We start from the raw sequence: 51,103 nt of genomic DNA on the forward strand, positions 1-51,103 counted from the left end.
CGCCTGGCGAAAGCCAGGGAAAGCGGTTCTGCGGGAATCGGTTGCGGCTGCAGCGACTCGATCAGGAACAGTCCCGGCGCGATTTCCTCGCCGGGGAGCTGGCGATCCTGGGCACTGGCGCGTGCCGGTGCGGCTCCACCACGCGAGCGCAGGCCGAGCAGGCGGTGCAGGCTGCCCACTTCCGGTCGACGCAACGGTGCGGCGGCCGTCACAGGCGCGGCAGCGCCGGTCGGCTTGTGGCGGATTTCCTGTTCGACCCAGGCGAACACCGAGCGCTCTGCCGGTGGCTGCTGTGCATCGTTGGCGGCTACCGGGGCCGGCGCCGGGGGGGGCGGCTCGGGTGCCACCGGCGTGACTGCTTTCGGGTCGCCGGCCTGCTTCCGCAGCAGGCGCAGCTTGTCCAGGCTCAGGCTCACGGTGCCAGCAGCTCCATCGGCTCGCGCGTGGTCACCACCATGTCGCGCACGTGCTGGCAGGCTTCTGCGTCGAACAGGTCGAGCACGCGCAGCGCCAGCGCGCGCGGCGAGGTTTCATCTTCCTCCTGTGCAGCCAGCACCGGGCCGACACAGGCCGGGCAACCGGCCTTGCAGTCGCAACGCTGCACCAGTTCGCGCGCGCGCTGCACCAGCTCGGCCTGGCGCTGCCACAGCGGCTCGCTCAGGCCAACGCCGCCAGGAAAGTTGTCGTACAGATAAACGGTCGGCACGAACTCCTGCAGCAGCTCCACCGCGCCAGGGTCGCCTTCGCTGCCGCGCAGCTGGCCACGGCCGCTCTGGTCGGCGATCGCGAACCAGGCACCATCGCCGTTGCCGACTGACTTCTGCAGATCGCGCGCATCGGCCATCACCGCCACGGTGGCGACGATGTGCAGGGCATACGCGGCGCCAAGGAAGCCATCCAGCGCATCCTGCTTGCTGGCGAACGCGCGCAGCAGCAGCGCCTGCGGCAGCTGCCACCACACCGCAGTGGTGTGCAGTTCCTGGTCGGGCAGGTTCACCGGCCCATAGCCGATGTTCTCGTGGGTGTAATAGCGGATCTTCTTGTAGCCGGCCACGCGACGCACCACGTGCACTTCGCCATGGTGCGAATCGCCACGGCCGGCCACGCCACCGTCGAAACGGTCCAGCACCTTGAGCTTGGTGAAGTCGATGCTGTCGGTGTAGTAATCCACATGCGTGCGGGTGACATAGGCCTTGCGGCCGTCCCAGTCCAGCGTCTCCACCTGGTAGGGCGTGGACTGCACCATGTGGATGGCGCCTTCGTACAGGGTGAGTGCGGCGGCGGAATAATCGACCTCGGCGATGATCTGCTGGCGGCCGTCGCTGCGGTCGACCACCACGAAGTTGCCGTCGGCCACCGCGCGCAGGCTCACCGCGTTGGCCGGATAGCTGTCGGCGATCCATTCCCAGCGCTCGCCTTCGCGGTGGATGACTTCGGTTTCGGCCAGCGCTTCCAGGAACACTTCCGGATCGATCGGGCCGAAGCCATCGCCAACCCGGAACGGCAGTTCGAAGGCTGCGCAGCGGATGTGGTCGAACAGGATCAGCGGCTGGTCAGGTGCAATGCGTGCATGTTCGGGCGAGGCCTCGGCGAAGAAGTCCGGATGCCGCACCACGTACTGGTCCAGCGGCTGCGAGCTGGCCACCATCACCCCCAGCGCGGGCTGCTGGCGGCGACCGGCGCGGCCGAAGCGCTGCCAGGTGGCGGCCACGCTGCCGGGATAGCCATTGAGAATGACCACGTCCAGGCTGCCGATATCCACGCCCAGTTCCAGCGCCGACGTGCTGACGATGCCGTCGATGTTGCCAGCGCGCATCGCACGCTCGGTCTCGCGACGCTCGGTGGGCAGGTAGCCGCCACGGTAGGCGCGGATGCGCGGCGGCTTGCGCGGGTCGTGGTCGAAGATGTCCTTCAGGTACTTGGTCAGCACTTCGACCATCAACCGGGTCTGCGCGAACACCAGGGTCTTCAGCCCGGACTTGATCGCGATGCGCGCGATGCGGTTGCTCTGCGAGCGTGCCGAGGCGCGCAGGCCCAGGTCCGGATTGATCACCGGCGGGTTCCACAGCAGTACCTGTTTCGGTCCGCTGGGCGCACCGGATTCGGTGATCGCGGTGACCGGTGCCTCGATCAACGCCTCGGCATGCGCCTGCGGATTGCCGATGGTGGCCGAGCACAGGATGAACTGCGGTTGCACGCCGTAGAACGCGCAGATGCGCTTGAGCCGGCGCAGCACGTTGGTGACGTGGCTGCCGAACACGCCGCGGTAGGTGTGTACTTCGTCGATGACGATGTAGCGCAGGTTCTCGAAGAACTGCGCCCACTTGGTGTGATGCGGCAGGATCGCCTGGTGCAGCATGTCCGGGTTGGACACCACGATGTCGCCATGCAGGCGGATCGCCTGGCGCGCATCACCCGGGGTATCGCCATCGAAGGTGAAGGCCTTGACGCCCAGATCGCCGGCACGGTTGAGTTCCAGCAGCTCGGCCACCTGGTCCTGTGCCAGCGCCTTGGTCGGGAACAGGTACAGCGCCTTGGCCTTGTCCTGCATCGCCGCGCTGACCACGGGCAGGGTGTAGCACAGCGACTTGCCGCTGGCGGTGGGGGTGACGATGGCCACGTGCTCACCACGCTGGCTGGCCTCCCAGGCCTCGGCCTGGTGGCTGTAGAGCTGCTCGATGCCGCGTGCCTTCAGGGCCGCGGCCAGGGCCGACGGTACCGCATCGGGAATGGGGGCATAGCGGCCCTCGCGGCCGGGAATGGCAAAGCTGCCGGTGATGCGGTCCTGGTAGCGGCGCTGCAGGCGCGCGCTGAGCAGGGCGCCGTCACGGGCGGGCAGGCCATCGCGGGTGGCGAGCTTCTGCTCGGCATCGGCGGTGCGCTTGGCGAGTTCGTAAGCCATGGAAAGTGGAGCCGGGACGGATTGCGAGGGGTCACATGGCACCACATCCACGTCTCAGGATGTGAGACATCGCACACGGAGGGCGTGAACCGTTCAGTGCTCGCGTCCCGTGGCGCCGCCGCATCTCCCCTTGCTGAACAGCTGCCAGTGCAGCAACGAAATCTGAAGCCGGCATCCGTATCCTTGGGCGCTGGACGCAACCAACAGGGCGGATGGCTGTGGCACGACGTGGAACGCAGGGAGCACTCCTGGCCGGCATGCTGCTGGCCGGCATCGCGCAGGCGCAGCAGGCCGCGCCGGTATCGGTGCCCGATCCTGCACCCGTTCCCCCTGCTGATGCCCCGGCAGCAGCCACCGCGCCGATCTCCACCGCCCTGCCGCAGGACAACGTCACCACCCTCGGCGAGGTGCGTGCACTCAAGCCCGACGACGAGCCGCTGGACCTGTACCGCTTCAAGAACCCGGTGAAGTTCGGCGACAACCGCTTCAGCCGCGACTGGAGCGAGCCACCGTCACCGGAGCAGGTCAGCATGGGCGGCGGCTACATCATGATGGGCGTGGTCAAGGGCGTGCTGGCGGCGGGCCGGGGCCTGAACAAGCTCACCGGTGGCCCCGACCAGATCCAGTCCGCCATCGCCCGGCCACCGCCTGAGCTCAGTGCCGAACAGCGGCAGCGTGCGCTGCGGTTCTCCCAGCAGCAGGATGCCGGTGATGCACCGCCGGTGAAGTAGGCCGGTATATCCTGCCGGTTCCTCAACCGATAGCGCTGCCATGTTCCTGCGTTCGTTCTGCCTGCTGGCTGCATTGCTGCCCGCGTCCGCCTTTGCTGCCGGCATCGCCGGTGATGGCGCGTGCCGCAATGGCGCGTTCCCCTCCGAACAGAGCCGGTTCGCGCTGGCGCGGGTGGTCGACGCACCGCGCCTGTATCTGCTCGGCGACATGGACGGGTGCCCCGCCAAGGGCGAACCGGCCTGCCGCCAGCGCAGCTATGTGGTCAACGGCGATACGGTGGTGACCGGTCGCGACCTTGGCCGCTACCGCTGTGCGTTCTTCCCGAACAAGGTGGGCGGCAGCGCCGGCTGGGTGGACCGCAGCAAGCTGCAGCCGTTGCCGGTGGCCGTGCCAACGCTGCAGGACTGGGTGGGCCACTGGAAAGACGGCGACAACGGCCTGCGCATCACCGTGCAGGGTGGACAACTGCATGTGGATGGCGACGCCTACTGGCCTTCTGCCAACCCCACGGCGGAACAGCGCCCGTATGGCCCGAACATGGGCCAGGTGGAAGCGCGCGCGACGCCGCGTGGTGCTGATGTCGAGTTCGTCGAGGACACGTGCCGGGTGCGCGTGCACTCGCTGGGCGAGGTGCTGATCGTGGCCGACAACAGCGAATGCGGTGGCATGAACGTGCGCTTCAACGGCGTGTACCGGCGCGCGGGGAAACGCTGAAGGACGCATGACGGAGGGGGTCAGAGCCCTGTCGTGGGCGAAAGGGATCCGACCCCGGGTCAGCGCCGCCGCTCCAGCCACCACAGCAGCGAAGCGCACACCGTGAACGCCAGCCACCAGGGCCAGCGCGAGCCCGGCACGGGCTGCATCACCGACGCGTTCGCCGACGTGCTGGAGGCCAACGCCTGCGTGGTCGCATCGATCATCGCCTGCCGATGCAGTGCAGGTGCATCCTTCGGGTCGAACACATAGCGCCAGACCGTCGTGTCGCCGTGCTGCAGGCGCTGCCAACCCGCCTCGCGCGGCCACCAGCCGGCGCAGCGCAGGGTCGATGTTGCGCCGTCAACGATCAGGGGCACGCTGTCTCCGCGTGCGTTGAAGACCTGCAGTGGCGCCTGCACGCCGCACAGCGCCTGCCGTTCGCCCGCCCAGCCGAGCGTCTGCGGCGACCACAGCGCATCACTGCTGTCCTGCGCGCGCGCCAGCGTGGCGACTACGCTGCTCCAGAGTTCACCGTGGCGATCATCGCGCCCGGCCAGCACCCAGCGCCAGCTGTCGGTGATCGGCAGCAGGCCGATGCGACCCTTGCCGACCGCGCGCCAGCCGCCGACGGCCTTGCCCGTCCCATCCCGCAGCAGGGCGTTGCTGCCTGGCGCCTGCAGTGCGAGTGCTTCCAGCGCGGGCAGGGGCGCATTGTGCGAGCTGCGGTCAGCGTCCTCGCCGTAGCCGGTTGGCAGCGTTCCGGCGGCGAGCGGGCCGCGTCGTGCGGCGAGGACCGCGCTGTCGCCATCGCCGGGAAGTTCGAGGGCGTGGCTGCCGCCATCGCCCTGCACCGGCAGGCCCAGATCCTGCAGGCGCTGGCGCGCGCCGGCTGCAGGTGCGCCTGCACTGCGCAACAGAACGCCAAGGCCGTCGCGCAACGCCTGCCGCACGGCAGCCAGCTGGCCGGCACTCAATGCGGCCAGGCTGCGCTCGTCCAGCAGCAACAGATCGCTGCGCGCGAGTGACGCTGCATCCAGCGCGACCGCGCCATCCCCCACGCTGACACCTGCCCCGGTATCGGCCTGTACCTGCACGCGGATGCCGGTATCGGCGGCCCAGCGGCGCAGGTACTTCAGCTCCGGGCCCGGCGCACTGGCACGCACCAGCATGCGCAGCGGTGCCGCCGGCAGGGTCTGCTGCGGTACCGGCGTGCTGTCCACCACATGACCGCCGGCATCGAGCAGGCGCAGCTGGAACACGCTGCGGCCCTCGGCGCGGGCGATGCCGCTGAGCTGCACGTGACCGTCCTCGGCAACGTCCACGCGATCGACCACGCTGTCGGCGGGATCAAGCAGTTCCGCCTTGGCCTTGGCGACGCCGCGCGCCTGTGCATGCACGTCGAAGCGTGCGCCGGGCGCGGCGTCGGCGGGTGGCTGCAGCGCGATCCACCCGCGCATCGGAGCTACCGGCTGCCAGCGCACGTCGCGTGGCAGTACCGCGTCGCGGTCACGCGCGACCAGGCCGGCACCGACCAGCGTCAGCGTGGAAGCCGGATGCTGGCGCAGCGCCGTGGCCAGGTCCGGCACGCGCTGGCCCCCGGGCACATCGGCAGCCTCCGGCAACAGCAGCCGCGGGCCTGCGCTGGCCGGCAGCGCGCCGGCCTTGTCGGCATCGATTCCCAGCACGACCAGGCCGACCGCGGGTTGCTGGCCGGTGGGCGGGACCAGGCAGAAGTACAGCAGCGTGGCAGCGATCAGCTGCAGCGCAATCACGATCCACTGGCGGCCACGACGCGCGGCATTGCCACGCAGCTGGCGCACGCTGGCGATGACCACGATCAGGGCGAGTGCCAGCGCAATCCACAGGTTCACAGCGGAGGCGTTCATGGCTGTGCCTCGAGCGCATCAAGGTACCGCTGCCCCATCGCATCGGCGGCACTGCGCCGCATCGCCTGCGGCAATGGACGCTGCAGCGCCCGCCACAGCTGCGCGCGCAGGCGCTGGCGGCAGTCGCGGCAACCGGGTTCGATGCGCAGCTGCTCGATGGCGGCAGCCAGATCGAGTGCGTCGGGCAGGTAGGCGGCATTGCGCTGCTGCCAGCTGGCGAGTGCGTCGAGGTCGGGCACGCTGGTGTCATCGCCGAGGCGCTGCCACGCTTCGACGATGGCCGGGTCGGGCGGCGTGCGTGCGGCCAGCGGCAGTTCACGGCTGGCCAGCCCAGCGCGATCGCCGCCCAGCCGACGGCCTTCATCGATCGGCGGCAGCTCCGGCCCCACCCGCGCCAGATAGATGCGTTCGGCCTGCTGCACCTGCTTGATGAACCCCAGTGCCTTGTAGGCGAACGGCAGTGCCTGCTCCGGACGGCCCTGGCGCAGCTCGCCTTCGGCCGACCACATCTGGTCCAGCGCGGCCTTCAGCGTGGCGCGGGTCTGTGGGTCGAGCAGGGTCGCGGCCTCGGCATGGTCGTGGGTGTGGCCGTACTCCGACAGCACATCGGTGGCGCTGCCGAACACCGGTGGCGCATCGGCATTGGACGCCTTGTCGCCGTGGTCGTGGCCATGCGCGTCGTGCGCACCGGCCTCGGCGCCATGGTCGTGATCGTGTTCGTCGTCGTGGCTGTCTGCGGTCGGCGCATCGCTGGTGGGCAGGTCGCTGGTCGGCGGTGGCTTCGGTGCACCTTCGCTTTCTTCGCCCAGGAACTGGCCATAGCGCAGGCGCAGGATGCGCTGGTCGACACCGATCGCATCGCTGCGTTTCACGAAGTCCTCGGCGGCGAGGCTGCGTCGCTGCCGGATCAGCGCTTCGGCATCGATGATGATCTGCCGCTGGCTGCGGAAATAGGCCGGCAGGGTCTTCTTGATGCGGCCTTCCAGTTCGGCACCGAGTGCAACCTCGGCGCTGGGCAGGCGCAGGATCACGCTGCTGCTGCGCCCGGTCTGCGGTGTTGGCGCGTGGTTGTCGCGCACTTCCAGCTGGGCGATGACATCGTTGCCCGGTTGCGCGCCCAGCGCAGCCAGATCCAGCGTGTGGGCGAAACGCCGCGCGGTGGCTTCGCCGCTGCCGGCAAGCGTGACGCTGCGTTTCACGAAGGTGATGTTCTCACCGCTGCCCTGGGTGACGGTGACCGACAGCGTTGCCTGCGCGGCTACGCCGTAGTCGTCGGTGGCCTCGAAGCGCAACGACCACTGGCGTTGCCCGGGCGTGCCCAGCACCAGGCTGGCGGCCGGCTCCAGCACGCGTACGCCGGGCGCGCGGTCGGCGACCACGTCCAGACGATGCAGGTCGGTTCCGGCCAACGCCGGCTCGCTCACCACGCGGTACAGCACCGGCGTGCGCGCCACATCCTGTGCCTGCCACTGGCCATCGTGTTCGTTCAGCGGCAACCGGCGACCATCGTGGAACTGCAGCCATGCCTTGTCCGGTGCGCGATCAAAGCGCAACGACCACGACAGCCGGCTGTCGGCGGCGACCTTGGCATCCAGTGCGTTCTGGGTGAGCGTGGCCTGGCCGGTATAGGCCGGCGCGTCGATGCGCATGCGGGTGGACTGCAGGTGCAGTGGGCCCGCGGCAGCCGTGCTGCCAGGCGCCGACGCACGGGCCGGCGCGGAGCCGGGGCTGGAACGTGGCCAGCCGAATGCCAGCGCAACGATGGCCAGGCCTGCGATCCAGCACAGCGCCAATGCTCCACGCGGCCAGCGCGGACGCAGTTCCGGCATCGCGCGTTCCAGCGTGGCCAGCACATGCGCGCGCTGGCGCTGCTGCAGCGGATTGAGGGTAAGCGCATCGGCAAACAGCAGGTCGGCACTGTCCTCACTGGCGCCGCTGCCATCGAGCTGGCGCTGCAACCACTGCGGGTCCAGCTGGCGGGAGCGTGCCGTGGCGAGCGCTGCGCAGGCAAGCAGGCCAATGGTGCCGACCACGCAGGCGATATCGAAGCCCGCCAGGCGCAGCGCCAGCACCGTTGCGGCCAGCGCCCACGGCAGGCCCGCCAGCAGAGTGACGAGCGCACGGCGGCGGCGCGCGTGCTGCCAGGCGAGCTGCAGGGTGTTCATGCGGGCCCCCTGCGTCGGCGACTGCTGGCCATCCAGCGTTCCAGCGCGAACAGCAGCACGATGGCCAGCAGCAACCACGGGGTGAGCTTGCGCAGCGGCGGCGTTGCCGCAGGCAGTGCTGCCTGGCGGGGGGCCTGGTCCTGGGCATCGCCGAGGCGTGGCAGCGGAGGCGGCTGCAGAGCCAGCAGCAGCGCACGTGGCAACTGCGGATCGCGCAGCGCAGCGTTGCCTGAGGCATCCCAGTCGCCGTGCAGAGACAGCAGGACACCGTGGCCGATGCGTTGCTGCCACAGCAGCGGGGTGCCCTCGGTGCTGCGCAGCAGGATGCTGGCCTCGGCGGCAGGCTTGCCGGCAGTCACTACACGTCCGCCGTCCTGCAGCCACGCCTGCCAGTTTGCCGGCAGTGCGCCAGTGCGGCTCCACACGCCGATCTCGCCGCGTTCGGGCAGCGCATCCGCCACCAGAGGCGCGAGCGGCGCCTGCCTGCCCCACGCGCGCTGCAGTGCATTCAACCAGTGCTGGACGGCGGCCGAAGCATCGCTGTGCACGCGCAGGCGCGGCAACGTTGCGGCACTCGGTTGCTCACTCACCGGTATCGGCTGCGGACGCCACTGCACCTCGCGCGACAGCTGCAGGCGTGTGCCGTCCAGGCCGGGCAGGGGATCGGGAACGTGCACGGTCAATGCGGTGCCCGCAGGCAGCTGTGCGTCCAGTTCACGCAGCAGGCTGGGCAGGGAAGCCGTGGACGCGGGTGGCACTTGATCAATGGCCGGGAAGCCGGGCGCCAGCCAATGCCAGTTGCCCGCTTCGGCGGTGCCGCGTAGTGCGGTCGCGTCCAGCCCTGGGGCTACGACCGTCCACGCAGTGGGGGCTGGCGCAGGCCCGGTCAATGCAGGTCGTGCCAGCAGCAAGGCCAACGCGGCAAGCAACAGCAGGCGCACCAGCAGCAACGGCCAGTCATCGAAGCGGATGCGCTGGCGCGGCCGGATCTGTGCACGCAGCCAGCGCAGCGCGGCGAAATCCAGCGGTGTGTACGGATGGCGGCGGGCGAGGTGGATCAGCAGCGGCAGCAACCCTGCAGCGAGCGCGGCCAGGCCCAACGGGAACAGCAGGGTCATGCGCCGCCCCTGCGGCCAAACAGTGCCTGCAGTGGTTGGTCCAGCGGCTGGTCGAGCCAGCCAGTGGCACTGGCGATGCCGCTGGCCTGCAGGCGCGACTGCAATGCGTTGCGTGCGTCAGCGAAGCGTTGCAGGTAGTCGGTGCGGATCGCCGCGCCATCGCCCAGCAGTTCCTCGCCGGTCTCCGGATCGCGGAAGCGATGGCCTGCGTCGAAGGGAAAGTCACGCTCGTCGGCGGTGAGGATCTGCAGCAGTGCCACTTCGCGGCGTGCGCTGGCCAGTTGTTCCAGCAGCACAATGCCGGCCTCGTCAAAACCGTCGCCGATCGCCAGCAGCAGGTCGCCCGGGCGCACGCGCTCCCACAGCGGGCGCAGGCGATCGGCCACAGGCCAGCCGCCACGCGCCTGCAGCGCATGCAGTTGCAGGTGCACGCGATCACGCTGGCGTGCGCCGTTCGCTGCGGGCACCAACTGCAGTCCATCGCCATTGATCGCCAGCAGGCCGAAACGGTCGCCCTGCTGCAGGGCCAGTTCCACCACGCAGGCGGCCACACCGCGCATGTGGTCCAGGCGGGTGCGCTGCGGTGCCGCGCGATCGGCCTGGCCGGCCGAGGCGGTGGCATCAAGCAGCAGCCAGACCGTGATCGGGCTTTCGCGTTCGGATTCGCGCACGAAGAAGCGGTCCGAGCGTGCATACAGCTTCCAGTCGATCTGGCGCAGCTCATCGCCTGGTTCGTAGGCACGGTACTGGGCGAATTCGAGGCCGGCACCGCGGCTGCGGCTGGCGTGCTGGCCGATGCCACTGGCGCCACTGGCCAGGCGTGGCCGCACGCGGAGCGTGCGCAGGCGCGCACGCAGTTCCGGTGGCAAGGTCAGCGGGGTACCGGCGTTCACGCGTGGCTCAACCCGGGAACGGCACAGCCTGCAGCAGGGCGGCGACCACGTCGTCGGCACGCTTCTGCTCGGCCTCGGCGGCGAACGACAGCAGCAGGCGATGGCGCATCACCGGCGCGGCCAGCGCCTGCACGTCCTCGCGGGTGGCGGCAAAGCGGCCCTGCAGCAATGCGCGCGCTTTTGCCGCCAGCACCAGCGACTGCCCGGCGCGCGGACCCGCGCCCCACTTCACCCACTGGTTGATCGCGGCGGGTGCGCCTTCGCCTGGGCGGCTGGCGCGCACCAGGCGGGTGATCCAGGCCAGCACATCCGGGCTGACATGCACCTGGCGTACGGCGGCCTGCAGCGCGATCACCGCCTCTGCATCCATCACCTTCGGCACCGCGTCGGTGGCGCCGCCGGTGGTCTGTTCCAGGATCTGCCGCTCCTCGTCCTCGCTGGGGTAATCCACCAGCACGTGCAGCAGGAAGCGGTCCAGCTGCGCTTCCGGCAGTGGGTAAGTGCCCGCCTGCTCGATCGGGTTCTGTGTGGCCAGCACGAAGAACGGCGCCGGCAGTGCGTAGGTGGTGCCGGCGTAGCTGACCGTGCGTTCCTGCATCGCTTCCAGCAGTGCGGCCTGGGTCTTGGGCGGGGTGCGGTTGAGTTCGTCTGCCAACAGCAGGTGGGTGAAGATCGGGCCCTGCTGGAAACGGAAATGGCGATGGCCGGTGCCGTGGTCTTCCTCCAGCAGCTCGGTGCCGAGGATGTCGCTGGGCATCAGGTCGGGGGTGAACTGCACGCGCCGGAACTGCAGTTCCAGCGCCTGCCCGAGCGAGCGCACCAGCAGGGTCTTGCCGAGCCCGGGCGCGCCTTCCAGCAGGCAGTGGCCGCCGGCCAGCAGGCCGATCAGCAGCTGCTCGACCACGGTGTGCTGGCCCACCACGGCGCGTGCAAGCGCGGCGCGCAGCGCATCCAGGCGTGGCAACAGGGAATCGAGGTCGGGGGAAGTCATGGGCGTGCAGGTCCTATCAATTGTTCAACGCGTACATCACGATGTTGACGCCGAAGCGGGTGTTGTCTTCGGCCAGGAAACGCTTGTTGCGCCAGTCGTAGTCCCACTCGCAGCCGTAGTCCTTGTTGCTGTAGAGCAGCCCCAGGCGGCCATCGACCTCGATGCCCTTCAGGTAGTCGTGCACCAGGTCGTCGCCCCAGCCATTGAGTTCGAAGCTGGTGGCCGGCGGGCCATCGGGGAAACGGAAGAAGCTGCGGTACAGCGGGTGGCTGTTGGGCAGCTTCTGCAGTGCCCTGGGACCAAACAGGCGGCCCATCTGTGCCTCGAACGAGGTGGCGAACAGCCCATCGATATCGTGGTTGCAGTCGTCGACGAAGACGAAGCCGCCATTGCGCACATAGCGCACGAAGTTCTGCCGCTCGGCGGCATTGAACTCCACCAGCGTGTGGCCGGCCAGGTAGCAGAACGGCGCTTCCAGCATGCGCGGGTCGGCCAGTGCCACCACGTGCTCCTGCGGGTCCACGCGCAGCGAGGTGTAGTCGATCAGCGAGGTGATCAGGTTGGACGGCATGCGCGCGTCCACGTCCCAGTCACCGGAGTCGTACTGCAGGCGGGTGAACCAGAAGTCGTAGCGCGAACTGCGCGGGCCTGCCTGTGCCCAGGCCGGCAGCGCCGCCGCCGAAGCGGCAGCGGCCAACCAGCGCAGGCAGGCCCGGCGATCCATCAGACAGCGTCGGACAGCGAGGTGAAGGTGAAATCGCGCAGCTTCATCGGCGGGATCATCATCACGTAGCTGGACTCATCACCGGCCACACGCACCGGCTTGCCCAGCTCTTCGATGTTGTTGAGCATGATCACCGGCGACTCGTTGAAGCGGAAGTTCTTCACCGGGTGCTTGATCTGGCCGTTCTCGATGTAGAAGGTGCCGTCGCGGGTGAGGCCGGTCAGCAGCACCGTCTGCGGATCGACCATGCGGATGTACCAGGTACGCGTGACCAGGATGCCCTTCTGGGTGCCACGCACCAGCTCGGCGGTGCTTTTGTCGCCACCGCTCATCAGCAGGTTGCCCGGCGAGGCCTTGGCAGTCTTGCCCTGCTTCTGCGCCCAGAAGCGCGAGTAGTCCAGGTTGGCGATCTTGCCGTTCTCGATGATGGCCATGCGCTCGCGCGGCAGGCCTTCGTTGTCCCACGGCAGCACCGGTGCGTCCGGATGCCACGGATCGGCGATCATGGTCACGCGCGGGTCGTAGACCTGCTCGCCCAGCTTGTTGCCACCACCCTTCTTCGACAGGAAGCTGCGGCCTTCATCGGCCGAGCGCGCACTGAAGAAGTTCATCATGAAGCTGATCAGGCCTGCCGCTGCGGCCGGCTCCAGGATCACCGTGTACTTGCCCGGTTCCAGCGCCTTGGCTTCGGCCGACTCGGTGGCCTTGCGCATGGCGATGCGGATGTCCTGGTCGGCCTTGAAGTCGGCCGCATCCTTCAGGTTGCGGCCGACCCAGCCCGAGCCGCGGCCATCTTCAGTGCGCACGGTGCAGGTGTAATCGAAGTTGGTGGTGCGCTGGTAGGCGAAGTTGCCGTTGCTGTTGGCGGTGGCCTGGAAGCCCTGGCCGTCCTCGAGGAAGCCGGCGGCGATCAGGCCGTGACCACGGCACGGGGCGATCGAATCGGCGGCGACCTTGGCACGGAACGCCGGATCGATGGCAGCAGTGGATTCGCTGAAGGTGGGGCTGGCGCGGTAGCTCTGCTTGCCGATGGCCGGCATGAACTCCGGGTTCTCCGGGGCCAGGCGGGCCAGGTCTTCGGCACGGCGCACCACGCGTTCCAGCGCGGCATCGTCGAACTCGTTGATCGAGGCGGTGCCGACGCGCTTGCCGAAGGCGACGGTGACCGCCAGTTCGGTGTTGTCGACGATGCCACTGGTGGAGACATTGTTCAGCGCGAAACGGATGTTGCCGCTGATCGCGCCGGCCAGCACGGCGGTGCACTCGTCGGCCTTGGACAGGGCGATGACCTTGTCGAGGATGGCCTTGGCCTGGGCTTCGGTGAAGATACTCATGGTGTAAGGGCTCCTGACCGGTCAGCCGAGGCTGCGTGCGGTGTTGATGACGTTGATGCCGTTGAAGCGCGCGGTGGACGAGCCGTGCGAGACCGCCGAGACCTGTCCCGGCTGGCCCTTGCCGTCGAAGAACGAACCGCCCAGGCGGTAGTCGCGTTCGTCGGCCACGGCGGTGCAGGCGTTCCAGAACTCCGGCGTGCGGATCTGGTAGGCCACGTCTTCCAGCATGCGGGTGATCTGGCCGTTCTTGATCTCGTAGAACAGCTGGCCGCCGAACTGCGCGTTGTAGCGCTGCTGGTCGATCGAGAACGAACCATCACCGATGATGTAGATGCCGTTCTCCACATCCTTGATCAGGTCCGGCACGCTCAGCGGCGTCTTGCCCGGTGCCATCGACACGTTGGCCATGCGCTGGAACTGCACGCTGGACCACGAGTCGGCATAGCAGCAGCCGTCGGACTCGGTCTTGCCGAGGATGTGGGCCTGGTCGCGGATGGTCTGGTAGTCCACCAGCTTGCCGTTGCTGATCAGGTCCCAGCGCTTGCACTTCACGCCTTCATCGTCGTATGCCACCGCGCCGAGGCTGCCGGGCTGGGTCTTGTCGGCGAAGATGTTGACCAGCTCGCTGCCGTACTGGAAATGCTGTTCGCGCTTGTCCAGGGTGGCGAAGCTGGTGCCGGCGTAGTTGGCTTCGTAGCCGAGCACGCGGTCCAGTTCCAGCGGGTGGCCGATCGACTCGTGGATGGTCAGCCAGGTATGCGACGGATCGAGCACCAGATCGTACTTGCCCGGCTTCACCGACGGGGCCTTCAGCTTTTCCTGCGCCTGCCGGGCGGCGGCGATGGCGTCTTCCTTCATGTCGTAGGAAGAACTGTAGTTGACCACGCCATTCGGGCTGACCACCTTGCCGGCGGCGGCGCCGTCCAAGTACTCGTAGCCCAGGCCCATCGGCGAGGACAGGCCCGAACGGGTGCGGAACTTGCCGCTGCTCTTGTCGATGGCGGTGACCGTCATCGGCGCCCAGATGCGGTGCACGTCCTGGTCGATATAGGAACCATCGGTGGAAGCAAAGTACTTCTGCTCGTTGACCAGGAACAGCATCGAGTTGACGAAGCTGGCACCAGCGCCCATTGCGGCAGCGTTGACGTCCAGCAGCAGGCCGACCTTGTCCTTGATCGGCACCTCCATCGCATTCTTGCGGATCGGCGTGCGCCAGCTCACTTCACCCACGCCCGGCGCCTTGGCCAGCTGCACCGGTGCGGTCTGCACGCCGGCATTGGCCTTGGCGATGGCCGCCGCCTGCTGCGCGGCCCTGGCCACGTCAGCGGTACCCAGTGCGTTGGTGGCGGCGAAGCCCCAGGCGCCGTTGACGATCACGCGGATGCCCACGCCGGTGGACTCGGTGTTCACCACGTTCTGCACCTTGTCCTCGCGGGTGATCACGAACTGCCGCAGGTAGCGGCCGATGCGCACGTCGCAGTAGGTGGCACCGGCGCTGCGCGCCGCCTGCAGCGCCGCGTCGGCCAGGCGCTTCTTCAATGCCGGGTCGAGGCTGGACTGCAGCTGCTCGGCGGCGATCACCTTGCCGAAGAAGGAGGGCACGATCAGCCCGCCCGCGGTAAGCCCGGTCAGGGCCAGGAAGTCACGTCTTTGCAAGGCTGCTCTCCATGTCGAAGGATGGGTGGCTCAAGCGCCGAGACTGCGCGCGGTGTTGATGATGTTGATGCCGTTGAAGCGGGTGGTGGACGAACCGTGCGAGACCGCCGAGACCTGGCCGGGCTGGCCCTTGCCGTCGAAGAACGAACCGCCCAGGCGGAAATCGCGTTCATCGCAGATGGCCGTGCAGGCATTCCAGAATTCCGGCGTGCGGATCTGGTAGGCCGCATCCTCGATCATGCCGGCGATCTTTCCGTCCTTGATCTGGTAGTACAGCTGGCCACCGAACTGCGCGTTGTAGCGCTGCTGGTCGATCGAGTACGACCCCCGGCCGTGGATGTAGATACCGTTCTCCACGTCCTTGATCATGTCCTCGACGCTGAGCGGCTGCTTGCCCGGCGCCAGCGAGACATTGGCCATGCGCTGGAACTGCACGCTGGACCAGGAATCGGCGTAGCTGCAGCCATGCGATGCATCGCGGCCGAGGATATGGGCTTCATCGCGGGTGGCCTGGTAATCGACCAGGATGCCGTCGCGCACCAGGTCCCAGCGCTGGGTCTTGACGCCCTCGTCGTCGTAGCCGACCGCACCGAGGCTGCCCGGCTGGGTCTTGTCGGCGAAGAAGGTGACGATGTCGCTGCCCCAGCGGAAACCCGCATCGCGCTTGTCCAGCGTGGCGAAGCTGGTGCCGGCGTAGTTGGCTTCGTAGCCGAGCACGCGGTCCAGCTCCAGCGGGTGGCCGACGTTTTCGTGGATGGTCAGGAACAGGTTGGACGGGTCCAGCACCAGGTCGTACTTGCCGGGCTTCACCGACGGCGCCTTCAGTTTCTCGCGCGCGTGGCGGGCGGCCGCAATGGCGTCCTCGACCGGGTCGTAGGAATCGCGGTAAGCGGTGATGCCACCGGGCAGGTGCACCTTGCCGCGCGCATCGCCATCGAGGAACTCATAGCCCATGCCCATCGGCGAGGACAGGCCGGCGCGGGTGCGGAACCTGCCGCTGGCCTTGTCGATGGCGGTGGCGGTGAACGGCAGCCAGATGCGATGGATGTCCTGGTCGATGAACGAGCCATCGCTGGAGGCGAAGTACTTCTGTTCGTTGACCAGGAACAGGGTGGAATTGATGTAGTCGGCGCCCGCATCCAGCGCGGCGGCATTGAGGGCCAGCAGCAGTTCGACCTTGTCCTGGATCGGCACCGCCATCGCGTTCCTGCGGACCGGGGTCTGCCAGCGCACCTCCCCGACCGGCGGCGTCGGCGCCAGCTGCACCGGCCGGGTCTGGATGCTGGCGTTGGCGCGGGCGATCGCGGCCGCCTGCTCGACCGCAGCGCGTACGGCGGCCTCGGTCTGCTGGTGGGTGGCAGCGAAGCCCCAGGCCCCGTTGACGATCACCCGCACGCCCACGCCGGACGATTCGCGGTTGGTCACGTTGCCGACCTGATGCTCGCGGGTGATGACCGACTGGTTGAGGTAGCGGCCGATGCGCACATCGCAGTAGCTGGCCTTGGCCGTGCGTGCGGTGGCCAGCGCCACGTCCGCCAGGCGCCTGCGCTGGAGGGTGTCGACCGGGGCGAGCAGTTGCTCGGCGGCGATGGCACGGGAATGCGGCAGCAGCAGGCCCGCCAGGCCCAGACCGGAAAAAGCCAGGAACTCACGTCGTTGCACAGCGTTTCTCTCTCTCGCTTGCGTGCGGCCGGCAACGGGCCGAGCCGATCACGTCAACCACTCGACTTTCGCCAGCGCGAGGCATCCGGGCAAGTGACTGCAGTCATGGTTGGGGGTGTTACGGCAGGGCTTGCAGCCCTGCACCTGCTCAGAGCCGGAGCAACAGGCACAGCAACAGCGGGCTTGCTGAGGGATGGCGGGGCGGTGTGGGTGGGCAGGACACGCCGTAAACCCCCCTCCGGGGTCCGGCCCAGCCGCTGGCGGCTGTGCGTTCGGGCGCTTGCGAAGCAGTGCTTCGCAAGCAAAGCGCCCTCACCCATGGGGGCTCGATGGCGCCATCCATGGCGCCAACGGTCCTGCCCACCCACACCGCCCCGCCTCTGACAGATTCCGTGCGCTGCTGGTAGGTGTCGACCTTGGTCGACACATCTGTCAGATATCGAATGAAATTCGGGGTCAGATCCGTTTTCCTGCGGAAAACGGATCTGACCCCAAGAGTGTTTCCGACAGATCGCGGCCAACTGTCGAAGGCGGGGTGGGTCCGGTGGCAGGGGCGTGAGCGCCATGGATGGCGCGACCGAGCCTCCATGGACGGATTTACGGCGTCCCCTGCCACCGGATCCACCCCGCCATCCCTCAGGAAGCCCGCTGTTGCTGTTGCTTTGGCTTTGGCTGTTGCCGTTGCTGTGGCTTGAAGCAGGTGCAGGGCGCAGCCCTGCTCGGAACACTCCCTCGTGCACAATGGGGCCGCCCCCGCCCGGACACCCTCCTGATGTCGAGCAAGCCGTATTCAGAAGCCTGCGAGCGCAACCGCGAACCGATCGCCGCCGCACTCGACCCGTGGATGGGCGACCGCCATCGGGTGCTGGAAATCGGCAGCGGCACCGGCCAGCACGCGGCCTTCTTCGCCGAGCGTTGGCCCTGGCTGCGCTGGCAGCCCAGCGACCATCCGGACCATCTGCCCGGCATCGAGGCCTGGCGCGCGGAAGCGGCGCTGCTGAACCTGCTGCCGGCGGTGGCGCTGCAGGTGGAACTGCCACCGGCGCCTGGGCTCAGCCTGCCACAGGGCAGCACGTTCGACGCCGCGTTCAGCGCCAACACGTTGCACATCATGAGTTGGGCGCACGTGCAGGCGTTGTTCGCCGCGCTGCCATCGGTGCTGCGTCGCGGCGCGCTGCTGGCGGCGTACGGCCCGTTCAACTACGGCGGCCGCTACAGCAGCGACAGCAACGCGCAGTTCGATGCCTGGCTGAAGGCGCGCGACCCGCGCAGCGGCATCCGCGATAGCGAAGCGGTGCAGGCGCTGGCCGCCGACCACGGATTCACCCGCCTGGGGGATGTGGTGATGCCGGCCAACAACCGCCTGCTGCTGTGGCGGTTGGGGTAAACCATCGGTAGTGCCGGCCGCTGGCCGGCAACCGATTGCCCGGATGAATGCTGGCCAGCGGCCGGCACTCCCTTCAGGCCACCTGCACGATATGCAGCGCCTTCGGATTGCGCCACTGCGCCAGCAGGGCCGCTTCGCGCGCCTTGGCCTGCTCGAAATGCGCTTCCTTGACGTGGCCGAAGCCGCGGATGTGCTCGGGGATGCTGGCAATCTCCACCGCCAGGGCCAGGCGGTCGTCATCCAGGCCGTCCAGCAGTAGCTGCACGGTGGCCTCGTAATCGCCGATCAGCTTGCGCTCCATGCGGCGTTCCGCGGTGCGCCCGAATACGTCGAAGCGGCCGCCACGCAGGAACTTCAGCCTGGCCAGCAGGCCGAAGGCCTTGAACATCCACGGGCCGTATTCCTTCTTCAGCAACCGGCCCTGCTCATCCTTCCTGGCGAACAGCGGCGGCGCCAGGTGGAAGCGCAGCTGGTAATCGCCCTCGAACTGCTGCTGCAGGCGGCGCTGGAAGTCGCCGCTGGTGTACAGGCGGGCCACTTCGTACTCGTCCTTGTAGGCCATCAGCTTGAACAGGTAGCGGGCCACGGTCTCGGTCAGCGCAGTGGAGCCGCCGATGCGGTCGGCTTCGGCGGTGCGCACGCGCTCGACCAGGCTGCGGTAGCGGTTGGCGTAGGCAGTGTCCTGGTACTCGACCAGGAACGCGGCGCGGCGCTCGATCATTTCATCCAGCGAGCGCGACAGGCGGGCGTCATCCAGCGGCAGGAACGCCACGTCGCCACCGTGCGAGGGCAGGCCGCGCAGTTCGCGTTCGTCGCCGGTGTTGCGCGGTGCCGCAGTGGCACCCCATTCATTGCCCTCCCACTCGCCTGGTGGCAGCGGATGCAGCGGGCCCGGGGTGGATTCGGCATCGGTGTGGCGGTTGCGCACCAGGCCGGCCGCCTGCTGCACGGCCTGCGGATCGACCACGGCCAGGCGGCCCCAGGCGAACGCCTGCTGGTTCATCGCCACGGCCGCGCCATTGAGCTCGATGGCGCGCATCAGCGAGTCGAACGACAGCGGCACCAGGCCCTGCTGCCAGGCGTAGCCGAGGATGAACAGGTTGGCGGCGATGGCATCGCCCAGCAGCGCGGTGGCCAGCTGGGTGGCATCGAGCAGCAGTGGTTCCTGGCCGCCCAGTGCCGCGCGCACGCCGGCAATGATGTCGGCGGCGGGGAACTGCATGTCCGGGCGCGTGGTGAAGGTGCCCGGCATCGCTTCGTAGGTGTTCAGCACCACCTGCGAACGGCCGGCACGCACCTTCGAAAGCGCCCAGTAGTCGTTGACCACCACCATGTCGCAGCCCAGCACCAGGTCGGCTTCACCGGCGGCGATACGCGCGGCGTGGATGTCTTCAGGGCGACGGGCAATGCGGATATGCGTGGTCACCGCGCCGCCCTTCTGCGCCAGGCCGGTCTGGTCGAGCACGGTCGCACCCTTGCCTTCCAGGTGGCCGGCCATGCCCAGCAGCGCGCCAATGGTCACCACGCCGGTACCGCCGACGCCGGTGATCAGGATGTTCCAGGGCTGTTCCAGGCTGTCGCGAAGGGTCGGTGCCGGCAGGTTGTCCAGCAGCGTGGACGCATCGCGCTTGCTGCCCTTGCGCGGCTGGCCACCGTGCACGGTGACGAAGCTCGGGCAGAAGCCGTTCACGCAGGAATAGTCCTTGTTGCAGTTGGACTGGTCGATCTCGCGCTTGCGCCCGAACTCGGTTTCCTTAGGCAGCACCGACACGCAGAAGCTCTTCTTGCCGCAGTCGCCGCAGCCTTCGCAGACCAGCGAATTGATCAGCACCCGCTTCTGCGGGTCTTCCAGCTTGCCGCGCTTGCGGCGGCGGCGCTTCTCGGTGGCGCAGGTCTGTTCGTAGATCAGGATCGAAACACCCTTCACTTCGCGCAGGCGCTTCTGCACTTCGTCCAGCTCGCTGCGGTCATGGAACTCGACGTCGCTGGGGAAGTGCTCGCGCTGGCCGGTCCACTTGCCGATGTTGTCCGACAGCACCACGATGGTGTGGATGCCTTCGGCGCGCATCTGTTTTGCGATGTCCGGCACGCTCAGCGGACCGTCCACCGGCTGGCCGCCGGTCATCGCCACCGCATCGTTGTAGAGAATCTTGTAGGTGATGTTGACGCCGGCCGCGACCGCCTGGCGGATCGCCAGCGAACCGCTGTGGAAGTAGGTGCCGTCGCCGAGGTTCTGGAACACGTGCGGGGTATCGGTGAACGGCGCCTGCCCGGCCCAGGTCACGCCTTCGCCGCCCATGTGGGTGAAGGTGTCGGTGCTGCGGTCCATCCAGGTCACCATGTAATGGCAACCGATGCCGGCCAGCGCACGCGAGCCTTCCGGCACGTTGGTGGACGTGTTGTGCGGGCAGCCGGAGCAGTAGTGCGGCACGCGCGGAAAACTGGCGCGCGGCAACGCAAGTTCGGCTTCCTTCTCCTGCATCCACTGCAGGCGCTGCTCGATCGATGCGTTGTTGAAGAACTTCTGGATGCGGCGACCGATCACGCCGGCGATGGTGGCCGGGGTCAGTTCACCGGTGGACGGCAGGATCCACTCGCCGCTCTCGTCGTACTTGCCGACGATGGACGGGCGCTGGCCCCAGCTGGCCGGCCAGTTGAAGAACTGTTCCTTCATCTGGCGCTCGATGAAGGCACGCTTCTCCTCCACCACGATGATGTCTTCCAGGCCCTGCGCGAAGCGCGCGATGCCCTGCGGCTCCAGCGGCCACGTCATGCCGACCTTGTACACGCGGATGCCGATGTCGGCGCACGCCGTTTCATCCAGGCCCAGGTATTCCAGCGCCTGCAGCACGTCCAGGTAGCTCTTGCCGGTGGTGACGATGCCCAGCCGCGCCCGCGGCGCATCCATCACCACCTTGTCGATGCCATTGGCGCGGGCGAACGCCTGTGCGGCCTTCACCGCATAGCGGTGCAGGCGCATTTCCTGGTCCAGCGGCGGGTCCGGCCAGCGGATGTTGAGGCCGCCGGTCGGCATCTCGAAGTCTTCCGGCAGCACGATGCGGCGCGCCATCGGATCGACCTCGACCGAGGCCGACGATTCCACCGTCTCGGCGATCGTCTTGAAGCCGACCCAGCGGCCGGTATAGCGGCTCATCGCCCAGCCCAGCAGGCCCATGTCCAGGATGTCCTGCACGCCGGCCGGATTCAGCACCGGCATCATCGCGCTGACGAACTCGTCCTCGCTGCCATGCGGCAGGGTTGAACTGCGGCAGGCGTGATCATCGGCGGCCAGCGCCAGCACGCCGCCATGGCGCGAGGTGCCGGCGGCATTGGCGTGCTTGAACACGTCGCCGCAGCGGTCCACGCCCGGGCCCTTGCCGTACCACATGCCGAACACGCCCTGCACGTTGGCGCCGGGGAACAGGTTGGTCTGCTGGGTGCCCCACACCATGGTGGCGCCCAGGTCCTCGTTCAGGCCGGGGGTGAACTTCACCTTGGCCGCGTCGAGGTGCTTGCGCGCGCGCCACAGCTCCAGGTCAAAGCCGCCCAGCGGGCTGCCACGGTAGCCACTGACGAAACCGGCGCTGTCGATGCCTTCGTGCGCGTCGCGCAGCCGCTGCATCAACGGCAGTTTCACCAGCGCCTGCACGCCACTCAGGTAGATCCGCCCCTCGTTGCGGGTGTACTTGTGGTCGAGCGTGTAGTCACGGTCGATCAGGTCGGCGGAAGAGGGCGAAGTGAGTTGCGCGGTACTGGTCATGGCTGGCCCGGTCAGGATCGGCTGGCACCGGCCGCGTGCAGGCACGCGGCGGGAAAGGCGCGAATTGTAGCAGCGAGGCCCGACCGGCCCGGCACTCGCGCCGGCGGCCATGCTGGGGTTAGGATCGGGGAGAGAGAGGGAGGCTGCGGTTGCGGCCTGGGGAGAAGGGATGTCAGTTGCAGCAAAGATCCTGGGCAGCATGTTGCTGGTCTCGGGAACGGCCCCCGTGTGGGCCGCGCCGGCGGTGCCGGCACCACAGGAGTTCTACTTCGACAGCGATGCGGCCGCCGTGCCGATGGTCGTGGTCCAGTCCGACGGGGATGCGCTGGTGGCGCAGCTGCTCAAACAGCGCGAGCGCGGCCGGCGTACCGTGGAGGCCACCGTGCAGCTGGCGTCGGTGGCCATTGCGCAGGGCCGCACCGAGCTGGGTGAACAGCTGTATCGCGAAGCACTGAAGGATGCGCCGGTGCAGGGCAGCCTGGGCCGTAGCGTGCGCTGGAATTACGGCTGGGACCTGTTGCGTCAGGGCCAGCCCGAAGCCGCCCTGGAGCAATGGCAGGCCGCTGCCGGTGGTTCGCTGAGCAAGCCGGGCTGGCTGCCACCCACCTATGCGCTGGCGCTGTGGCGGGCCGGGCAGAAGCAGGAGGCGGTGCAGTGGTATGCCGCAGCGGTGCGTACCGAGCCGACGCAATGGAGCGACAGCAGCCGCTTTGCGCAGTTGTTGCCATTGTGGCGTGACGACGAGCGCGCCTCGCTGGCGGAAGTGCAGCAGGCCTGGGCGGCCGCGCCGCCGGCCTGGCCCTGAGGGAGGGGGGGGGCCGGGTTGCACCCGGCACCCGCAGAGGCAACGGCTGGAGCAACTGCAGCAGCCGAAGCAACAGCGGGCTTCCTGCGGGATGGCGGGGCACTGTGGGTTTGCGGGGCCGCCGTAAACCCATCCATGGGGGCTTGGTCGCCGCATCCATGCGGCTCACACCCCGCAAACCCACAGTGCCCCGCCTTCGACAGGTTCCGGCGGCTGTTGGTAGGTGTCGACCTTGGTCGACACGGTAGGTCCATGCCATGCGTGGATGAGATCTGCCAGGGATAGAAATCGAACTGGGGTCAGATCCGTTTTCCTCTGGAAAACGGATCTGACCCCAGGGCCTCAAGAGCAGCCAGCCAACCGCTTTTGCTTTTGCTTCTGCTCTTTTTCTTTCTTCCACGTGGCTGATCGCCAACCGCTGCTGTTGCTTTCAGCAACCAGCCACGAGGGGCTGCGCCGTTCGCCGGAACCCCTCAATCGTCCGCGGAAACCGTCCGCCCCGACGCCCATGCCCGCAGTGCCTCTACCTGCTCGGCCATCAGCACCGACAGCGGCCGCGTCGCACGGATCTCGTTCATCAGCAGCTCGGTATCCAACGGCCGGCCTTCGGCGTGCGCCGCATACAGCCCGGCCACGATCGCCTGCTCGATCTCGGCGCCGGAGAAACCATTGGCCGCGGCCGCCAGCGCCGGCAGCGCGAAGTCGTCGCCGTTGAGCTGGCGTCGCCCCAGGTGCAGCCGCAGCAGCTCCACACGCACCTCAGGCGTGGGCAGGTCGACGAAGAAGATCTCGTCAAAGCGGCCCTTGCGCAGCAGTTCGGCCGGCAACTCGTGTACCTGGTTGGCCGTGGCGACGATGAAGACCGGCGCCTTGCGTTCGGCCATCCAGGTCAGCAGGTAGCCGAGCACGCGGCGCGATACGCCACCGTCCTCGCCACCGCTGGCCAGGCCCTTCTCGATCTCGTCCATCCACAACACGCAGGGCGCCAGCTGCTCGGCCGAGGCCAGCGCCTGGCGCAGGTTGGCCTCGGTCTCGCCGTGGTACTTGTTGTACAGCGCGCCCACGTCCAGGCGCAGCAGCGGTACGCCGAAGCCGGCGGCGGTGGCCTTGGCCAGCATCGATTTGCCGCAGCCCTGCACGCCCAGCAGCAACATGCCGCGCGGCGGATCCAGGCCGGCCGGTGCCGAGCCGGCGATGAAGGCCACCCGGCGCTGGCTGATCCAGCGCTTGAGCCGGTTGGCACCGGCCACGTCGCCGAAGCGCGCGCTGTCATGCTCGAAGAACAGGTGGCCGCTGCGGTTGAGCAGCTCGAACTTCAGCCGTGCCAGCTGCGGCAGGTCGTCGTCGCGCAGCGCGCCATCGGCGTAGATCAGCTGGCGGGCGATGCGGCGGGCATCGACCAGGCTCAGGCCCTGCAGGTTCTTCAGGATCTTCTTCACCGCCTCGCTGTCGACCTCGACACGGCGGCCGCCGTGTTCGCGCGCATAGGCGTCGGCCTCCTCGCGCAGCATCTTCAGCAGGGCGTTGGCATCGGGCAGGCGCGGGTTGAAGCGCACCGCCAGGGCCTCCAGCTCGGCCGGCAGCTCGACCTTGGCGCCGATCAGCACCAGCACATGCGGCTCGCTATGGCGGCGCTGGATCAGGTCGCGCAGCGCGCGCTGGTGGCTGGCATACCCCAGGTAGGGGTGGAAATCGAGCAGCAGGTAGACACCCCGCTGGTCGGCCTGGCGGATCATCTGCAGGGCGGCGCTGGCATCGGGCGGGCCGACCGGCGGGTCCTCGCGGTCCAGGTCGATGCGACGCAGGCCCTCGGTGATGGACCAGCGGTGCAGGGCCCGCCACACGTGCATCAGCGTCTGCCGGAACAGCTCGACGATGCGGGCCTCATCCTGGGTCTCGATCACGATCAGGGGGGTATTGGCGCGGATCAGTGCGCTCAGGTCCTGCAGTTCGCTCATGCCGGTTCGATCCTTCGGGGGCGCCACGATAGCAAAGGCGATGGCCACTGGTTCAGCACGGTGCTACCTCCCGTCACCACCGCCGGTGTACGCTCGGGGCACGTACCCGGAAGCGAGGCTGGCATGAAGACGATCCTGGTGGCCGGTTCCAAGGGCGGGGTGGGCAAGACCACCGTCGCCACCCACCTGGCCGCGTACGCGGCATTGCAGGGCAAGGCCACGGTGATCGCCGATGCCGACCCGCAGGGCTCCAGCACCCGCTGGGCACAACGGCGTGCAGGGCTGGAAAGCGCGGTGCTCCCCATCGATGTGTATCGGAAGAAGCAGTGGGCGCAGAAGCTGCCCGACGGTACCGATACCGTCATCATCGATGCACCGGCCGGTGCGCTGGCCGACGATATCCCCCATTTCCTGGACGCGGCCGACGCCGTGGTGGTGCCGGTGCTGCCCTCGGCGCTGGATATCGAAGCCATCGTCGGCTTCCTCAACAGCCTGGCCCAGAACCCGCGCGTGCACAGCCGCAAGCTGCCGGTGGGGCTGGTCCTCAACCGCACCAAACCCTGGACCCAGACCTCGCAGCAGGCGCTGCAGATGCTGGCCGAATGGCCATACCCGGTGGTCGCGCAGCTGCGTGACAGCCAGAGCTACGTGGTCATGACCGGCCTGGGCCGCAGCCTGTTCGACTATCGCTCCGCCCAGGTGCGCGAACACCAGGCCGACTGGGAGCCGCTGCTGTCCTGGCTCAAGCTTTGATGCCTGCCTCACTTCTCCTGCTGCATCCTCTTCTCCATGGAAACCCGCGATGCGTGAACTGATCCTGCTGCGCCATGCCCATGCCGAACCCGCCGTTTCCGGCCAGGCCGACCTCGACCGGCCGCTGTCGCCGGTGGGGCTCGCCGAGGCCGAAGCCGCCGGCAAGTGGTTGAAGGAAAACAACCTGCTGCCCGACTGCGTGCTGTGCTCGCCGTCGCGACGTACCCGCGAGACCCTGGAAGCGGTGATGACGGCCATCGGCTATGTCGAAAAGCGCCTGGAAGACCGGATCTACGAAGCCACCCCGGGCACCCTGGCGGCGCTGGTGGACGAGCGTCGTGACCTGGACCGGGTGCTGATCGTCGGCCACAACCCGGGCCTGGAGCAGCTGGTGGCCCTGATGACCGACGGCACCAGCAGTGACTATCGCGGCATGCCGCCGGGCGGCGTGGCCGTGCTTGGCTTCCCGCGCGAGGCCTCGATCGAACCCGGCGTGGCCAGCCTGAACGCGTTCTGGTGGCCGTGATCCGATGAGCCTGGCGCGGCGCAGCCGCTTCCTGCTGCCCGCGTTGCTGGCGCTCGGCCCGGCCTGGGCCGCGGCGCCCCCACCGACCCCGTTGCCGCCCGTGTCCGCCGAGGCGCCACGGGTATTGCGCCTGGATACCCAGCGCTCGCGGATCGGCTTCGAGGTGCGCACCCGATTCGGCCAGCGCATCGAAGGCGTGTTCCCGCACTTCGAGGGGCGTATCGAGATCCTGTCCGACGGCCGTCACCAGGTGCACCTGAAGATGTTCACCCGCTCGGTGGAGATCCCCGGCAAGGCGCGCTATACCGGCTGGATGCGCGGCGAGGAGTTCTTCGATGCCGGGCGCCATCCGGTGGTCGAGTTCGACTCGCTGCCCTACTGGCCGGAGACCGTGGAGCAGGGCGGCGCCATCAACGGCCGGCTGACCCTGCGCGGCATCAGCCACCCCGAGTCATTGCAGGTCGAGAAGGCGGAGTGCGCCCGACCCGGCTATGATTGCGACGTCGTCAGCCGCGGTACCGTGCAGCGAGGCCGGTACGGAATGGACAGCTGGCAGCTAGCCTTGAGTGACCGAGTGACCTTCGTATTGCGTGCGCGCCTGAGCGAGGCGCCGAAACCGTGAACCTCCTGCTGCGCGTACTGGCGCTGGCAACCGTGTTGCTGGGCAGCGGTTGTGCATCGCTCTCGCATGCCGAGCGTGACCGTGCCGAAGCGATTGCCGTGCAGGCGCGCTCGACCGACATCGACTGCCAGCGCGCCGACCGCTGCGCGCAGGACTCGCCGTTGCGTGCGCTGGCGGGCCGGGCGTTCACCGAATCCACCCCGGAACAGCCACGCCACTACGCCACCCTGCTCGACGAGGGCGAGGGTGCCCTCGTCGCACGCCTGAACCTGCTGCGCAGCGCCACCCGCAGCATCGACCTGCAGACCTACATCTTCGACAAGGACGACAGTGCCCGGCTGGTCATCGACGAGCTGCTGGCCGCGTCGCGGCGCGGGGTGAAGGTGCGGGTGCTGATCGACCAGCTCTCGGCGATCTCCGACCTGCAGATCCTCGGCGCCCTGTCCGGCGCGCACCAGAACTTCCAGCTGCGGGTCTACAACCCGACCTTCGGCAAGGCCCGGCTGAACTACTTCGACTATGCCGGCAGCGTGCTGTGCTGCTTCCGCCGCTTCAACCAGCGCATGCACAACAAGCTGCTGGTGATCGACGATGCGATCGGGGTGGTTGGCGGCCGCAACTACCAGGACGACTATTACGACTGGGACCGCGAGTACAACTTCCGCGACCGCGACGTGCTGATCGCCGGCCCGGAGGCGCGGGCGATGGCGGCCAACTTCGATGCCTTCTGGCGCGCCAGGCGCAGCGTGCCGGCCGAGCGCCTGAACGATGTCGGCCGCACCCTGCTGCGCGAGGGCGTGCCGACCCTGCCGCCGGCCAGCTTCCGCCGCCCCGAGCGGGTGGAGCGGGTCAGTGCCGAAGCCAATGACATGGACTTCGTCAGCCGTTCCTTCGTCGATACCGCGTTGCCGGTGGCCTCGGTGCGCTATGTCGCCGACCTGCCGCGCAAGCACCGGCGCGAGAAGGCCGATGCGCCGCTGGCCGGACAGCACGTGACCGAGCCGCAGCTGGATGCGCTGATCGCCGGCGCGCAGAAGGAAGTGATCCTGCAGACGCCGTACCTGGTGCTGTCCAAACCGGCGCAGAAGCTGTTCCGCGAGCTGCGCAAGCGACCGCAGCCGCCGCGCGTGGTGGTGTCCAGCAACAGCCTGGCGGCGACCGACAACCCGATCGTCTATGCGCTGTCGTACAAGTACAAGCGGCGCAACATGCGCGAACTGGGCTTCAACATCTTCGAATACAAGCCGTTCCCGCTGGATGCACCGGTCGATTACCGCAACCTGCTGCCCGACCCGATCGCCGCGCCGGAAGGCGACGACGACGGCGGGCGCAACCCGCTGATCGGCGGCAGTGCTGCCGGCAGCAATGCCGGCGACCGTCGCGATCGCGATGAGCACCCGGCACCCACCGGCAAGCAGGGGCCGGTGAACCATCCGCGCACCGGCAGTGCCTACCAGAACGCGCGCGAGCGCCGCCGTGCGGCCGGCAGCGAGGTCGAAACGCGCCTGCTGCGCACCGAGACCCGGCCCTCGTTCCTGGGCAGCAAGGCGGTCAACAAGCCGTTGCCGGTCACCCGCAAGGGTGCGCGCATGGGCCTGCATGCCAAGTCGCTGGTGGTCGATCGCCGCATCGGCGTGGTCGGTACCCACAACTTCGACCCGCGCAGCGAGAACTACAACACCGAAGGCGCGGTGATCATCGATGACCCGGCCTTCGCCGAGCAGCTGGCCGAGAGCATCCTGCGCGACACCCACCCGCAGAACTCGTGGACGGTGGCGCCGCGGGCCAAGCCGCCGGTGCTGTCCGGGCTCAACTACAGCGTCGGCAAGGCCTCCGAAGCACTGCCGATCCTCGACTTCTGGCCGTGGCGCTATGCCACCGACTACGAGTTCAAGCCCGGCCCGGACTGCCCGCAGCCGTTGCCCCGGCAGGACCCGGGCTTCCACCGCTGCTATGTCGCCGTGGGTGATTTCCCCGAGGTCAATGTCGGTCCGAAGTGGCTGCTGGTACGCATGCTGACCGCATTCGGCGCCGGCCTCGTTCCCATCCTCTGAAGGTGCCCGCATGACCCAGGTGTTCCGCGAAGCCGTTTCCCTCGAGCAGCTCAACACGCTCAGCCGCAACACCGCGATCGCGTCGCTGGGCATCGTCTTCAGCGCGGCCGGTGACGACTGGCTGCAGGCCACCATGCCGGTGGACGAGCGCACCCGCCAGCCCTACGGCATCCTGCATGGCGGCGCGTCGGTGGTGCTGGCCGAGACTCTGGGCAGCAGCGCCGGCAACCTGTGCGTGGATACGGCCAAGCAGATCTGCGTGGGGCTGGAAATCAACGCCAACCACGTGCGTGCGGTGCGTTCGGGCACGGTCACCGGCACCGCCCGCGCGCTGCACGTGGGCCGCAGCACCCAGCTGTGGGAGATCCGCATCGAGGACGAGCAGGGCCGGTTGGTGTGCATCTCGCGGCTGACCCTGGCGGTGGTGGCGGCCGGCCACGGCTGAGCCCCGGACGGGCGGTGACGGCAGCGGAACCCAGCGTTCCCTGCCGATTGCCCCGGTCGATGGGTGTTATGGCCTAAATCGGCTGGCAGCGATGACGGCCCTCCGGTATCGTGCGCGGATGACTTCCCCCACTCCGGCCCCCCGCGGCGGCGTGGCGCGTGTGTGCCGTTACCTGTACCGCGTACCGCTGCTGTTGGTCCACATCATCGTGTTCCTGCCGCTCATCCTGATCGGCATGCTTCGGCCGTGGGGCGAACTGCGCGTGGGCGAGGCGACCCTGGGGGCCAAAGTGGTCAACTGGTGGCAGGGGGGGCTGATGTGGATCTTCGGCTTCCGCCTGGTGCAGATCGGCAGGCCGCTGCCCGGCGCCGTGCTGTTCGTCGCCAACCACGTCAGCTGGGTCGACATCTGCATCCTGCACAGCCAGCGCATGATGGGCTTCGTCGCCAAGCGCGAGATCGCCAGCTGGCCGCTGGTCGGGTGGCTGGCCGCGCGCGGGCAGACCATCTTCCACCAGCGCGGCAACACCGAATCGCTCGGTGGCGTGATGCAGGTGATGGCCGATCGCCTGCGCGAAGGCAAGGCAGTGGGCGTGTTCCCCGAAGGGCGTACCCGCGGTGGCCACGAAGTGGGCCCGTTCCATGCCCGCATCTTCCAGGCGGCGGTTGAGACCGGCGTGCCGGTGCAGCCGGTGGCTCTGGTGTACGGGCTCAAGGGCGACGCGCAGACCATTGTCGCGTTCGGCCCCGGCGAGAGTTTCTTCGCCAATTTCCTGCGCCTGCTCGGTGAGCCGGCGCGGCGTGCGGAAGTGCATTTCCTGGCACCGATCGGTGCGCAGGACCTGGAAGGCCGTCGGCGCATCGCGGAGACGTCGCGCGCGCGCATCGTGGCGGCCATGAGCACGCAGTGAGGGTGCGGTGGCCCTGATCCCGCCACCCGTCCTGGACGCCGGCACGCCGACGCTGCACGCGGCTGACTACCAGCCACCGCGCTGGCTGCGCAATCCGCACCTGCAGTCGATGCTCAGCTCCAGCCGCATGCGCCTGCAGCGCGGCCTGCTGCTGCTGGCCGCGACCGGCGCGATCAGCGAAGAACTGATCCTCGACGGCGGCGACGGCGTGCGCCTGCAGGGCTGGCACAGCCATGTCGAAGGCCGCGAACCCAAGGGCATGGCCCTGCTGCTGCACGGCTGGGAAGGCAGTGCCGAATCCAGCTACATGCGCATGGCGGCCGCGCGCATGCTCGAACAGGGCTTCGACGTGGTGCGGCTGAATTTCCGCGACCACGGCAATACCCATCACCTCAACCCCGGCATCTTCCACTCCAACCTGATCGACGAAGTGGTGCATGCCGCAGGCGATATCGCCCAGCGCTGGCCGCAGCTGCCGCTGGTGGCCGCCGGCTACTCGCTGGGCGGCAACTTCGTGCTGCGCCTGGCCCTGCGTGCGCCGGCGGCCGGCGTGCCGCTGCTGCGCGTCGCCTCGGTATGCCCGGTGCTGGACCCGGCGCTGACCATGGAGAGCATCGAGAACGGCCCGGCAATGTACGACTGGTACTTCCGCCGCAAGTGGGCCGGTTCGTTGCGGCGCAAGCGCGACCTGTTCCCCGAACTGAGCGACTGCGACGACCGCGTGCTGAAGCTGGACATCCGCGCGTTGACCGCCTGGCTGGTCGAGCGCCACACCAGTTTCGGCTCGTTGCAGGCCTATTTCGACGGCTACTCGATTGCCGGCGACCGCCTGTCCTCGCTGCAGGTGCCGGCCGACATCCTGATGGCGCAGGACGACCCGGTGATCCCGTACGCGACCTTCAGCGACTGGCAGCTGCCGCGCCAGGCGCACCTGGAAACCGCCTGCTGGGGCGGCCACTGTGGCTTCCTGGAAAACTGGCGCGGTGACGGCTTCTCCGAGCGCTGGGTGGCGCAGCGCCTGCAGCGCGTGCTGCAAGGCTGAACCGGCACGGGCGCGCAGGCCGCTACAATGCGGGTTTGCCCTTGAACCGGACCGCCATGCAAGACCAGATCATCCAAGCGTTGCGCCAGAACGAGGCCGACCAGGCCGTGCAGCTGGCCCAGGCGTGGACCCGTGATGAACCCGGCCAGGCCGAGGCCCACCGCTGGCTGGCGCTTGCGCTGCAGCAGCAGGGCAAGGCCGAGGACGCGATGGAGGCCCTGCAGCAGGCGCTGCAGCTGGCCCCGGACAATGCCCAGCTGCACCTGCAGCACGCCGGCCTGCTGCTGGCCCTGCGCCAGTTCGACGGCGCTGGCGAAGCACTGACGCGCACCACCGGGCTGGACCCGAACGCCTTCGCTGCCTACCTGATGCAGGCCCACCTGGCGATCGGCCGCAACGATTTCGATGAAGCGCAGCGCCTGTCCACCCTGGCCTCGCGTGTCGAACCGGACCACCCGGAACTGCTGACCATCGACGGCATGATCGCGCTGCGCCGCGATGATGCCGATCGCGCGCTGACGCTGCTGTCGGCCGCCAACCAGGCCCAGCCCAACGACATTCGCGTGCTCTACGCACTGGGCTTCGCCTACCTGGGCAAGAACATGCTGGCCTTCGCCGAGCAGGCGTTCCGCCGCGTGCTGGAACTGAACCCGACCATCGCCTCGCTGCATGGCCTGGTGGTGCAGCTGGCCATGCGCCAGGGCAACCTGGACGCTGCCGCCGAAGCGATGCAGATCGCGCTGCAGCAGCAGGGCCTGGATACGCCATCGATGCGCCGCCTGGCCGGCGAACTGGCACTGCGCGGCGGCCAGCCGCTGCAGGCGCTGGAGCACCTGCTGCCGTTGCTGGAATCGCTGCCTGACGACCGCGACGTACTGCAGTTGCTGCTGATGTCCTGGCAGCGCCTGGGCCGCGAAGACGAGGCCCGCGCACGCCTGGATGCCGCCCTGGAGCAGCACCCGCAGCTGCACGACCTGTGGCTGGCACGCCTGGCGGTGGAAGAGGTCGGCAGTGCCACCGCCGCCGCCACGGTCGAGCGCTGGATGGACGCGATGCCGGGCCACCTGCCGGCGCTGGAAGCGCGCCTGCGCCTGCACGACATGGTGGGCGAACACGCCCAGGCCGAAGCGATCGCCGAGCGCATCGTCAACCTCGAACCGGGCCGCGTCAGCGGCGAAACCCGCCTGGTCGAAGGCCTGCTACAGCGCGATCCGGCCGCCGCGGTCGCCCGCGTGCAGGCGCTGATCGACATGGCACCGGAAGGCCACCGCGCCGACCTGCGCACCTGGCTGGGTGAGATCCAGGATCGCGCCGGGCAGCACGAAGACGCGCTGCAGACCTGGCTGGCACTGCAGGCCGACCAGGCACCGCAGCGCCTGCCGCTGCCGCCGCAGGCCAAGGCGCCGCCGAGCTGGCCGGACAAGGGCGAGATCGACGGTGATGCCACTTCCGCGCCGATCTTCCTGTGGGGCGCGCCGGGTTCGGGCGTGGAGCGCGTGGCGACCGGCCTGGCCGCCGCCAGCCCGGTGCTGCGCAGCGACCGCTATACCTCCAACGCACCCGACGACGCGTTCCAGAACTACCACACGCTGCAGGACCTTGCCTCGGGCGTGCTGACCCCGGAGCGGCTGGTGCAGCGCTGGCGCGAACAGCTGCCGTCGCGCGGCGTGCAGGACGACGCGATCATCGACTGGCTGCTGTGGTGGGACAACGCGCTGCTGTGGGCGCTGCGCCCGCAGCTGCCGCAGGGCCGCCTGCTGGTGGTGCTGCGCGATCCGCGCGACATGCTGCTGGACTGGGTGGCCTACGGTGCCGCCGCACCGCTGGCAATGACCTCGCTGGCCGAAGCCAGCGAATGGCTGGCGCGTGCACTGGTCCAGGTCGCCGCCCTGCACGAGGACGATCTGTACCCGCAGGTGCTGCTGCGCATCGACCAGATCGGCAACGATCCGCAGGCGATGGCCGAACTGCTGGGCCGCCTGTTCGAGCGGCCGATGCCGCCAGCCGCGCAACTGGGTGCGCCGCGCTTCCCGCCGGGCCACTGGCGCAACTACCGCGACGTGATGAGCGCCGCCTTCGCCAAGCTCACCCCGATCGCGGTGCGCCTGGGTTACCCGGAAGAGTGAGGACACGCCGATGCAACTGAGCAGCCACAGCCTGACCAACGGTGCACCGATCGACCGCGAATTCGCCGCCGGCGATGCCGCGGGCTTCGCACCGGACCGCAATCCGCACCTGGCCTGGAGCGATGTGCCGGAGGGCACCCGTTCGTTCCTGCTGGTGTGTGTCGATCCGGACGTGCCGACCGTGCCGGAGACGGTCGGCCGCACCGACATGAGCGTGCCGCGCGACCAGCCGCGCTGTGATTTCGTGCATTGGGTAATGGCCGACATTCCGGCCTCGGTGCGCGAGATCGCCGCAGGCAGCTGCAGCGACGGCTTCGTGGTGAAGGGCAAGTCCGAACCGGCCGGCCCGGCCGGCAGCCGCCAGGGGCTGAACGACTTCACCGGCTGGTTCGCAGGCAATCCGGACATGGCCGGTGACTACCTGGGCTATGACGGTCCGTACCCGCCGTTCAACGACGAACGCCTGCACCACTACTTCTTCCGCGTGTTCGCACTGGACGTGGCATCGCTGCAGCTGCCGGCACGCTTCACCGCCGCCGACGCCTACCGCGCCATGCACGGCCACGTGCTCGCCGAAGCGGCACTGCACGGCACCTACACCTTGAACCCGGCGCTGGGCTGAGGCGGCATGACGGGTCGTGCCGGCCGCTGGCCGGCAACGCCCGCGTGCTGCCGGATCCGCGCATGGCAGCCGGCCAGCGACCGGCGCCATCGCCAACGAAGACGGGCGGCCCTGCAGCCGCCCTTTTCATTCGTCCGTACCGGGTACCGGCGCGAACACCAGCACATCGCCGTGCGCATTGCGCAGCAGCAGGCGGCCACGTTCATCCAGCGCAAGCGTCAGCTCTGCGCGTGCATTCACCAGCGTGCCGGCGACACGTTCCTGTTCGGCCACCTCGGGCCGGATGCACGCGGCTGTGGTGATGATGCCGCCCTCCAGGACCAGCCGGTCACCTTGCAGGTGATAGGTGCTGCTTGACTGGTTGCACAGGTTCAACTGGCTCATGTAGCCGGGCTGGAAGCGCAGCGTGTAGGGCGGTCGACCACGCACGAACAACGCGTCAATGCGCCGGCCCTGTGCGTCGGTGGCGCGCGCCAGTTGCCACGGATGTGCCTCGAGCTGCCCGGTGGTGGGCGTGCTGGCAGCGGCCACAGCCGTAGACATGGCCAGCAGCGCGACAATGGTGAAGGCGGGGACGTGCTTCATGCCGATCTCCCTGATGCATGCGGGTAGTGCCGGCCGCTGGCCGGCAATATCCGTGTGTTGGCGGTGCTCCGCAGGGCAGCCGGCCAGCGGCCGGCGCTACAACGTCAACGAAGAAGGGCGGCCTTGCGGCCGCCCTTCAAGATGCAGCCGACCAACAGTCGGCGCTACATCACTTCTCGATGGCCGACTCGACCACCATGTCCAGCACGTACGCCTGCGACGGCGCATCGGCCGGCGGGTTCTTCACTTCGTAGCGCTTCACGCGCACCACGTTGCGCACGCCGTCTTCGTGGGTGTAGCCCTCGATGGTGCCGTAGAAGTTCTCGAACTTGCCCGGCTCACCCTGCTTCAGGCCCTTGTCGTCGAACTTCACTTCGCGCACCTGCAGGCACTGGTAGTCCGGGATCAGCGGGTGCGAGCACTTCTGCGTCTTGGCGGCCACTTCCAGGAACACGGTTTCGCCGGCGCCGCCGTAGCGGGTTTCAGCGGTCGGCTCCGGGTTGAACACCAGCACGTCGCCCTTGGCGTTGGTCAGCGTCAGCTTGCCATCGGCATCCTGCTCGGCCTTCAGCTCGCCCTGCAGGCGGCTCGACACGGCTTCGTCCAGCGCCATCAGCGCCTTGTCGGTGCAGGCCATCATGGTCGAGGCCATCGCGCTGACCGTCAGCTTGCCGTCGGCCAGGGTGTAGCCGCCGCCCATGCGGTTGCAGGTGTTGCTGACCGACAGTCGGCCATCTGCGAAGTCCAGGGTGACCGGCTTGTCTTCGCGGGCGAACAGCGCGTCGATGCGCTTGCCGTCGGCGCCGGTGGCCTGCTGCAGCAGCCAGTGCTGGCTCTGCAGGCGCTGCGCATCCAGGTGCGCCAGCGTCTGCTGGTCTGCTGCCTTGGCCGCGGCCGGGGCCACGTCGTCGCCGCCGGTGCCGGCCGGGGCCGGGGTCTGGCTGCAGGCGGCCATCAGGGCCAGCGGGAGGAGCAGGGTGAGCTTGCGGTTCATGGTGATTCTCCTTGGGGAACCGTGGGGGAAACGGGGTGGGGCCGGCAACGGGGTTACCGTACCCCGGCGCTGTTCAGCTGCCGGAGGGCAACCACAGCAGCAGCGCCGCGCCCAGTGCGATGCGGTAGATCGCGAAGGCGGTGAACCTGTGCGACTTGATGTAGCCCATCAGCCACTTCACTACGACGAAGCCGGTGATGGCCGCGGCAAGGAAGGCCACGCCCACGTCGGCCCAGTCCTCGCTGCCCAGCTGCCCGGCCTTGGCCATTTCCAGGAAGGTGTAGGCGCTGGCGGCGAACATGGTGGGAATGCCGACCAGGAACACGAACTCGGCGGCGGCGGCGCGGCGGCTCAGGCCCAGCAGCATGGCCAGGAAGATCGCCGAGGCCGAGCGCGAGGTGCCGGGGAACACGCCGGCCACGACCTGTGCCAGGCCCACGCCGATCGCCACCGTCCAGGTCACCTGGTCGCGGTCGGGCAGGCGCGCGGTGTAGGCCTCCACCAGCAGCATCCAGACACCACCGATGATCAATGCCCAGGCCACCGGGCTGACCGTCTCCGGCAGCGACCAGCCGGCCTTGCGCACCACCAGGCCGACCACGGCGGTGACCAGGAAGGCGGCGCCCAGCTTGAACACGTACTCACGGTTCTCGCGCTGGTTGAAGCCGGTGGCCAGCTGCAGCAGGCGCTGGCGGAACACCAGCACCACGGCCACGATCGCGCCGGCCTGGATGACGATGTTGAAGAAGTCCGAGCGGGCACCCAGCCAGTGCTGGGCGATGAGCAGGTGGCCGGTGCTGGAGATCGGCAGGAATTCGGTCAAGCCTTCGAGGATGCCCAGCAGCAGGGCGGAGAGCAGGTCGGACATGGACGGTGCGTGACGCGCGGCGGAAGGAAGAAGGTCGAGAGGATAGACGATCCCTGCCGCACCAAACGGGTGCGTCTGGTGGCAGGTGCACCCGTTTGGTGCGCACCGTTCTGCACCGCCACGGAGCGCCCTTTTTGAAATCAATGACTTGCGGCCAGCGAAAAGTTGGCACGGTCGTTGCTGTACCTCAGCAGGCATTCATCCCCATCCGAGGTCGTACCGATGTCCGTGGAAAACGTTGAGAAGCTGATCAAGGACAACCAGATCGAGTTCGTCGATCTGCGTTTCGTGGATATGCGTGGCGTCGAGCAGCACGTCACCTTCCCGGTCAGCATTGTCGAACCGTCGCTGTTCGAAGAAGGCAAGATGTTCGACGGCAGCTCGATCGCCGGCTGGAAGGGCATCAACGAATCGGACATGGTCCTGCTGCCCGACACCACCAGCGCCTACGTCGACCCGTTCTACGCAGATCCGACCATCGTGATCAGCTGCGACATCCTCGATCCGGCCACCATGCAGCCGTACGGCCGCTGCCCGCGCGGCATCGCCAAGCGCGCCGAGGCCTACCTGAAGTCCTCCGGCATCGCCGAAACCGCGTTCTTCGGCCCGGAGCCGGAGTTCTTCATCTTCGACTCGGTCCGTTTCGCCAATGAAATGGGCAACACCTTCTTCAAGGTCGATTCCGAAGAAGCCGCCTGGAACAGCGGCGCCAAGTACGACGGCGCCAACAGCGGCTACCGCCCGGGCGTGAAGGGCGGCTACTTCCCCGTGCCGCCGACCGACACCCTGCACGACCTGCGCGCCGAGATGTGCAAGACCCTGGAACAGGTCGGCATCGAAGTGGAAGTGCAGCACCACGAAGTGGCCACCGCCGGCCAGTGCGAGATCGGCACCAAGTTCAGCACCCTGGTGCAGAAGGCCGATGAACTGCTGCGCATGAAGTACGTGATCAAGAACGTCGCGCACCGCAACGGCAAGACCGTTACCTTCATGCCCAAGCCGATCGTGGGCGACAACGGCAGCGGCATGCACGTGCACCAGTCGCTGTCCAAGGGCGGCACCAACCTGTTCTCCGGTGACGGCTACGGTGGCCTGAGCCAGCTGGCGCTGTGGTACATCGGCGGCATCTTCAAGCACGCCAAGGCCATCAATGCCTTCGCCAACTCGGGCACCAACAGCTACAAGCGCCTGGTGCCGGGCTTCGAGGCGCCGGTGATGCTGGCCTACTCGGCCCGCAACCGTTCGGCGTCGTGCCGCATTCCGTGGGTGTCCAACCCGAAGGCGCGCCGCATCGAAATGCGCTTCCCGGACCCGATCCAGTCCGGCTACCTGACCTTCACCGCACTGATGATGGCCGGCCTGGACGGCATCAAGAACCAGATCGACCCGGGTGCACCGAGCGACAAGGACCTGTACGACCTGCCGCCGGAGGAAGAGAAGCTGATCCCGCAGGTCTGCTCCTCGCTGGACCAGGCGCTGGAAGCGCTGGACAAGGACCGCGAGTTCCTGAAGGCCGGCGGCGTGATGAGCGATGACTTCATCGACGGCTACATCGCGCTGAAGATGCAGGAAGTGACCAAGTTCCGCGCGGCCACCCACCCGCTGGAATACCAGCTGTACTACGCCAGCTGACCGGATGCGATGGCGGTGGGTTCCCCCTCCCACCCGCCGCCATCGCTTCCGTTTTCGCGGCTGGGGAGCCGCGGTCAGATCGGGGTCGGATCCCGTTCGTTTACGAATGGGCGCTGATCCCTATCCAGGGGCAAGAGAGAGACCGGATACGCGACCAGGGCCGCCCTCCCTCCCGCGTCGGTCGTGCAAGGAGAGAGGCACGGCCGTCCCGGCCCTGTACGTGTCCGGTGCAACAGCCACGGTCATCATCCTGATGACCCGTGGTTGCCTGATGCCAACGCGCGCTGGCGCGCTGGCCCCATCCACCCTCGGGACATGCGCATGAAACTGATCTCCGCCATCATCCGACCGTTCAAGCTCGACGAGGTCCGCGAGGCCCTGTCCGATGCAGGCGTGTCGGGCATCACCGTGACCGAAGTGAAAGGTTTCGGTCGCCAGAAGGGCCACACCGAGCTGTATCGCGGCGCCGAGTACGTCGTCGATTTCCTGCCCAAGATCAAGATCGAAACGGTGGTCACCGACGAGCGTGCCGACGCGGTGATCGAAGCGATCCAGTCGTCGGCAGGCACCGGCAAGATCGGTGACGGCAAGATTTTCGTCACCGCCGTCGAACAGGTCATCCGCATCCGCACCGGCGAAATCGGTGCCGACGCGCTGTAACCCCCTTCCGGAGATTCCCCCCATGAAGATGCGCCTTCTCACCGGGTGGCAAGCCCGGTTCCATCTGGTGTGCCTGTTGATGCTGCTCAGCGCACTGGCCGCCGGTGCCTGGCCGGGCAGCGCCCATGCCCAGGCCCAGGTATCGCCGTTGCCGAGCGAAAGCGTGGCGGTCGAGCCGCTGCACGATGCGGCCGCCACCGCCGCGGCGCCGGCCGTGGCCGAAGCGGCCGCCGCCTATGATCGTGGCGACGTCGCCTGGATGCTCACCTCGACCCTGCTGGTGCTGTTGATGGTGGTACCGGGCCTGGCCCTGTTCTACGGCGGCCTGGTGCGTTCGAAGAATGTGCTGTCGGTGCTCAGCCAGATCCTGGTGGTGTTCTCGCTGGTGCTGCTGCTGTGGGTGGCCTATGGCTACAGCGCGGTGTTCAGCGCCGGCAATCCGTTCTTCGGCTCGTTCACCGAATTCGCCTTCCTCAAGGGCTTCACCCCGGAGTCGGTGGGCAACACGCCGATCAAGGGCCTGCCGGACTATCTGTTCGTCGCGTTCCAGTCGACCTTTGCCGGCATCACCACCGCGCTGATCGTCGGTGCCTTCGCCGAGCGCATCAAGTTCCGCGCGGTGCTGCTGTTCTCGGCGCTGTGGTTCACCCTCAGCTACATCCCGATGGCACATATCGTCTGGGGTGGCGGCTACCTGGGTGAGCTGGGTGCCATCGACTTCGCCGGCGGTACCGTGGTCCACATCAACGCGGGCGTCGCCGGCCTGGTCGGCGCGTGGTTCGTCGGCAAGCGCCTGGGCTATGGCCAGACCGCGCTGAAGCCACACAATGTGCCGTTTACCTACATCGGCGCGATGCTGCTGTGGGTGGGCTGGTTCGGCTTCAACGCTGGCTCGGCAGCAGCGGCCGACACCGTGGCCTCGCTGGCCTTCCTCAACACCGTGCTGGCCACCGCCGCCGCCGTGCTTGGCTGGACGCTGGTGGAAGCGATCGGCAAGGGCAAGCCGTCGGCACTGGGCGCTGCGTCGGGTGCGGTGGCCGGGCTGGTCGGCATCACCCCGGCCTGTGGCACCGTCGGGCCGCTTGGCGCGATCGTGATCGGCTTCGTCGCTGGCGTGGTCTGCGTGTGGGGCGTGACCGGCCTGAAGCGCCTGCTGAAGGTGGACGACACCGCCGACGTGTTCGGTGTGCATGGTGTCGGCGGCATCGTCGGCGCGATCCTCACCGGCGTGTTCAGTGCGCAGTCGCTGGGCGGCACAAAGGCCGATCTGGATATCGCCCATCAGGTCTGGGTGCAGGTGGTCAGCGTCGGCCTGACCGTGGTGTGGTCGGCGGTGGTGACCGCGGTCATCCTGCTGGTGGTCAAGGTCGTGGTCGGCCTGCGCGTGACCGAAGAAGCAGAGCGCACCGGCCTGGATGTGACTTCGCACGGCGAGTCCGCCTACGAGGCCTGACGTGGCGGCGCACTGACGTGGTGGGTGCCGACCGTTGGTCGGCACTTCTACAGCTCTGGTGGGTGCCGAGCTTGCTCGGCACAGCGGGTAGCCCATCCACGCATGGCGTGGCTCTACCGTTCCTGCTCCAATGGCTGTCTGCAGGTGGGCGTGTACACGCCTCCAACGACCTCGATGGACTACAGAACGGAGTAGGCGTGATCCAGGCGACTTCCGCAGCAGTGATGGAAGACATCGAATGGTATGTCTACCTGCTGACCCTGGACGACTACAGTCCGCATGCGCTGGTGCGTAGTGTGGCCGGCGCAGGAGATCGAGAACACTGGAGCTTCGCTGTGGAGCTCACCTGTCGCTGCCTTTCCTCCGGTCTGTGGCGACTCTCCTACGGCCTGCCTCCGGAGCTGGGGCTTTCCAGCATCGATCGTCGATCCGAGCACCAGCAGTCTGATCAACATCACGGTGCCTGGAGCACATGCATTGGATCCGGGCTTTGTGATCCGACAGGTGCTTCCGGATGGATTCGGTGGATTCTCAGTCTCAACCAGAGGCTGGGGTACGGGTTCGCGTCCAATGTTCAACTCGAATTGGTGGGCCAAGTGTGGAGTTCCAATACGCGCGATACTGGTGGCGAAGTTGGCAAGTTGCGGTGGCCTTGGAGTACTTTTCCCTCAAGGCAGAAATGCATGAGCTACCGGGGCTCTGATGGAAAGATGGTGGAGATCTGCCAGTGAGTGAGCGTGAGTTGGGGGCAAAGATTGTGTCTGTGATTGCCAGCTCCGTGCTTGGAGCGGCTCTATTCATAGGCATTCCGCTGAGTTCTCGGATAGGCAGCTTTTCGCAGGCTGCAATTTTCACATCGCTGGTTTGCGCCATAGCCGCTGTGTCGGGCCTCATCTTCGGTGTGCCCGGGGTTATGCTTGTGGACAAGTTTCTTCCGCGGTTCAAAGCTCGTTATGTTGTAGCTGCACCAATCTGTGCCTTGTTGGCGTGGCTCGCGTTCGAGGGTGCCTTCTCTCCTGGCGCTTGGATAAAGGTCTGGACCAGTCCTTCCTTTTGGTTTGGGTGGGCTCCCAGGCGCGCTGGCATCATGCTTTTCATCGGGTTGGCCGTGGGTGCCTTCTACATGTTGATCTGGCCGCGGATTGGACGAATGATGAAGGTCAACACGGCCTTGTGACTGAGGGCGATGGAATCGGGTGCCTGTGCGCAGCAAGGTGGCGGCGGCAAATAGCCAGGCATACAGCGGCGCGGGGAAGTAGGGGGCATCGATGAGTACAACCGTGCACTGAACGCAGTGACGACGGCGCTGGTGGGCGGTGTGGCGGGACAGGGCGCTGGCCAGGCCGCGTCCAATGCACTGGCGCCCTATGCCGCTCACTTCATCGGCAGCACGCTTGACCCGAACCACGGCAGCGACCCCAATGCGACTCTGCAACTGCTGTCGCATGCGGTGTTGGGTGCGCTGCTGGCGGAAGCCGATGGTGGCAGTGCGGGAACCGGAGCGGTGTCCGCGGCCGGCGGCGAGTTGGCCGCGAAGGTACTGACTAATACATTGACCGGCGGAGACCCCTCCAAGCTGAGCCCGGAGCAGAAAGAGATGGTGCTGGCGTTGTCGCAGGCAGTTGGCGCACTGGCGGGCGGGCTGTCGGAGCAAAAGAAGGTCACGAAATGAGTGCTAGTGATGTGAAAGATGCTGGAAGAATTTCCGTTCAGGCTGCATATGTATTGATGTGCGTGTTCCTTCAGAAGTATATGGAGAGGGGGGAGGGGCAGGACACTCTTGTTGATCTGTTATCTTCGGGAGGGTCATTTCTATGGGCGAATGGCTTGCCCAACGATCCGGCAATGTGGGATGACTGGTGTGATGCATTTGCAGAGGTTGTCACCGTGGGGAGTGCTCTTAATTCTGAATTTTGTAGCGCACAAATTAATTCGTCGGGCGAGTACTTGGCGTTGCTGGATGCGTTCTCGGTAATGATGGTATTCCTTGAGTCGATTTTTGACCGATCTGGTGAGGATCTTCCGCTGTTCGAAGTTGTTGTTCGCCTTATGTCGCCTCTAGGTGATTCCGGTTGTCTTGATGATTCCTCTGTCTGGGCTGGGTTCTGGGCGGTTGCTTGTTCAATGGAAGTTGGGGTTAAACGGCCGCCTCGATGAAGTTGCTCGGCTTGACGGTGTTGCCAGTCTGTATGTCACCGGTCGAAGCAGTGGTGACGCGCCAAGGTAGATTTCTTCGCAATGCGGGCGCGGAGGGATTGACCAGATCGGCCACTGGCGGGATCTGAGGGGCCGTTGATGAATCATTTTGTTCAAGTTGTTATGACGGTTGTTCCCTGGGTTCACGTGTCCACGGTGTTGGAATCGATTCGGCGGCATGGCTGGGTCCGTTTCGAGGATTGAAGGTAGGTGATGAGGAACTTGGGCGTTTGGCTATTCGAATTGGAGTTTGAGATTTGGGCATGAGGTGGGGGCGTTATTGAGTTTTTTGCATGACAGCTCCCCAGTTCTCCAGCGATCCGGACGAAGCGAAGAACCACGGCTGCAGTCATGGTTACAATCCGTCCATGATCAGCCCCCGCCTTCTGGCTTCCACACTGCTGGCCCTGGCCCTTTCGGCCTGCACCGCCACCGCGCCTGTGCAGCACAACCCGCTCGCCACCTGGGTCCCATCACCCAACCAGAACGCGCGCACCCCGGTCATCATCGTCATCCACCACACCGAGCAGAAATCGGTGCAGCAGAGCCTGCATACGTTGCGCACGGCCAACAGCGGTGGGCCGGTCAGTGCGCACTACCTGATCGGCGCCGATGGCCATCGTTACCAGCTGGTGGCTGATGAGCGCCGTGCCTGGCACGCCGGCGCCGGGCGCTGGGGCACCATCACCGATCTCAATTCGGCTTCGATCGGTATCGAGCTCGACAACGATGGCCGCAGCCCGTTCAGTGCGGCACAGATCGAATCGCTGATCGTGCTGCTGCGCGATCTCACCACGCGCCTGAACATCCCGCCGCGCCAGGTGATCGGCCATGCCGACCTGGCGCCGACGCGCAAGCAGGATCCGAGCCGCTTCTTCCCATGGCAGCAGTTGGCCGAGGCCGGCTTCGGCGTGTGGCCGCGCGCCGCCGACGGCGCGGCACCGGAAGGATTCGACGCGTGGAATGCGCTGGCCCGCTTCGGCTATCCGCTCGACAACCGCGACGCCACCGTCGCTGCGTTCCACCGCCGCTTCCGTGGCCGCGACGACCTGCCGAAGACGCTGGATGCCGAAGACGCGCGCATCCTGCACTCGCTGCTGCTGCAGACGCCGTGACCCCGCGCATGAACGCTCGGCCTCGCGCTGGGTTGCCGCCCAGCGGCCGGCCCGCCACCATGGCGGCATGATCGATTCCGCCACCTTCTTCAAGCGCAAGCACTGGACCCTGTTGGCAGCGGCGGTGCTCGCCGGTTGCGCCACCACGGCTCCGCGCACGGGTTCCGAAGCGCCCACGCCGACCTCGCCGCCGGCGGCCACCTACGCCAAGGTCGGCTGGAAAGCCCTGCCAGCGGTCTCGGACAGCGATCTGCAGGCCGGCTTCGTGGCTTGGCGCAGCAGCTGCGCCCGCCTGAAAAACGACGCTGTCTGGGCCAAGCCCTGCGCCACCGCCGCAGCGGTGTCAGACAAGGACCCGGCCGCGATCCGCCAGTTCCTGCAGCGCGACCTCGATGCCTATGCGCTGCGTGCCGGTGGCCATCAGGCCGACGGATTGATCACCGGCTACTACGAGCCGATCTACCCCGGCAGCCTGACCCGCACCGACAAGGCGACGGTGCCGGTGTACGGTACGCCGGATGATCTGGTGGTGGTGCAGCTGGACAGCCTCTACCCGGAACTGAAGGGCAAGCGCCTGCGTGGGCGCGTCGAAGGCAAGGTGCTCAAGCCCTATGACGACGCCGGTACCATCGCGGCCAAGGGCGCCAAGGCGCCGGTGCTGGCCTGGCTGACCGATCCGATGGACCTGCAGCTGCTGCAGATCCAGGGCTCCGGCCGCGTGCGCCTGGCCGATGGCAAGCAGGTACGGCTGGCCTATGCGGAACAGAACGGCCACCCCTACCGTGCCATCGGTCGTTGGCTGGTGGACCAGGGCCAGCTGAAGAAGGAAGACGTCACCATGGACGCGATCCGCGCCTGGGCCCGGGCCAATCCCGCGCGCGTGCCGGAACTGCTGCGCAGCAATCCCAGCTACGTGTTCTTCGTGCGCAATCCGGACAGCCCGGAAGGCCCCCGCGGTTCACTGAACGTGCCGCTCACCGCGGGCTACAGCGTGGCGGTGGACCGTACCGTGGTGCCGCTGGGCAGCCTGCTGTGGCTGTCGACCACGCGCCCCGATGGCACGCCCGTGGTACGCCCGGTGGCTGCGCAGGACACCGGCGGCGCCATCGCCGGCGAGGTGCGCGCCGACCTGTACTGGGGCAGTGGCGATGCCGCCGGCAAGCTGGCCGGCGACATGAAGCAGAAGGGCAACATCTGGATGCTGTGGCCGAAGGGCGTGCCCCTGCCGAACTGAACCAGCAGGGGGCGGATCCCTTTCCAAAGGAAAGGGCTCTGGCCCCGGATGCCTGATAATGGCGCCATTCCGAACTTTCCGGCCGCGCCTGCGGCCAGGACCCCTGCAATGACCTACGCAAAGCACAACGCAAAACCCGGCGCGAAATCCGCCGCAAAGAAGTACTACAAGCACTGGGCCGAATCGGGCCTGGGCAAGGGCAACGTGCTGATGGAAGCGCGCGGCGACAAGATCGTGCGGCAGGTGGAAATCTACGGCACCAAGATGGTCTGGGCCGACGAGCACGCCCACAGCGATGACCGTTTCCTGCTGGCCGACCAGCCGGTGTCGTTCCTGGATTTCGACGAGGACGACGAAATCTCCGCGCGTGAATTCGAAGCCGCCTGGAAGAAGGCACGGGAAGCCACCGGCTACCCGGTGTAATCCCCCCGGCTCCCGCCCTTGTAGCGCCGAGCCTTGCTCGACGCTGCAAAAAGCGGGCATGTGAAATGTTATATGATTACATTTCACCGTAACCGCCCCTTCCCATGAAGACTCCCACCCTTGTGGCCGCCCTGGCGGCCGCACCGTTCGCCCCTGAAGCTTTCGCACAGTCCGCCGATGCCGCGCTCACCCTCGGCAAGGTGCAGGTGCACCAGCACGGTGAAGGCCAGCTCAGTGCGCACCAGGTGCTGACTTCGGTGGACGTGCTGGGTGCAGACCAGATCGAAAACCGCAACGTTTCGCACAGCTGGGAACTGCTCGGGCAGATGCCCGGCATCCAGCTCACCGAAACCCGGCAGGGCGCCGAATCGGGCAAGATCAGCTTCCGCGCCTTCAACGGCGAGGGTTACCTCAATGCCATCAAGACGCTGATCGACGGCATCCCCAGCAACGTCAACAGCGGCAACCAGCGCTTCATCGACATGCTGTTCCCGCTGGACATCAGCTACATCGAAGTGGTGCGTGGTACCAACGATCCGCGCTATGGCCTGCACAACATCGGCGGCAACGTGAACTTCGGTACGCGCCAGGGCGGCAGCTACACCGATGCGCGCCTGGCCTACGGCAGCTACAACACCCGTGATGCGCAGCTGGCGATTGGCCGCGAAGCCAATGGCTTCGCGCAGAACTACTTTGTCGGCACCCAGGCCAGCGATGGTTATCGCGACCACGACACCTCCAGGAAGTACTCGCTGGGCGGCAAGTGGTTCTTCGGCACGCTGGACGAAGGGCTGCGCATGGGCCTGACCGCGCGCGCCTACCACCATGAGGCCGACGAACCGGGCTTCATGACCGCCGAGGAACTGCGCACGCACCGCCGTGGCAGCGAGCTGCGCAACGGCAACGACGGCGATGACCGCGACATGCGCCAGATCGCCGCGCACGTCGACCTGAAGCTGTCCGACGCACTCACCTTCGGCACGCGGCTCTACTACAACCGCTATGAAGACGACCGCCGCGTGACCTTCAGCGACCTGCCCACCGGCAACCTGCCGCGCCAGCGCCGCGTGTGGGATGAACGCCAGACTGGCCTGCTCAGCACGCTGACCTGGCAGGCCAGCTCCACGCTTACTGTCGAGGGCGGCCTGAACTACGAGCAGCAGGACAACGGCTATATCCGCGAGCGCTATGCCTACGCCGAACCGACCGATTACAGCCAGCCGCCGGCGCGCGTGCAGAACGACGACCGCCACAGCTTCGACAACTGGGGCGCCTACGTGCAGGCGATCTACCAGCCCGCCGAGGCGTGGAAGATCGTGCCGGCCTATCGTATCGATCGCTTCAGTGGCAGCACGCACCTGATGAACGGCATCACCGCCCGGCTGCAGGATTACGGCAGCATCGGCCAGCCCAAGCTGAGCATCATCCACAGCCTGGGCCAGACCACCCACGTCTACGCCAACTGGGGCCGCACCTTCCAGGTGCTGACCGGGTCCACCGCACCGGCCTACCTCACCCCGGGGCAGGCGCCGATGCAGCCGTCCACCAATACGGGCATGGAGCTGGGCCTGAAGTTCCAGCCGTTCCAGGGCGCCCAGGCGCGCCTGGCGGTGTGGCAGCAGGACGCGGAAAACGAGGTATCCAACATGCCTGCCACCGGCACCACGGTCACCCTGGGCAAGACCCGCCGGCGCGGCGTGGATGCGCAGTTGAGCCTGCAGCTGGGCGATGACTGGACGGTATGGGCGTCGCACGCCTACCAGGAAGCGAAGATCACCCGCGACGACCGCGATGCCGGCATTTCCCTGCACGGCCGCGAAGTGGCCGCCACCCCGCGCCACATCAGCAATCTGGGTGTGGACTACCGCGCCAGCGACGCGCTGCGCCTCGGCCTGCAGGCACGCGCGCAGGGCGACTACTACCTTGAGGAGCGCAACGTGGCCGGCAAGTTCGGTGGCTTCGCCGTGCTCGACCTCAGTGCTGCCTATCAGCTCACCCCGCGTTTCAGCGTGGACCTGCAACTGAAGAACGTCACCGGCCGCCAGTACGCCTACGCCTGGTACGACAGCTTCTTCTGGGACAGCGCCCGCCCGATGTTCTCGCCGGCGCCGGGCCGCAGCGTATTCGTCGGCCTCAACATGAAGCTGTAGCCGGCCACGCATCGGGTAGTGGTCGAGCTTGCTCGACCTGCAGCAGGGGTCAGATCCCTTTCCGCCAGGAAAGGGCTCTGACCCCGAACCCCGCGTTTTGCACTACATTGGTGCAATGTCCGACCCCGCACCCCCGCCGTCCCTTGATGCCCTGGGCACGCCGCTGGCCTGGGCCGGGGCCGATGGCTGCATTGCCGGCTGCAATCCGGCCTTCGCCCGCTGGCTGGGCGTCAGCGTCCGGCGCCTGCTGGGTCGGCCATTGGCCGCACTGGAAGTGCAGGGCGAGGCACTTGCCCATTTCCTGGCCCGCGATGAGCGCGACAGCCTGCGCCTGAACCGGCTGGCGCTGGCGGTGCCCGGCGAGGCGCCGCGCTTCGCCGAGGGCTGGATGAGCCGCCGCGACGATGGTGGCTGGCTGCTGGAGGCGCATCCAGTCGATGAATTCCCCGGGCTGGACCCAACCCAGGCGCTGCCCAGCGCGCTCAGCGCGGCGCTGAAGGGCCTGGCCCACGAGCTGCGCAACCCGCTGGCCGGGCTGAAGGGCGCGGCCCAGCTGCTGGCCCGCCGCGCGGCGCAGCGCGATGCCAGCGAACGTGAGCTGATCGAACTGATCGGCTCGGAGATCGAGCGCCTCAACGGCCTTCTCGACCAGCTGCTGTCGCCGGCCCCGGCTGCGCCGCATGCGGAACTGAACATCCATGCCGCGCTCGAGCGCGTGCTGCGCCTGGCCGAGAACGAGGCCGGCTGGGCGGTGCGCCTGCAGCGCGACTACGACCCCAGCATTCCCGAATTCCACGGCGACGCCGACCGCCTCACCCAGGCGGTGTGGAACCTGGTGCGCAACGCGATCCAGGCCGGCGCCGGCAGCATCACCCTGCGTACCCGCGTGGAGCATGGCGTGCGCATCGCCGAGCAGTTGCACACCTTGGCGCTGCGCCTGGAAATCGCCGACGACGGCCGTGGCGTGCCCGAGGAGCTGGCCGAACACCTGTTCCTGCCGCTGGTCAGTGGCCGTGCCGAAGGCACCGGGCTGGGCCTGGCACTGGCCCAGCAGGTCGCGCGCGAGCATCGCGGCACGCTCACCTACCGCTCGCGTCCGGGCCATACCGTGTTCACCCTGCTGTTGCCGATCGGCAACGGCGCCGCTCCTGCCGAGGAGGCCCCGCGCGATGTCTGAGTCCCCCACCACCGCACAGCGCATCTGGGTGGTCGACGACGATCGTGCGGTGCGCTTCGTGCTGTGCACCGCGCTGCGCGAGGCGGGGTACCAGGTCGTCGATTTCGACAGTGCCGCCCCGGCCCTGCAGGCCCTGAGCGAGGGCCCGCCGCCGGCGCTGCTGTTCACCGATGTGCGCATGCCCGGCGACGATGGCCTGGTGCTGCTGGACAAGCTCAAGGCCGCGTTGCCGCAGCTGCCGGTGGTGGTGATGTCGGCCTATACCGATGTCGCCAGCACCGCCGGTGCGTTCCGCGGCGGCGCGCATGAATTCCTGTCCAAGCCGTTCGACCTGGACGATGCCGTGGCGCTGGCGCAGCGGGTGCTGCCAGCGGTGGCGCCCGCGCTGGCCGCTCCCAGCCCCGCCGCCGAAACGCCCGGCGACCAGCCGCCGCAACTGGTGGGCGATACCCCGCCGATGCGCGCGCTGTTCCGCGCCATCGGTCGCCTGGCGCAGGCACCGCTGGCGGTGCTGATCACCGGCGAGACCGGCACCGGCAAGGAGCTGGTGGCCAATGCGCTGCATCGCGAATCGCCGCGTGCGCAGCGCCCGTTCGTCGCGCTCAATACCGCCGCGATCCCTGCCGAACTGCTGGAAAGCGAGCTGTTCGGCCACGAAGCTGGCGCCTTCACCGGTGCGCAGCGCCGTCATGTCGGCCGCTTCGAGCAGGCCAACGGCGGCACGCTGTTCCTGGATGAGATCGGCGACATGCCGTTGCCGCTGCAGACCCGCCTGCTGCGTGTGCTGGCGCAGGGTGAGTTCTTCCGCGTCGGTGGCCGCGAGCTGATCCGCGTCGATGTGCGCGTGGTGGCCGCCACCCACCAGGATCTGGAAGGCCTGGTCGCGCAGGGCAAGTTCCGCGCCGATCTGCTGCATCGCCTGGACGTGGTGCGCCTGCAGTTGCCGCCGCTGCGCGAGCGCCGCGAGGACATCGCGCAACTGGCCAGCACGTTCCTGGCCGCCGCCGCACGCAGGCTGGATACGCCGCCGAAGCGCCTCACCGCCGCGGCCCTGCAGGCGCTGCGCGAACACGACTGGCCGGGCAACGTGCGCGAACTGGAGAACGTGTGCTGGCGGATGGCCGCGCTGGCCGCCGCCGACACCATCGGCGTGGCCGATGTCGATACCGCGCTGAACCGCGCGCGCGGCCGCCGCAACAGCGCCAGCGCAGCCGATCCGGGCCAATGGGAAGCGCTGCTGGCCGAATGGGCGCGCCGTCAGCTGGCCGAAGGCGTAGAAGGGCTGCACGCGCAGGTGCGCGAGCGGGTCGACCATGCCCTGCTGGAGGCAGCGCTGCAGATCACCCACGGTCGCCGCGCCGAAGCCGCTGCCCGCCTCGGCCTCGGCCGCAATACCCTTACCCGCAAGCTGGGCGCCGGGCGCCGTCGCGGGGGCCATTGAACGGTCCCTGCACGCGATCCTCGCGCCCGCTTGCCGAACCGTTGATCGTTCATGGACGATGCAATGCTTAGTGTCATCTGCAAGGAGTCTTCGATGCGTCTGTCCTTTGCCATCCTGCCGTTGTCCGCCGCCGTGCTGCTGTCTGCCTGTGGCAGCGCGCCGAAGAAGGCCGAGCCCACCCCGCCGCCGCCCAACGTGGTCAGCGCAGCGAAGCAGGGTGAAGCCAATCTGTCGCCGGCCTCGGCCAGCATCGTCAGTGGCCGCATCGCACTGATGGTGGAGCCCGGCGGTATCCACATCACCGGCCTGATCGGTGGCCTGCAGCCGTTGCAGCAGGCCGGTTTCCACATCCACGAGCGTGGCGACTGCAGCGCGGTGGATGCCAGCAGCGCCGGCAACCACTTCAACCCCGGTGGCGCCGCGCATGGCCGCGCCGGCACCGGCAAGCACCACCTGGGCGACATGGACAACCTGCGTGCCGATGCCCAGGGCCGCGCCAACGTCGATATCCACCTCAAGGGCGTTACCCTTGGCGGAGGCGCCGCCACCGATATCGCCGGACGTGCACTGGTCGTGCATGCCAACGCCGACGACTATCGCAGCCAGCCCGCCGGCAATGCCGGCGTCCGCATCGCCTGTGGCGTGATCCGGGTCGTCCGCTGATCACTGCAGGCAACATCCAGGGAGAGATTCCAATGCGTCTGATCCACACTTCGCTGTTTGCGGCCATCGCCGCGCTGGGCCTGGCGGCCTGCGGCCAGCAGCCGGCCGCTCCGCAGACGGAAACCCCGCCGGCCGCCCCGGCCGAGGGCGCCACCACCGAACCGGCCGCAACGCCAGCCCCGGCGGCTGCACCGGCTGCCGATGCCTCGGCCACCGCCGAACTGGCACCGACCCAGGGCAACGAAACCAAGGGCAGCGTCACCTTCAAGGTGGTTGATGGCAAGGTCCACGTGACCGGCCAGATCACCGGCCTGAAGCCGGGCAGCGAGCACGGCTTCCACATCCACGAGAAGGGCGACTGCAGCGCCCCGGACGGCATGAGCGCCGGCGGCCACTTCAACCCGGGCAAGCAGGATCACGGCAACGTCGCCACCGATCCGCACCACGGCGGTGACATGCCCAACATCAAGGCCGACGACAAGGGCGTGGCCACCATCGACGGCCCGGTGTCGAGCAATGTCAACATCGGCAAAGGTGATGACTTCGACATCATCGGCCGCGGCCTGATCGTCCACGCCGATGCGGACGACTACAAGACCCAGCCGACCGGCAACGCCGGCGCACGCCTGGCGTGTGCGGTGATCCAGAAGGCCCCGTAAGAATCAAGGAACGCCGGCGCAAGCCGGCGTTCTTCATTATCGGTAGTGCCGGCCGCTGGCCGGCAATCGCACATCCGGACGGGG

The 51,103-nt window shown here is 67.8% G+C and carries 43 protein-coding genes (1 of these 43 cut by a window edge); 27 read left to right on the top strand and 16 right to left on the bottom strand.

Features of this window, described 5'->3' with window-relative positions; genetic code table 11:
- Both VG566_RS13575 and VG566_RS13580 read right to left on the bottom strand, forming a co-directional pair.
- Positions 1-416, bottom strand: the 5' portion of a protein-coding gene (locus VG566_RS13575) for a ribonuclease H-like domain-containing protein (RefSeq protein ID WP_049404226.1). It extends 607 nt beyond the left edge of the window; the window shows 416 of its 1,023 coding nt (coding positions 1-416); it begins with the start codon at positions 414-416; its stop codon lies off the left edge, out of view.
- Positions 413-2,902, bottom strand: a complete 2,490-nt coding sequence (locus VG566_RS13580; RefSeq protein ID WP_197561636.1) for a DEAD/DEAH box helicase — start codon at positions 2,900-2,902, stop codon at positions 413-415. The genes VG566_RS13575 and VG566_RS13580 overlap by 4 nt, the downstream gene beginning before the upstream one ends.
- A gap of 212 nt (positions 2,903-3,114) precedes the next feature.
- On the opposite strand from VG566_RS13580, the gene VG566_RS13585 reads away from it, so the two are divergent.
- Positions 3,115-3,633: a hypothetical protein gene (locus VG566_RS13585; RefSeq protein WP_032957598.1), complete on the top strand. Its 519-nt coding sequence runs from the start codon at positions 3,115-3,117 to the stop codon at positions 3,631-3,633.
- 40 nt (positions 3,634-3,673) lie between these two features.
- A complete protein-coding gene (locus tag VG566_RS13590; RefSeq protein WP_197561637.1) occupies positions 3,674-4,348 on the top strand; it encodes a hypothetical protein in 675 nt (224 codons plus the stop codon).
- A gap of 59 nt (positions 4,349-4,407) precedes the next feature.
- Here VG566_RS13590 and VG566_RS13595 read toward each other — a convergent pair whose 3' ends face one another.
- Genes VG566_RS13595 through VG566_RS13635 form a run of 9 tightly spaced genes read right to left on the bottom strand, consistent with a single transcriptional unit; the run spans position 4,408 to position 16,759 of the window.
- The gene (locus VG566_RS13595) at positions 4,408-6,216 is read right to left on the bottom strand and encodes a hypothetical protein (protein WP_197561638.1); all 1,809 of its coding nucleotides are present in this window, start codon (positions 6,214-6,216) and stop codon (positions 4,408-4,410) included.
- On the bottom strand, positions 6,213-8,381 hold the full coding sequence (locus tag VG566_RS13600; RefSeq protein ID WP_241884648.1) for a DUF4175 domain-containing protein: 2,169 nt from the start codon (positions 8,379-8,381) through the stop codon (positions 6,213-6,215). The genes VG566_RS13595 and VG566_RS13600 overlap by 4 nt, the downstream gene beginning before the upstream one ends.
- Positions 8,378-9,499 (bottom strand): BatA domain-containing protein, encoded by a 1,122-nt coding sequence (locus VG566_RS13605; RefSeq protein WP_241884647.1) that lies wholly within the window; start codon positions 9,497-9,499, stop codon positions 8,378-8,380. Before VG566_RS13605 ends, VG566_RS13600 begins: the two co-directional genes overlap by 4 nt.
- Positions 9,496-10,392 carry a DUF58 domain-containing protein gene (locus tag VG566_RS13610; protein WP_032957604.1) on the bottom strand — a complete coding sequence of 299 codons (897 nt, stop codon included), beginning with the start codon at positions 10,390-10,392 and terminating at the stop codon, positions 9,496-9,498. The genes VG566_RS13605 and VG566_RS13610 overlap by 4 nt, the downstream gene beginning before the upstream one ends.
- Before the next feature lie 7 nt (positions 10,393-10,399).
- Positions 10,400-11,383, bottom strand: a complete 984-nt coding sequence (locus tag VG566_RS13615) for an AAA family ATPase (protein ID WP_014645475.1) — start codon at positions 11,381-11,383, stop codon at positions 10,400-10,402.
- A gap of 16 nt (positions 11,384-11,399) precedes the next feature.
- Positions 11,400-12,107, bottom strand: a complete 708-nt coding sequence (locus VG566_RS13620) for a DUF4159 domain-containing protein (protein ID WP_005411842.1) — start codon at positions 12,105-12,107, stop codon at positions 11,400-11,402.
- The gene (locus VG566_RS13625; protein ID WP_014645476.1) at positions 12,107-13,441 is read right to left on the bottom strand and encodes a TldD/PmbA family protein; all 1,335 of its coding nucleotides are present in this window, start codon (positions 13,439-13,441) and stop codon (positions 12,107-12,109) included. The genes VG566_RS13620 and VG566_RS13625 overlap by 1 nt, the downstream gene beginning before the upstream one ends.
- 21 nt (positions 13,442-13,462) lie before the next feature.
- Positions 13,463-15,097, bottom strand: a complete 1,635-nt coding sequence (locus VG566_RS13630) for a TldD/PmbA family protein (protein WP_014645477.1) — start codon at positions 15,095-15,097, stop codon at positions 13,463-13,465.
- 30 nt (positions 15,098-15,127) lie between these two features.
- A complete protein-coding gene (locus VG566_RS13635) occupies positions 15,128-16,759 on the bottom strand; it encodes a TldD/PmbA family protein (RefSeq protein ID WP_049419130.1) in 1,632 nt (543 codons plus the stop codon).
- A 772-nt stretch (positions 16,760-17,531) separates the two neighbouring features.
- Between VG566_RS13635 and VG566_RS13640 the strand changes: the two genes are divergently transcribed.
- On the top strand, positions 17,532-18,146 hold the full coding sequence (locus VG566_RS13640; protein ID WP_241884646.1) for a DUF938 domain-containing protein: 615 nt from the start codon (positions 17,532-17,534) through the stop codon (positions 18,144-18,146).
- 73 nt (positions 18,147-18,219) lie between these two features.
- Here the strand turns inward: VG566_RS13640 and VG566_RS13645 are convergent, their stop codons facing one another.
- Positions 18,220-21,906, bottom strand: coding sequence for an indolepyruvate ferredoxin oxidoreductase family protein (locus VG566_RS13645; protein WP_241884645.1), 3,687 nt, complete (start codon positions 21,904-21,906; stop codon positions 18,220-18,222).
- Positions 21,907-22,075: 169 nt separating this feature from the next.
- Here VG566_RS13645 and VG566_RS13650 point away from each other — a divergent pair, with 169 nt between their 5' ends.
- Complete coding sequence (locus VG566_RS13650) at positions 22,076-22,711, top strand: tetratricopeptide repeat protein (RefSeq protein WP_049405446.1); 636 nt, start codon at positions 22,076-22,078, stop codon at positions 22,709-22,711.
- Between the two features lie 473 nt (positions 22,712-23,184).
- Here VG566_RS13650 and VG566_RS13655 read toward each other — a convergent pair whose 3' ends face one another.
- Entirely contained in the window at positions 23,185-24,669 is a 1,485-nt protein-coding gene (locus tag VG566_RS13655; RefSeq protein WP_014645482.1) for an AAA family ATPase, read from the bottom strand.
- A gap of 123 nt (positions 24,670-24,792) precedes the next feature.
- On the opposite strand from VG566_RS13655, the gene VG566_RS13660 reads away from it, so the two are divergent.
- The 9 genes from VG566_RS13660 (at position 24,793) to VG566_RS13700 (ending at position 33,769) form a co-directional block, all read left to right on the top strand.
- The gene (locus VG566_RS13660) at positions 24,793-25,422 is read left to right on the top strand and encodes a ParA family protein (protein WP_005420986.1); all 630 of its coding nucleotides are present in this window, start codon (positions 24,793-24,795) and stop codon (positions 25,420-25,422) included.
- Between the two features lie 49 nt (positions 25,423-25,471).
- Entirely contained in the window at positions 25,472-25,948 is a 477-nt protein-coding gene (locus tag VG566_RS13665; protein WP_014035499.1) for a SixA phosphatase family protein, read from the top strand.
- 4 nt (positions 25,949-25,952) lie between these two features.
- Positions 25,953-26,570 (top strand): YceI family protein, encoded by a 618-nt coding sequence (locus tag VG566_RS13670; protein ID WP_014645483.1) that lies wholly within the window; start codon positions 25,953-25,955, stop codon positions 26,568-26,570.
- A complete protein-coding gene (locus VG566_RS13675) occupies positions 26,567-28,624 on the top strand; it encodes a phospholipase D family protein (RefSeq protein WP_241884644.1) in 2,058 nt (685 codons plus the stop codon). The genes VG566_RS13670 and VG566_RS13675 overlap by 4 nt, the downstream gene beginning before the upstream one ends.
- A gap of 10 nt (positions 28,625-28,634) precedes the next feature.
- Entirely contained in the window at positions 28,635-29,069 is a 435-nt protein-coding gene (locus VG566_RS13680; RefSeq protein ID WP_014035502.1) for a hotdog fold thioesterase, read from the top strand.
- A gap of 118 nt (positions 29,070-29,187) precedes the next feature.
- Positions 29,188-29,979 carry a lysophospholipid acyltransferase family protein gene (locus tag VG566_RS13685; RefSeq protein WP_032961622.1) on the top strand — a complete coding sequence of 264 codons (792 nt, stop codon included), beginning with the start codon at positions 29,188-29,190 and terminating at the stop codon, positions 29,977-29,979.
- A gap of 52 nt (positions 29,980-30,031) precedes the next feature.
- A complete protein-coding gene (locus tag VG566_RS13690; RefSeq protein ID WP_049408361.1) occupies positions 30,032-31,021 on the top strand; it encodes a YheT family hydrolase in 990 nt (329 codons plus the stop codon).
- A gap of 56 nt (positions 31,022-31,077) precedes the next feature.
- Positions 31,078-33,147: a tetratricopeptide repeat protein gene (locus tag VG566_RS13695; protein ID WP_241884643.1), complete on the top strand. Its 2,070-nt coding sequence runs from the start codon at positions 31,078-31,080 to the stop codon at positions 33,145-33,147.
- Between the two features lie 10 nt (positions 33,148-33,157).
- Complete coding sequence (locus VG566_RS13700; RefSeq protein ID WP_014645487.1) at positions 33,158-33,769, top strand: YbhB/YbcL family Raf kinase inhibitor-like protein; 612 nt, start codon at positions 33,158-33,160, stop codon at positions 33,767-33,769.
- A gap of 126 nt (positions 33,770-33,895) precedes the next feature.
- Here VG566_RS13700 and VG566_RS13705 read toward each other — a convergent pair whose 3' ends face one another.
- The 3 genes from VG566_RS13705 to VG566_RS13715 form a co-directional block, all read right to left on the bottom strand.
- Positions 33,896-34,354: an META domain-containing protein gene (locus tag VG566_RS13705; protein WP_049408347.1), complete on the bottom strand. Its 459-nt coding sequence runs from the start codon at positions 34,352-34,354 to the stop codon at positions 33,896-33,898.
- A 169-nt stretch (positions 34,355-34,523) separates the two neighbouring features.
- Positions 34,524-35,348, bottom strand: a complete 825-nt coding sequence (locus tag VG566_RS13710; RefSeq protein ID WP_032961635.1) for an META and DUF4377 domain-containing protein — start codon at positions 35,346-35,348, stop codon at positions 34,524-34,526.
- Positions 35,349-35,421: 73 nt separating this feature from the next.
- Positions 35,422-36,216 (bottom strand): undecaprenyl-diphosphate phosphatase, encoded by a 795-nt coding sequence (locus VG566_RS13715; RefSeq protein ID WP_014645490.1) that lies wholly within the window; start codon positions 36,214-36,216, stop codon positions 35,422-35,424.
- A gap of 222 nt (positions 36,217-36,438) precedes the next feature.
- On the opposite strand from VG566_RS13715, the gene glnA reads away from it, so the two are divergent.
- The 14 genes from glnA to VG566_RS13785 all read left to right on the top strand — a co-directional run bounded on the left by glnA (position 36,439) and on the right by VG566_RS13785 (position 51,019).
- Entirely contained in the window at positions 36,439-37,848 is a 1,410-nt protein-coding gene (gene glnA, locus VG566_RS13720; protein WP_014645491.1) for a type I glutamate--ammonia ligase, read from the top strand.
- Between the two features lie 321 nt (positions 37,849-38,169).
- Positions 38,170-38,508, top strand: a complete 339-nt coding sequence (locus VG566_RS13725; protein ID WP_004134334.1) for a P-II family nitrogen regulator — start codon at positions 38,170-38,172, stop codon at positions 38,506-38,508.
- A 22-nt stretch (positions 38,509-38,530) separates the two neighbouring features.
- Positions 38,531-39,961, top strand: coding sequence for an ammonium transporter (gene amt, locus VG566_RS13730; protein ID WP_053495709.1), 1,431 nt, complete (start codon positions 38,531-38,533; stop codon positions 39,959-39,961).
- Between the two features lie 224 nt (positions 39,962-40,185).
- Complete coding sequence (locus VG566_RS13735; protein WP_146257712.1) at positions 40,186-40,692, top strand: hypothetical protein; 507 nt, start codon at positions 40,186-40,188, stop codon at positions 40,690-40,692.
- Positions 40,693-41,255: 563 nt separating this feature from the next.
- Positions 41,256-41,633, top strand: a complete 378-nt coding sequence (locus tag VG566_RS13740) for a VENN motif pre-toxin domain-containing protein (protein WP_032959340.1) — start codon at positions 41,256-41,258, stop codon at positions 41,631-41,633.
- Entirely contained in the window at positions 41,630-42,118 is a 489-nt protein-coding gene (locus tag VG566_RS13745; protein WP_197561620.1) for a hypothetical protein, read from the top strand. The genes VG566_RS13740 and VG566_RS13745 overlap by 4 nt, the downstream gene beginning before the upstream one ends.
- A gap of 407 nt (positions 42,119-42,525) precedes the next feature.
- On the top strand, positions 42,526-43,272 hold the full coding sequence (locus VG566_RS13750; protein WP_032959392.1) for an N-acetylmuramoyl-L-alanine amidase: 747 nt from the start codon (positions 42,526-42,528) through the stop codon (positions 43,270-43,272).
- Positions 43,273-43,339: 67 nt separating this feature from the next.
- Entirely contained in the window at positions 43,340-44,506 is a 1,167-nt protein-coding gene (locus VG566_RS13755) for a murein transglycosylase A (protein WP_164109089.1), read from the top strand.
- Positions 44,507-44,614: 108 nt separating this feature from the next.
- A complete protein-coding gene (locus VG566_RS13760; RefSeq protein ID WP_005411860.1) occupies positions 44,615-44,929 on the top strand; it encodes a hypothetical protein in 315 nt (104 codons plus the stop codon).
- Between the two features lie 104 nt (positions 44,930-45,033).
- Positions 45,034-47,079 carry a TonB-dependent receptor gene (locus VG566_RS13765; protein ID WP_241884642.1) on the top strand — a complete coding sequence of 682 codons (2,046 nt, stop codon included), beginning with the start codon at positions 45,034-45,036 and terminating at the stop codon, positions 47,077-47,079.
- Positions 47,080-47,194: 115 nt separating this feature from the next.
- Positions 47,195-48,256: a two-component system sensor histidine kinase NtrB gene (locus VG566_RS13770; RefSeq protein ID WP_032959394.1), complete on the top strand. Its 1,062-nt coding sequence runs from the start codon at positions 47,195-47,197 to the stop codon at positions 48,254-48,256.
- Positions 48,249-49,697 carry a nitrogen regulation protein NR(I) gene (gene ntrC / locus VG566_RS13775; RefSeq protein WP_197556764.1) on the top strand — a complete coding sequence of 483 codons (1,449 nt, stop codon included), beginning with the start codon at positions 48,249-48,251 and terminating at the stop codon, positions 49,695-49,697. The genes VG566_RS13770 and ntrC overlap by 8 nt, the downstream gene beginning before the upstream one ends.
- Positions 49,698-49,790: 93 nt before the next feature.
- On the top strand, positions 49,791-50,360 hold the full coding sequence (locus tag VG566_RS13780) for a superoxide dismutase family protein (protein WP_241884641.1): 570 nt from the start codon (positions 49,791-49,793) through the stop codon (positions 50,358-50,360).
- 32 nt (positions 50,361-50,392) lie between these two features.
- Positions 50,393-51,019 carry a superoxide dismutase family protein gene (locus VG566_RS13785; protein WP_049420293.1) on the top strand — a complete coding sequence of 209 codons (627 nt, stop codon included), beginning with the start codon at positions 50,393-50,395 and terminating at the stop codon, positions 51,017-51,019.
- The last annotated feature ends 84 nt before the right edge of the window (positions 51,020-51,103 follow it).

Source organism: Stenotrophomonas sp. CASM114 (assembly GCF_049384325.1).
Classification (GTDB): domain Bacteria; phylum Pseudomonadota; class Gammaproteobacteria; order Xanthomonadales; family Xanthomonadaceae; genus Stenotrophomonas; species Stenotrophomonas muris.

Excerpts from the sequence above, each read along its gene's own strand:
- VG566_RS13580 (WP_197561636.1), bottom strand. The coding sequence starts at position 2,902 with ATGGCTTACGAACTCGCCAAGCGCACCGCCGATGCCGAGCAGAAGCTC.
- VG566_RS13585 (WP_032957598.1), top strand. The coding sequence starts at position 3,115 with ATGGCTGTGGCACGACGTGGAACGCAGGGAGCACTCCTGGCCGGCATG.
- VG566_RS13590 (WP_197561637.1), top strand. The coding sequence starts at position 3,674 with ATGTTCCTGCGTTCGTTCTGCCTGCTGGCTGCATTGCTGCCCGCGTCC.
- VG566_RS13595 (WP_197561638.1), bottom strand. The coding sequence starts at position 6,216 with ATGAACGCCTCCGCTGTGAACCTGTGGATTGCGCTGGCACTCGCCCTG.
- VG566_RS13600 (WP_241884648.1), bottom strand. The coding sequence starts at position 8,381 with ATGAACACCCTGCAGCTCGCCTGGCAGCACGCGCGCCGCCGCCGTGCG.
- VG566_RS13605 (WP_241884647.1), bottom strand. The coding sequence starts at position 9,499 with ATGACCCTGCTGTTCCCGTTGGGCCTGGCCGCGCTCGCTGCAGGGTTG.
- VG566_RS13615 (WP_014645475.1), bottom strand. The coding sequence starts at position 11,383 with ATGACTTCCCCCGACCTCGATTCCCTGTTGCCACGCCTGGATGCGCTG.
- VG566_RS13620 (WP_005411842.1), bottom strand. The coding sequence starts at position 12,107 with ATGGATCGCCGGGCCTGCCTGCGCTGGTTGGCCGCTGCCGCTTCGGCG.
- VG566_RS13625 (WP_014645476.1), bottom strand. The coding sequence starts at position 13,441 with ATGAGTATCTTCACCGAAGCCCAGGCCAAGGCCATCCTCGACAAGGTC.
- VG566_RS13640 (WP_241884646.1), top strand. The coding sequence starts at position 17,532 with ATGTCGAGCAAGCCGTATTCAGAAGCCTGCGAGCGCAACCGCGAACCG.
- VG566_RS13645 (WP_241884645.1), bottom strand. The coding sequence starts at position 21,906 with ATGACCAGTACCGCGCAACTCACTTCGCCCTCTTCCGCCGACCTGATC.
- VG566_RS13650 (WP_049405446.1), top strand. The coding sequence starts at position 22,076 with ATGTCAGTTGCAGCAAAGATCCTGGGCAGCATGTTGCTGGTCTCGGGA.
- VG566_RS13655 (WP_014645482.1), bottom strand. The coding sequence starts at position 24,669 with ATGAGCGAACTGCAGGACCTGAGCGCACTGATCCGCGCCAATACCCCC.
- VG566_RS13660 (WP_005420986.1), top strand. The coding sequence starts at position 24,793 with ATGAAGACGATCCTGGTGGCCGGTTCCAAGGGCGGGGTGGGCAAGACC.
- VG566_RS13665 (WP_014035499.1), top strand. The coding sequence starts at position 25,472 with ATGCGTGAACTGATCCTGCTGCGCCATGCCCATGCCGAACCCGCCGTT.
- VG566_RS13670 (WP_014645483.1), top strand. The coding sequence starts at position 25,953 with ATGAGCCTGGCGCGGCGCAGCCGCTTCCTGCTGCCCGCGTTGCTGGCG.
- VG566_RS13680 (WP_014035502.1), top strand. The coding sequence starts at position 28,635 with ATGACCCAGGTGTTCCGCGAAGCCGTTTCCCTCGAGCAGCTCAACACG.
- VG566_RS13685 (WP_032961622.1), top strand. The coding sequence starts at position 29,188 with ATGACTTCCCCCACTCCGGCCCCCCGCGGCGGCGTGGCGCGTGTGTGC.
- VG566_RS13695 (WP_241884643.1), top strand. The coding sequence starts at position 31,078 with ATGCAAGACCAGATCATCCAAGCGTTGCGCCAGAACGAGGCCGACCAG.
- VG566_RS13700 (WP_014645487.1), top strand. The coding sequence starts at position 33,158 with ATGCAACTGAGCAGCCACAGCCTGACCAACGGTGCACCGATCGACCGC.
- VG566_RS13705 (WP_049408347.1), bottom strand. The coding sequence starts at position 34,354 with ATGAAGCACGTCCCCGCCTTCACCATTGTCGCGCTGCTGGCCATGTCT.
- VG566_RS13710 (WP_032961635.1), bottom strand. The coding sequence starts at position 35,348 with ATGAACCGCAAGCTCACCCTGCTCCTCCCGCTGGCCCTGATGGCCGCC.
- VG566_RS13715 (WP_014645490.1), bottom strand. The coding sequence starts at position 36,216 with ATGTCCGACCTGCTCTCCGCCCTGCTGCTGGGCATCCTCGAAGGCTTG.
- glnA (WP_014645491.1), top strand. The coding sequence starts at position 36,439 with ATGTCCGTGGAAAACGTTGAGAAGCTGATCAAGGACAACCAGATCGAG.
- VG566_RS13725 (WP_004134334.1), top strand. The coding sequence starts at position 38,170 with ATGAAACTGATCTCCGCCATCATCCGACCGTTCAAGCTCGACGAGGTC.
- amt (WP_053495709.1), top strand. The coding sequence starts at position 38,531 with ATGAAGATGCGCCTTCTCACCGGGTGGCAAGCCCGGTTCCATCTGGTG.
- VG566_RS13735 (WP_146257712.1), top strand. The coding sequence starts at position 40,186 with ATGGAAGACATCGAATGGTATGTCTACCTGCTGACCCTGGACGACTAC.
- VG566_RS13745 (WP_197561620.1), top strand. The coding sequence starts at position 41,630 with ATGAGTGCTAGTGATGTGAAAGATGCTGGAAGAATTTCCGTTCAGGCT.
- VG566_RS13750 (WP_032959392.1), top strand. The coding sequence starts at position 42,526 with ATGATCAGCCCCCGCCTTCTGGCTTCCACACTGCTGGCCCTGGCCCTT.
- VG566_RS13755 (WP_164109089.1), top strand. The coding sequence starts at position 43,340 with ATGATCGATTCCGCCACCTTCTTCAAGCGCAAGCACTGGACCCTGTTG.
- VG566_RS13760 (WP_005411860.1), top strand. The coding sequence starts at position 44,615 with ATGACCTACGCAAAGCACAACGCAAAACCCGGCGCGAAATCCGCCGCA.
- VG566_RS13765 (WP_241884642.1), top strand. The coding sequence starts at position 45,034 with ATGAAGACTCCCACCCTTGTGGCCGCCCTGGCGGCCGCACCGTTCGCC.
- VG566_RS13770 (WP_032959394.1), top strand. The coding sequence starts at position 47,195 with ATGTCCGACCCCGCACCCCCGCCGTCCCTTGATGCCCTGGGCACGCCG.
- ntrC (WP_197556764.1), top strand. The coding sequence starts at position 48,249 with ATGTCTGAGTCCCCCACCACCGCACAGCGCATCTGGGTGGTCGACGAC.
- VG566_RS13780 (WP_241884641.1), top strand. The coding sequence starts at position 49,791 with ATGCGTCTGTCCTTTGCCATCCTGCCGTTGTCCGCCGCCGTGCTGCTG.
- VG566_RS13785 (WP_049420293.1), top strand. The coding sequence starts at position 50,393 with ATGCGTCTGATCCACACTTCGCTGTTTGCGGCCATCGCCGCGCTGGGC.